This window comes from Companilactobacillus crustorum JCM 15951 (assembly GCF_001434585.1).
Lineage (GTDB): Bacteria > Bacillota > Bacilli > Lactobacillales > Lactobacillaceae > Companilactobacillus > Companilactobacillus crustorum.
Genome location: NZ_AZDB01000004.1, coordinates 1 through 57,671 on the forward strand (window position 1 = coordinate 1; position 57,671 = coordinate 57,671).

Genomic DNA, 57,671 nt, shown 5'->3' on the forward strand with positions numbered 1-57,671 from the left:
AAAATGTCTAACTTTTTTATTGCACTTCAATCATTTTAAATGATTACTATATTGGTCTTTTTATATTTATTTTAAAGATGAGTTTGCTGAATCATACTTTCTGATAAAACCACTGAATTAGAGACAGTTACTAAAGCGGTAATTATTACTATGGCATGAAATGATGGAAATGATAAACAGAGAATTAAGTTTATTAATGTGGAAAAGCTAAAGTATAATTTAACATAATTTTTCTTTTGAATATTATTTTTATTGTAAAAATCAGCTAAAAAGATACCGAGATAAAAGAGCATTAGTCCTATAAATAGAATTGTGCTGGCAGATGTTTTAGAAAATTCATTTTCATGAATAAAATCTAATGAAACTGTAATCAAACTAATTCCAAAAAGAATTGGATAATGTAAATAGATTAATCTATTTCCTGTTTCGTTGGATTTAGTTTCATCAATAAAATGATCAAATTGAGTAATATAAGTCATAAAAAGAGAACAGATAATTAAAAAAATTAAAATTGAGTAAGGAGTAAACTCTGAAATTTTGAAGTAGTCCGCAATATCGACAATAGTTTCACCAAAACTGATGATAATTAGAGCAGTTAATCTTTCTAAAAGATGTGGAAAATTAATAGCTCGGTTAGTCATTTTTTTAGTATAAATCCCTGGTAATATCCAACTAGAAATAACGCCAATCAAAGCTATTATTAAACCAATTTTAAACGGAAGCAAGGCTCCTACCAAAAGCAATCCGGTTCTTAACGAAAGAATATAAATAAATAGTTTGGTTAAATTCTTATCAATCATTTTATTAGTTCGCCAATGAACTAAGGCATATTGTAAAACTAAAGTTCCTGATAGGAGAGCGGCAGCTAAAGTAAAGGGATGAAACCAATTTGTGACTGAACCATCAAGATTATTAGACATAAAGAGAACAATCCCCATATCTACCATAAAGAAAATAATATTTTCAATGGAATTTTGACTATAACGATTAGTAAAAACGGTTTCGATCATCCAAGTGTTGATGAAGACGATCATAATAATAGAAAAAATAATTAACTGCTGTAAAAATGATGAGTTTTCAGGAATATGACTTAGTAAACCAGTCAATTTAGAAATGGCATAGACAAAGACTAAATCGTAAAATAACTCAGTTAATTCGACCTTTTTTGGTTTGAAAATTTTAGGCATTATTCGATTCCTCCTAAATTAATAATTATATTCTTTTATCAATAAATTTTCTTTAAATTTTTGCTCGTAAATTGAGATTTATTTTTATGAAAACAACTTTTTTTATAAATGATATTGACAGTAATAAATAACAGGAGTAAATTAATCAGCAATCAAACAATTAAAACTTATTTAATTTAATTAGACGTTGAAGAGAAGAGTAGATTAATTATTAGTTTGCAGAGTGACCGTCGGCTAGTGAAAAGACGGAACGAACATTGACCGAAGATGAGCTTGGAGTCTTACCTAGGTGAAAGCCAAAGGTACGCAAGGATGCGATATCATCCCGGACATGTTAGTGTCGTTGAGGTATTTTGTGCAAGCAAAGTATAAATTAGGGTGGTACCACGGTAATCGTCCCTACATTGCAGATAAAGTCTGTACATGTAGGGACGATTTTTTAGTTGCTCTTAGCGTTTACGCTTAGAGCAACTTATCCGAACGACTAATTGTCGTTCAGATATCCCTTTTTTACGATATCTTTATTCTCCTTGAGTCCTTTTAAGAGTTTTGGAATAACCAGCAGAAGGGTAAAAGCTTAGAACAACTTATTCTAATCAGCAATGATAGTTTTACTTTTCTTTTATTAAATGTTTTAAGAAATTACCACGTAGCATAAAAAATAATCTAATTAAAAAGTAAGTTTTAAAAATGAGGAGGCTTTTGATGTTTGATTTTTGGAATGCACCAACCTAAAAATATTTAGATTCATTGTTAATTTGAGGAGGAATCAAAATTGAGAAGAGGCAAGCAAGTATTTTTAACTGTTATTTTAGCTTTGTCGATTATCCTTTTAGTAGGATGTGGCAATAAAGCCAAAGCATCGCAGAACGATACAATTATTGTTGGTTCGCAAGGATCAGATTTAGATATCTGGGAACATATAGCTAAGAGTTCGCAAGCTAAAAAATTAGGATTGAAAATTAAAACTAAGGAAATTACCGACGGTGCCCAATTAAATAATGCTACTAGTCAAGGTCAAGTGGATGTGAATGCTTTTCAATCGTGGTCATATTATCAGGCTTACAACAAACAAAATCCAAATGGAAAATTGATAGCTTTAGGGACAACTTATTTGGAGCCTTTAGGAATTTATTCTAAGAAATATAAGAGTCTCAAGGATATTCCTAATGGTACGACAGTTGCGATTGCTAATAACCCAGCTAACACGTCCCGCGATCTTTTGTTACTACAAAAGGCTGGATTGATTACTTTGAAAAAAGGATTCAACGCTTTGGGCAATACTAAAGATATCACCGCTAATCCTAAAAATTTAAAATTCAAAGAAATCGATGATACCACTGGACCACGAGTTTTGAATGATGTGCCTGTTGTATTAATTTCTAATACTGTTGCTTTGGAAAGCGGCTTACATGTTTTGACCGATTCTATCTACCACGAAAAAGTCGATCAAGGTACAAAAGATAATATTAATATTTTAGCCACAGCTGCAAAGAATAAAAATAATACTAATTATCAAAAATTAGTTAAGCTCTACCACAATAAAGAAATTCAAAAATACATCAAGAAAAAGTATTTCGGAACCAAAATTGAAGTTAATAAACCATTAACGTATTTAAAAAATAAATAAATTTGAGGAGATATTTAATTATGGCAAAAGTTGAAAGTTTTACATTGGATCATACAAAGGTAAAAGCACCATATGTTCGTTTGATTACAGAGGAACATGGAACAAAAGGCGATACGATTTCTAACTATGATTTAAGATTAGTTCAACCAAACGAAAATGCTATTCCAACGGCAGGTTTACATACAATTGAACATTTGCTTGCCGGTTTGTTGAGAGACCGTTTAGACGGCGTGATCGACTGTTCACCATTTGGCTGTCGAACTGGATTTCATTTAATCGTTTGGGGCGAGCATTCAACGACTGAGGTAGCTGAAGCTTTGAAGGGCGCATTGGATGATATTGCTAATAAGATCGAATGGAAAGACGTTCAAGGAACTGACAAATATAGCTGTGGCAATTATCGTGATCATTCATTGTTTTCAGCTAAGGAATGGTCTAAAAAAATCCTTGAAGAGGGTATTTCCAATGATCCTTATGAGCGTCATGTAATTTAAAGCAAAGAAGGGACAATATGAGTTTATTCACAGCTTTAGAAGATAAGGTAGTTTTAGTTACAGGTGGTTTTCAAATGAAGACAGCGTGCATAATTTAGCGACTCAATTAAAAAATCAAAACTTGATCCCCAATATTTTAATTAATGTGGCGGGAATTTCAACAATGGATTATTTGATCGAGAGTAAGACGGCTGATTTTGATAAAACTGTTTCGGTCAATACACGAGGTACATATCTAGTCAGCAAATATATTGTTTCATTGATGGTTGCTGCTAAACGTCCAGGCAAAGTGATTTTAATTGCTTCCCAAGCAGGAAAAAATGGCTATCGTGCAATGTCAGCCTATGTTGCTTCTAAACATGCTGTTTTGGGATTAACAAAAACTTTAGCAATTGAAGTAGCCAAGTATCAAATTAATGTTAATACTGTTTGTCCAGGCATTATTGAAACCTCTATGAAACATCGAGAAAGAAAAGATGGTGCTAAGATTAGAGGATTATCGCCTGATGACATTGAAAAGGAAGATAATAGTCAAGTTCCTTTAGGTCGAACTGGAACGCCACGAGATGTCGCTAATGTAGTTTTATTTTTAGCTAGTCCTCTGTCGGATTATATGACGGGACAAGGTATCAATGTTACTGGTGGCATGACAATGAATTAAGAAGACAGCAGTTCAATCAAAAAAAGTATTATTTACTGTCTTTTATATCAAACGACAAAAAAACACCTAATGAAAAAATTATTAGGTGTTTTTAGTTACTAAATTTTAATACTTTTAATTAAGCCAATTCGTCAACAATGGCCTTATTGAACTCATCCAAATCATCCGGTGTACGGCTAGTGATAAGATGGCGGTCAATAACAACCGGTTCATCTTTGACAATTCCACCAGCATAGTATAAATCAGTTTGAACAGTTTGATATGAAGTTAAAGTTCTACCCTTAACAAGTCCTGTTTGAATTAGAAGTTGTGGACCGTGGCAAATTGAGAAAACAGCTTTATCGGAAAGTAAGAATTTCTTAGCTAAATCGACGAAACGCTCGTCAGAACGAAGATTGTCAGGTGAAAAACCACCAGGTATCAATAAAGCGTCGTAATCATCGGCATTAATATCATCAATCCCTTTGTCGGTAGTAAATTCTGTACCATGTTTGCCAATAAGTTTATCTTTAGCTTTGGCACCAACAAGTGTAACCTCATTACCAGCATCCGTTAGAGCTTTAGCTGGAGAAGTATATTCAATATCTTCAACATCGTTAGACATTACTGCAATAATTTTACTCATTAATTTTTACTCCCTCTCTTTATGAATATATAAATAGTCTACTAGTTAGCAGTAGGGGTTAGTCAAATAATTTCCATTATAAATTTATTGATATTATGTGCTTCATATGAGACAACTGAATTAAAATGTAAATACTGGAGGCAATTATGACGGAATTTAATACCAAGTTAGTTCATGGTCAACCGCAAAATGATAACAATACTGGGGCTGTGAATGTACCTATTTATAATTCATCGACTTATATTTATCCGTCGGTAGAATCAAAAGTTAAATATGATTATGCTCGTTCAGGCAATCCAACAAGAAATTATTTAGAAGAACAAGTATCTGAATTGGAAGATGGTTATCGTGGCTTTGCTTTCTCATCAGGTTCAGCAGCAATTCATGCGGTTTTAGCTATATTTAAACCAGGAGATCACTTGATTATTGGCAAAGAGATCTATGGTGGAACATTTAGAATTATTAATGAGTTTTTTAAACGTTGGCAAATTCAATTTACTGCTGTTGATACTCAAGATCCTGCTGAAATTGAAGCAGCAATTAGATCCAATACTAAAGCCATTTATTTTGAAAGCTTTACTAATCCTTTATTACACGTAACTAGTGTTCGAAAAACAGCCGAAGTGGCTCAGAAACATCATTTATTGACAATTGTCGATAATACGTTCCTGTCGCCATATTTGCAGCGTCCTTTGGACTTAGGCGCTGATATCGTAATTCATTCGGCTACTAAGTATTTAAGCGGTCATTCGGATGTGATAGCTGGTATGGTCGTGGCCAAAAATCAAAGTTTAGCCGATAGGATTTATTTCAATCAAAATGCGATTGGTTCCACGCTTTCGCCAGAAGATTCTAACCTGGTTCGTCGTGGTATTCAAACTTTGGCAGTCAGAATGGACCGACATCTTAGCAATGCTCAAAAGATAGTTGAATTTTTACAAAGTCGTTCAGAAATAGCTAAAATCTATTATCCTGGAATTGCAGGTACTAAGGATCATGAGATTGCAGCTCAAGAAACTGATGGGTTTGGAGGAATTGTTTCTTTTGAGCTTCAAAAAGGCCTGGATACTACTAAATTTGTTGAGGGAACTAAGGTGATTCAATTAGCGGTTAGTTTAGGTGCAGTAGAAAGTTTAATTGAATTGCCATATAAGATGACCCATGCGGAATTATCGCCTCAGGAGCAACAAAAAGCGGGAATCACACACCAATTAGTCAGATTATCAGTTGGAATTGAAGATGATAAAGATTTGATCAAAGATTTGGCTGATAGTTTGGATTCATTGCATATAAAATAATAGTTAGTACTATATTTCTTAAAAAAATCCAGTATAGCAGCCATCTTGGAGGTTGTCATACTGGATTTTTGGTTTGAGAGTTAAGCAATATCGTAATTGATTTTTTCAATTTTTCTTCTTACCGTTGAGAAAAATTTTTGATGTGCTATCAAACTTAAAGTGAATTTTATCTAATGAAGGATAGAATTTTTTGACATTAAAGCGAGCTTGATAAATTCTCACGTGAGGATTTACTGCAGTGAACCGTAAATTTTCTCCCATAAATAAAGATGAACTTTTCACAACTAGATTGTTCTTAATCGGGTTTGTCGAAGGAGCAATTGTTAAATTTCGAAAATTCAAACTAGAATTTTGTCTTAATTTAAGTTCATGAGATACTGTTGAATCTCTTAAGAATGCCTGAGAATTTTTTTGAAACAACAGTTGAATAGAAGTCGTGTCAGCAAATAAGCGACTATTGTCGAGCGATATTCCTACAGCTTTGGTTTTAACGCCAGTTAATATTTTTGAATTTTTGAAAGAATAGGCAGCATTTTTCCCATAAACAGTATCCCAACTGTCTAAAGCTAAGTGATCAATTAAAATGTTGTTGCCATAAACTTTAGCATCATCATAAGCTGAAAGGGTATTTTCATCATTAGCAGGATAATTGATAGTTAAATTTTTAAAAATAACGGTAGTTTTAGCACCAATCATGAAACTGCAATTGAGTGTTATATTTTGACGATTATCAGTTTTACCGATAATAGAAATATTTTTGCGAATAGTACAGATAAAAGGGCTCTCGCGTGAAAAATAAGTTCCAGGCAATAATTCAATTACATCGCCATCTTGGGCGCTAATTACTGCTTGGGCTAATTGATCATCTTTATTGTCGTGAGTGCCAATGATAATTTTGACCATTTAATAAGCCCCCCTTATAATATAAATTAAATAAAAGTGTAAAATAAAAAGGACCAACAATTAAATTGCTAGTCCTTTTTAAATAATTAAGTGATAATTATACACGAGTAACTTTTCCTGATTTCAATGCTCTAGCTGAAACCCATACACGTTTAGGCTTACCATCAACCATAATACGAACTTTTTGCAAGTTTGGCTTCCAAGAACGCTTTGATTGGTTAAGAGCGTGTGAACGTTTGTTACCGAACACTGTTTTACGGCCTGTAATAATATCTTTTGCCATGGGACCGACCTCCTTTGGCTACATGTTTTTTTCTTTAAAATATCACCTGACTAATTTACCATAACTAAGAATTGAAATCAATAGAGTAATTATGGATTAATATAGTTTTATTGGGTTTAATTCTTTAATTAGAATTGTTGCTATGATAGAATTTTATTGTTTATGATACATTTAGGTCCAAGAATAGGAGGATCCAGAAATGGCTGTTACAATTAAAACAAAACATGGCGAGATTGATGTTTCAACAAATACGGTTGCTACAATTGTTGGTGGCGCTGCCTCTGATATCTACGGTATCGTAGGTATGGCAAGTAAGAATCAACTGCGCGATGGTATGAATACAATCTTGAATCGTGAAGATTTTTCTAGAGGTATAGTAATTCATCAAGAAGATGGAAAACTTGCCGTTGATGTCTACATTATTGTTGGATATGGAATTAAAATTTCTGAAGTTGCAAAAAATTTAAAAGAAAAAGTAAAATATAACCTAGAAACAATGCTTGGAACACCAGCTGGCACTGTTAATATTTATGTTCAAGGAATAAAAGTTCTGGATGATATTGAATAGGTAAAGCTAGTTGGAGGGGAAACTTTTGAGCAAAGAACTAATTACACAAAAAGAATTTTCAGATATGGTGCGTGTTGCATCGCACAGACTTGAAAAAAATGCTAAGTTTGTAAACTCACTAAACGTCTTTCCGGTTCCTGATGGTGATACCGGAACGAATATGAGCTTAACTATTCAAAGCGGTTTTAAGGCTGTTAATGAGTCAGAGAGCGATCATGTGGGTACTTTGGGTAAGGCACTCGCTAAGGGACTTTTAATGGGTGCACGTGGAAATTCGGGTGTTATCACATCACAAATTTTCCGTGGTTTTTCAAAGAGTATTGAAGATAAAGATACATTGACAGCTATGGATTTAGCCAAGGCTTTCGATGATGGTGTTAAGACAGCTTACAAGGCCGTTATGAAGCCAGTTGAAGGAACTATTTTAACTGTTGCTAGATATGGTGCTGAAGCTGGTATGAAGAAAGTCGAAAGTACTAATGACATTTTAGAGGTTATGCAGGCTGTCGTTGAAGGTGCTAAAGTTGGACTTGAGAAGACACCTTCATTATTACCAGTTTTGAAGGAAGTTGGCGTAGTTGATTCTGGTGGACAAGGGCTTGTTTTCATTTACGAAGGTTTCTTAGAAGGTTTGGGTGGTCAGACTGGAAATGAAGAATACATTCCTGATGAACGTGATATGACCGAAATGGTTAATGCTAATCATCATCAATCCGTTCAAGGCCAATTCAACACTGACGAAATTAAAAATGGCTTCTGTACTGAAATGATGGTTGAAATGGGTAAAGATGCTACGACTGATGAAAAATTCGACAATACTAAGATGCGCGAGTACTTCAGTAAAATTGGAGATTCATTAATCGTAGTTTCTGATGACGAAGTAGTAAAAGTTCACGTACATACTAACTACCCTTATAAAGTTTGGGCAGAAGGTAGAAAGTTTGGCTCACTTTCTAAGATTAAAATCGATAATATGCGTCTTCAACACGAAACAATTGTAGATGAAGATGAGCCTACGATTGCTAAAGTAGATGAAAAGCAAGAACCAATTGATTATGCAGTGATTGCTGTTTCTTCAGGTGCTGGTTTAACTACTTTATTTAAGAGTTTAGGTGTTACTCACGTTATCAGTGGTGGTCAAACTATGAACCCTTCCACGAACGATATCGTTGATGCTATTAATAAGTCGAATGCTAAGCGTGCTTTGATTTTGCCTAATAATGGCAATATCATAATGGCTGCTAAACAAGCAGTTGATTTAGTTGATATTCCAGTAGCTATTGTAGCTTCAAAGACTATCTCTCAAGGGATGACAGCTATGTTGTCATTTAACCCTGAGGCTGATCTAGAGGATAACAAAGCTAATATGGAAGATTCCTTAGATACTGTTAAGAGTGGTCAAATTACTCAGGCTATTCGTGACACTGAGATCGATGGTTTGAAGATTACTAAGGGTCATTACATGGGTATTGTCGATGGCAAGATTTTAGTTGATAATGAAGACATTATTGATGGTACTGAAAAAATGCTTGATAAGATGATTGACGAAGATAGTGAAGTTATTACAATTTTGATTGGTGCCCAAGGCAATAAAGAGGATGCCCAAAAGATTGCAGATTATCTCGATGATAAATATTCAGACTTAGAAACTGAAATTCACCAAGGAGACCAACCGGTTTATCCATATTTGATTTCAGTTGAATAAAAGGAGGCATTGACGAAACGATTTGTTTTGTCATGGCCTTTTTTTGATTTTTAAAACTTTTTAGAAAGGAGAAAATTATGGATCTTAGAAAAGAATCATTGTCGCAATTGCCCGGAGTAGGTCCAAAAAAATTAGAAGCTTTGCAATCATTAGGAATAAATAATGTCTATGATCTGTTGTTTTATTTTCCCTTTCGCTATGAGGATATGCAGGCCAAGTCGCTAGATGAAGCTGTCGATCAGGAGAAAATTCTTTTGAAGGGCATAGTTGCTAGCGAGCCAGTGGTTTCCAGATTTGGTTATAAAAAAACGCGCTTGAATGTTAGAATTATGATCGACAATGAGTCGGTTATGATAACTTTTTTCAATCAACCATGGTTGAAAGATAAATTTGAAACGGGTACTGATGTAGCTGTTTATGGCAAATGGAATGAAAACCGTCGTTCAATGATGGGAATAAAGGTCATTGATGTTCACGATAATTCGGTCGATTCTGTATATTCAGTTAATAAAAATATTCACCAGAAAACTCTGATCAATTTAATTAAAGCTGCCTTTGAAAAGTATCATGATCAAATTGATACGATTGTGCCAGCGTATTTAAGAACTAAATATAAATTGCTGGATGATGAACAAGTAGTTGCGGGGATTCATTTTCCTAAAGACGAAGAACAAAGCGATGAAGCTAGACGCAGTGCTAAATTTCGAGAATTTTTCTTATTTCAATGTGGTTTACAGAGTATTAAGCACCAAGATGAATCAGAAAATGTAGGGATTGCTGAGGAATATGATCAAGAATTTGTTGATAAATTCGTTCAAAGTTTGCCGTTTACTTTAACCGCAGCCCAAACACGAGTGATTAAGGAAATTTTATCTGATATGAAGTCAACCCACCATATGAATCGTTTATTGCAAGGTGATGTAGGTTCCGGTAAAACTATCGTGTCGGTAATTGCAATGTTGGCAGCTGTAACTGCTGGATATCAAGCGGCTATTATGGCACCAACGGAAATTTTAGCCCAACAACATTTTGATAAAATTAGTAGGTTGTTAGCGCCGTTGCACATTCGAACAGCTTTGCTAACCGGTTCTTTGACGAAAAAAGAACATGATTTCATTGCTGACGATATAAAAAATGGTAAAACGAATATTGTTGTGGGAACTCATGCTTTGATTCAGGACAGTGTAAATTTTAAAGATTTAGGCTTTATTGTAATTGATGAGCAGCATCGTTTTGGAGTTAATCAACGAAAGGCTCTACGCCAAAAGGGTACAAATCCAGACGTCTTAGCAATGACTGCTACGCCAATACCAAGAACTTTGGCAATTACCACATACGGCGATATGGATGTTTCAAGAATCGACGAATTGCCAGCGGGGCGTAAAAAAATTGAAACCTATTGGATCAGAAGCCAAAAAGTTGAGCAAATGTACCAGTTTGTTGCTAAGGAATTGGCTGCAGGTTCACAAGTTTATGTGGTAACACCATTAATATCAGAATCAGAAACGATGGATCTGAAAAATGCTGAATTGATTTATGATAAATTTACAGAATTATTTGGCAAAAAATATCAAATTGGTTTGTTGCATGGACAAATGCCTAACGATCAAAAAGAAGATGTTATGAAACAATTCAGCGATAAAAAAATTGATGTGTTAGTCTCAACGACTGTTATTGAAGTTGGAGTTGATGTACCAAATGCTTCAGTTATGGTAATATATGATGCTAATCGTTTTGGCCTATCGCAGTTGCATCAATTACGTGGTCGTGTTGGCCGTGGCGATAAACAATCTTATTGTATTTTGATTTCAGATCCAAAAAATGAGTCGGCAGTTGAACGAATGAAGATTTTGACATCAACTAATGATGGTTTTGTTTTGGCTGAAGAAGATCTGAAAATGCGTGGTGCTGGTGATTTATTAGGTAATCGTCAGTCTGGTTTGCCAGAGTTCAAAGTAGGTAATCCAATCAATGACATTAATGTTTTAGAAGTGGCTCAAGAAGAAGCTTCAAGGCTGTTTAATGATGAAAAACTATTAAATAGTCCGGAAACTAAAGCTTTAAAGTCATTTATTAATGATGAGTATGACCAATTAAATAATTTTGATTAGTGGGGAAATAACATGAAAATAGCTGTTGATGCTATGGGTGGCGACAATGCTCCTCAAGTAGTTGTTGAAGGAATAGAGCGCGCTCGTGATGAATGGAAAGATTTAGAATTTACGCTTTACGGAAAAGAAACAGAAATCAAAAAATATTTAAAGAATGATCAAAGAATTACGATTGTTCAGACTGATGAGCAAATCTTAGGAACCGATGAACCAGTCAAAGCAATTCGTTCCAAAAAAGATGCCTCAATGGTTTTAGCTGCTAAATCAGTAAAAGATGGTGAAAATGATGCTTTATTCTCACTTGGAAATACAGGAGCTTTATTGGCAGCAGGAATTTTTATTGTAGGTCGTATCAAACAAGTATCACGTCCAGCTTTGATGCCTACTTTACCGGCAGAAAATTCCTCATTGGGTGTAAATATGTTAGATGTTGGAGCTAATGCTGAAGCTAAACCAGCCTATCTACAACAATGGGCGGTTATGGGCTCCATTTATGCACATGACGTTAAAAAAATTGATCAGCCAAGAGTGGCTTTGTTAAATAATGGGACAGAATATGATAAAGGAGATACTCTTCACAAAGAGGCTTATCAATTGTTAAAGAGTACTGAAGGAATTAATTTTATTGGCAATATTGAATCAGGTGATATTTTAGCTGGAAAAGCTGATGTAATTGTTACGGATGGTTTTACTGGAAATGCCGCTTTGAAAGCAACTGAGGGTACAGCAACAATTCTTTTGCATCAATTAAAAGATGCCTTGCTAAATAATGGTATCTTTACTAAAATGGGTGCAGCTATCGTTGCTCCATCGCTAAAGGGTATGCGGAAGATGTTTGATACGTCGCAAGCCGGCGGAGCTGTATTGCTTGGATTGAAGTCACCAGTAATCAAAGCTCACGGGGCTGCGGATAGTCGGACTGTTTATTATACGGTTAAACAAATTTACGATATGTTAGCAAATGATACAATTAATAAAGCTAATAAATATTTTGAAAAAATGAGTGCAGAAAAATAAGGGAGAAACTCCATGACAGAACAAGAAGTTTTTGACAAAATCGTGGCATTGATTGCCGATAAATTTGAAGTAGATGCTTCAACTATTACTAAAGAAACATCATTTGCTAAAGACCTTGATGCAGATTCAATTGACCTTGTTGAATTTGTATTGGAATTAGAAGATGAATTTGGCTCAGAAATTCCTGATGATGATGCTGAAAAAATTACTACCGTTGGCGAAGCGGTTAGTTACATTTCATCGCATCAAAAATAATTTTTTGATGGTTGAAGAAAATATAAACAATTAAAGATAAGGCCAGAGGGTCTTATTTTTTTCTATTGATAATTATTTAGGATGAAAGTTTAGTATAATTAATATTATTGGAAAGGGGACACGTTATGTTAGATCCAAAGTTCTTAGAATTTTTAGATGAAAAGTATGGAATTAAGTTTAACGATAAAAGATTGGTCGAGCGAGCAATGACTCACTCATCATTTGATAATGAACACAAAGGTTTGGGTATCGGTGATTACGAACGTTTGGAATTTTTGGGGGATGCGGTTTTAGAAATTAATATTTCAAGATATCTCTTTGAAAAATATCCAGATTTACCAGAAGGTAAACTGACACGTTTGAGATCAGATATTGTTAGAACTGACAGTTTTGCCCGTTTTGCTAAAGAGATTAATATTGATAAATATCTTTTGATTGGTAAAGGCGAAGAAAAACAAGGCGCTCGTCAAAGACATACTTTACTAGAAGATATCTTTGAGGCTTTTAATGGTGCTTTATATTTGGATCAAGGTAATGAAGTCGTTGATGACTTTTTAAAGAAGGTCGTTTATCCTCATATTGATTCCGGTGAATTTTCTGAAGACACTGATTTTAAGACGCACCTACAAGAAAAGTTACAACAGTCGGGAGAAGTAGAAATTGACTATAAGGTCATTGATGAAGAAGGTCCCGATCATGATAAGAAATTCAAAGTCGAATTAATTGCTAATGGTAAGATTTTGTCCAAGGGCTTAGGTTATAGCAAAAAGCATGCTGAACAAATGGCAGCCAAGAGAGCATTAGAAGAATTATAGGAGTTTTAGTTTATGCCGTTAAAATCATTAACGATCAATGGGTTTAAATCATTTGCTGATAAGACGAAAATTGATTTCACAAGTGGAATCACTGGTATCGTCGGACCCAACGGGAGTGGAAAATCAAATATTACTGAAGCCATTCGTTGGGTAATGGGGGAACAGTCAGCAAAGAGTTTACGTGGAGACAAAATGGTCGATGTGATTTTTGCTGGAAGTGCAACTCGTTCCCAAATGAATCGAGCTGAAGTAGTTTTAGAGTTCGATAATCACAATAAGGAATTAAAATCAGATCAAGATAATATTGTAATCTGTCGCCGATTATTCAGAAATGGCGATACAGAATTTATGATCAATAATAAGCAATGTCGTTTACGTGATATTACTGAGTTATTTATGGATTCTGGAATGGGTAAGCAATCGTTCTCAATTATTTCTCAGGGCCGTGTTGAAGAAATCTTTAATAGCAAGCCAGTAGAGAGACGAAGCATTATTGAAGAATCTGCTGGAGTTGCCTTATTTAAGCAAAAGAAGCAACAAGCTGAAAATAAATTAGCTGAAACAACTGATAATTTGCATCGAGTTTCTGACATTGTGTCAGAGTTATCTAAGCAAGTTGAACCACTCAAGAAGCAAGCTAGTATTGCCCGTGATTATAAGGAACAAAAGGGTAAATATGATAGCATCTACCAAAAGATTTTAACAATTGAAATTAAGAATCTCTCTAGTCAAAAGCATCAAGTTGAAAAAGACTTGCGTGAGGTTAAATTAAGTCTGCAGAATATTTCGCAACAGGTAAAAACTGCTAATAAACAAGTTGAAGATAATAATGCTTCCGTTCAAGATCTGACAAACCAGATTGATGAAAAACAGGTCAAATTGGTTGAGACAACTAAGAATTTAGAAATTTATAATCGTAAAATTGCGGTGGCTGATGAACGAAATGGCTTTAATACAACTACTAAGTCGACTTTAAACAATCAACTTAGCAGTTTGCAGCAACAGAAGCTAGCTAATGAGAAAAAATTGGCGGATTCCAATCAAAAATTGGCGGAGTGCGATAAGCAGATCAAAGAGTTTGAACAAAAACTCAAAGACATCCAACAGTTGAAGAAAAAAACTCCAGCAGACATTCAAGATAATATTGTTGAGTTAAGAAATAATTATGTCAATTTGTTACAAGATCAAGTTTCAAATAATAACGAACAGAAATTTTCACAACGGCAATTAGATCGTGTAGAAGCTACGTTAGATGAACAAAATGGTCAATTGAAAGAAATTACAACTAATTTGGCTGATTCCAAAAAGGATAATCAGTCGATTGATCAACAAATTAAAAAACTAATAGATGATAATAAGTCGTTATTAGAACGCAATCAAAAATTAACACAAGCAATTCAAGAGATTACTGAAACGGGCAAGAATGAAAATAGTAATTACTTAAAGATTTTAGAGAATTTACAAGAAATCAAAGCCCGTAAGAGAGTTTTAGAGAATATGGAACAGGAGCATGCTGGATTTTTTGAAGGTGCAAAGAATGTTCTGAATAATGCTACTCAAATTAAAGGTATCGTTGGAGCTGTAGCTGAATTGATTACAGTTCCTAAGGAATATCAGTTGGCGATTGAAACGGTTGTCAGCAATCAATTACAATCGATTGTGACTGAAGATGAAACGGTGGCAAAGCAAGCAATTGCCTTTTTGAGACAGAGCCGGGGCGGTCGAGCAACTTTCTTGCCAATGAGTATCATTCAACCTAGAAATATTTATGCTAATGATTTGAACAAAGCGGAAATGGTTGCAGGTTTTGTTGGGGTCGCTAGCGATTTAGTTTCATATGATTCTCGAGTTGAGAATATTGTTAAAAATATTTTGGGTAATCTGTTAATTGCTAAAGATATTAATGACGCAACAAAAATTTCAGCTGCAGTTAATCGAAAATACCGTGTCGTTACTTTGGATGGAAATGTAGTCAACGCTGGTGGTTCCTTAACTGGTGGTCAACAACGTCGAGTTAATTCAAGTATTTTGACGCGAAAAGATGAACTAGTATCTCTAACTAAGGAACTTTCTAAACAAGAGTTGTTGATGGATCAGAAGCAGAAAATGGTCCAAGATTTGCGTGAACAGTTGGTACAGTATAATGCTGAAAAGAAAACTGTTGATGAGAAGTTGGCTAAATTTAATCAACAAAAGAGTCATTTTGAGAACGAGATTTCTACTTATCAAAATGAGACTAAGCATTTCAGTGAACGTTTAGATGTAATTAAATACAATCTTTCTAAGAGCCAGTCTGAACAAACTGAATTAGAAAGTAATTTGAAAGAACAAACTCAAAAAGCTACTGAAATTAAAGCTGAGATTGAAAAGATTCAAGCTGAAATTGATCAAAAACAAAAATTGTTGACGGATTTTGATGCCGAGTTAAGTTCAATTAATACTCAAGAACAGACTTTACAAACCAAATTAGCTGTTGTTAAAAGTAATCATGCTAATGAAGCTGATCAAAATAATTATTTACAGGAAACAGCTTCGCAGGTAGATGAACAAATTGTTGATATTAAGACCCAGTTGGCTGATCTAGATTCACAGAAGAATCAATTGGAATTGAGTAATACTGAAATCAAGCAACGTATTGCTGAGAATCAAGCTGAAATTAAACAGTTGCAAGGGGCGGTTACTGATTTAAAAGCCAAACGTGCTGAGCAACAGCTTTTGGCTAGTCAGTTGAATGAAAAAGCTCAACGTAATTTTGATCTACAAAAAAATGCTTCAGATCAACAAGAGTCATTAGCAATTCAAAATACTAAATTCTCTAATCAAATTGATAGTCGTTTGGACACCTTGTCACAGGAATATCAGATGACTTATGAAGCTTCGTTGCAAGAATTGAAGAAGACTGATTATGATGCAGAAGAACTTCAAAAAGAAGCACGTTTGTTGAAGATGGGAATTGAAGAATTAGGCGAGGTAAATCTCTCATCAATCGTTGAATATGATAAGGTTAAAGACCGTTATGAATTTTTAACGCAGCAACAAAATGATTTATTGCAGGCACGGGCTCAATTGCTCGATACAATGTCTGAAATGGATAAAGAGGTTACGACAAGATTTAAGAAGACCTTTGATGAGGTGGCTGCAGCTTTTGAGGAGATTTTCCCAGAGATGTTTGCTGGTGGTCGAGCTAAATTAGTTCTAACTGAACCAGATAATTTGTTAGAATCAGGAATTGAGATTATTGCTCAACCACCAGGGAAGAAATTCCAACGTTTAAGTTTGCTTTCTGGTGGTGAAAAAGCTTTAACAGCCATTACTTTGTTGTTTGCTATTATCAAAGTTAAGCCAGTTCCATTCTGTATTTTGGATGAGGTTGAAGCTTCTTTAGATGATGCGAATGTTTATCGCTTTGCTAATTATTTAAATCAATATGATGATAATACTGAATTTATCGTTATTACCCATCGTAAAGGTACAATGATGAATGTGAACCGTTTGTATGGAGTTACTATGGAAGAGTCTGGTGTCTCCAGGATGCTTTCAGTAAATGTCAAAGATTAGGAGTTAATAATGGGATTATTTGATCGAATTAAAAAAGCTTTTACTGGTAAAGATGATTCTGAGGAAAAAGATTTAGAAAAGAAACAAAATGAACCTGAAAAAGAAGCCAATCAATCAGAAGAACCTGAAACTAAGGTAGATGAAACGGCCACTGATTCAGCTTCGGAAGAATCAACGGAAGTCTCTAATCCTGAAACTGTCTCTAAAGAAGAGCCAGTAGAACCTGAGCCTGAAGTCGAAGCCCAGCCAGAGCCTGTGAAAGAAGCTCCAGAAGAGAAAACAGCACAGCCAAGTGCTGAACCAGAGGTTGAAGCTGATGAAACGGAGCAACCAGTTGAAAAGCCTGTTGAGGAAGCAAAACCTACTGTTGAACCAGAAAAGTCTGAACCCGTTGCTGAAATTAAAGATACTGATGAGGTTTTGGAGTCGGATGAAACTCAAGAAGAGTCAGTACCTGAGGAATCAGCAACCGAGACTGAAGAAAAAGATGACGTTAAGGAATACGATGAAGGTTTAAAGAAAAGTCGAAATTCCTTTAGTGCCAGATTTAATCGCTTTTTAGCTAACTTTAGAAGTGTTGATGAAGACTTTTTCGATGATTTGGAAGAACTTCTCATTGAATCTGATGTTGGTTATGAGACTGCTGTTCGTATTTCTGATGAATTACGTGAGGAAGTTAAGTTAGAAAATGCTAAGAAGCGTTCCGATGTATCGAATGTTATTGTAAAGAAATTAGTTGATATGTATGGCGAAGAAGGCAAAGAGGAAGACAATTCCTTGAAGTTCAGTACTGATAAAACACCAACTATCTTCTTATTTGTTGGGGTAAATGGTGCTGGTAAAACCACAACTATTGGTAAATTGGCACATAGATATCAACAACAAGGTAAGAAAGTTCTTTTGGCTGCTGGAGATACCTTTAGAGCGGGAGCAATTGAGCAATTGCAAGAGTGGGGGAAACGTGATGGCGTTCCTGTTCAAGCAAGTAAGGCTCACACTGATCCTGCATCAGTAGTTTATGATGCTGTTCAACGAGCAATTGATGAGGATTTTGATATCTTATTGGTCGATACTGCGGGTCGTTTACAAAATAAAGAGGGCTTGATGCGTGAGCTGGAAAAAATCAAACGAGTTATTACTCGTGAATTGCCAGAAGCACCTCAAGAAGTATTGTTGGTATTAGATGGTTCAACAGGGCAAAATGCTTTGAGCCAGGCTAAGCAATTCAACGAAACTACTGAAGTTTCCGGAATTGTTTTGACAAAATTAGATGGTAGTTCTCAAGGTGGAATTGTCTTAGCAATTCGAAATGAATTGCATATTCCAGTTAAGTTAGTTGGTTTAGGTGAGCAGATGGATGATTTACGTGACTTTGATCCTGAGAAATTCATTTATGGATTATTCAAGGAATTGATTGTTGGAGCCTCCAATAAATAGTTATGGATATAGATGAAACCACACGTGTGAATCTTTTATATAACTTTTATCACTCACTTTTGACCAAGAAACAAAGTCGTTATCTGGATCTCTATTATGTTGAAGATTTTTCACTTAGTGAAATTGCTGAACAGTTACAGGTTTCTCGACAGGCAGTCTTAGATAATTTGCATCGTTCGGTTAATTTGTTAGAATCGTTTGAGAAAGAATTGAGTTTAGTTGAAAAAACACAAGAGATCGACGATATTGCTGAAAAGTTGGATCAACTAGTTCAAACTAAGTATGCAGATGATACTGAATTATTAAAATTAGTAAAAAGAATTACCAAAATAAATGAAATGTAGGAGAAAAGTATGGCTTTTGAAGGATTAAGCGAACGTTTACAAAAAGTTTTCTCTTCGTTAAGAGGCAAAGGTAAACTTTCCGATGAAGATGTCCGTAAAGTAATGCGTGAAGTACGTATGGCTTTATTGGAAGCAGATGTTAATTTCGACGTCGTAAAAACTTTCGTTAAGACAGTTAGGGAACGTGCTTTAGGTTCCGAAGTAATGGAGAGTTTGACGCCTTCACAACAAGTTATCAAAATTGTTGATGAAGAGCTAACGAATTTAATGGGACAAGAAGCAGTTCCATTGAATAAATCAAAACATATTCCAACGATTATTATGATGGTTGGTCTTCAAGGTGCTGGTAAGACTACCACAGCTGGTAAGTTAGCTAACCGCTTAAAGACACAGGAAAAGGCGCGTCCATTATTCATCGCTGCGGATGTTTATCGTCCTGCTGCCGTTGAACAATTGAAGACTATCGGTCAACAGCTTGATGTACCAGTATATGACGAAGGAACTGAACCTGATCCAGTCGATATTGTTAAGAACGGTTTAAAAGTAGCCGAAGAAAACAAAAATGATTATGTCATTATTGATACTGCTGGTCGTTTGGAAATTGATGAGCAGTTGATGGATGAATTGAAACGAATTAAGGAATTAGCTCATCCTGATGAAATTCTGTTCGTAGCCGATTCAATGACTGGTCAAGTAGCTGCCAAAGTAGCCGCAGGATTTGATGAACAACTTGATATCACTGGGGTTGTTTTGACGAAGTTAGATGGTGACACTCGTGGTGGTGCGGCATTGTCAATTCGTTCCGTAACTGGTAAGCCAATTAAGTTTATTGGTCAAGGTGAAAAACTTGATCAATTAGATGTTTTCCACCCTGATCGTATGGCTAACCGTATCTTAGGTATGGGTGACATGTTAACTCTGATCGAAAAAGCCCAGACTGATTACGATGAAAAGCAAGCCAAAGAAGTTGCTGAAAAGATTCGTGCCAATAGTTTTGATTTTAATGATTTTATCGATCAAATGGATCAGATCCAAAAAATGGGTCCTTTGGATGAAATTATGAAGATGATTCCAGGTATGGCCAATAATCCTCAATTAGCTAATATTAATATTGGTGAAAAAGATATTGCTCATTTGAAGGCAATTGTTTATTCTATGACACCTGCCGAAAGAGAAGATCCTGATTTGTTGAATCCTTCACGTCGTCGTAGAATTGCTAGTGGTTCTGGTCAAAGCGTGCAAAACGTTAATAGAATGATCAAGCAATTTAAGCAATCACGCGATATGATGAATAAGATGAGTAAGGGTAACATGGCTGGTATGGATCAATTAATGGGCAACGGCATGCAAGGACGTCTGGGTAAGATGGCTATGCATTCTATGGTTCGTAAGGCTAAGAAGAATAAGAAAAAACGTTTAAAGAAGATCAAACGCTTTAAATCATAAAAAAAATAAGTGCTGTAAAGAAAAAAACTTTACAGCACTTATTTTTTTGTGTATACTAACAAAGTTAAGTATTTAGGAGGAAACAAACATATGTCAGTTAAGATTAGAATGAAACGTATGGGTTCAAAGTTACGCCCATTTTATAGATTGGTTGTTGCAGATTCACGTTCACCACGTGATGGCCGCTTCATCGAACAAGTTGGTTACTACAACCCAATTTCACAACCAGAAGAAATTAAACTAGAAGATGACAAGATCGTTGAATGGTTAAACAAAGGTGCACAACCTTCAGATACCGTTCGTCACTTATTGAAACAACACGGAATTATGCAAAAGTTCCACGAAAGCAAGTTTACAAAATAGTAATTTTTGATGGGACCGGACTTAGTCATGGTCCTATTTTTATACACGGAGGAAAAATGACCGAAAAATTATATCGAGTTGGTACAATCGTCAATACACATGGTATTAAAGGCGAATTAAGAGTCATTCCAATTACAGATTTTCCTGAGGATCGTTTTAAATCAGGTGCTAAACTTTATCTAAAGAATAAAGATCAGACACTTGAATTTACAGTAGAATCTTCACGTCCCCATAAAAGTTTTATACTTTTGAAATTAAAGGGCTATGATAATATCAATGATGTTGAAAAATATGTTAAATCAGAGCTATTTGCTGATGGCGAGGAAGTTTCTGACCTCAACGAAGGGGAATTTCTTTATAAGCAAATTATTGGTTTGACTGTAGTCGACAAAGAATTAGGCGAAGTTGGTAAAGTTACTGAAATTATGGAACTGGGCTCAAATGATGTCTGGGTAGTTAAGAGTCCTAAATACAAAGAAATCTTGTTGCCCTACATTGATGATGTTATTAAAAAAGTTGACCTTGATAACCAAGTTGTCGAAGTTGAAATACCGGATGGATTGATAGACTAATGGATATTACAATTTTAAGTATTTTTCCAAGAATGTTTCAGGCTCTAAATGAATCTTTGATTGGAAAAGCCCAAGAAAAAGAATTAGTTAACATTGACGTGGTTGATTTTCGTGCTTTTACGACTAATAAACAAAATCATGTCGATGATGCACCATATGGTGGTGGAGCAGGTATGTTGTTACAAGCCCAACCAATTTATGATGCTATGGACTATGTTGAAAAAAAGAAGCCTGGTAAGAAAAGAGTTGTTCTCTTAGATCCAGCTGGAAAGACTTTTAATACAGCGATGGCTCGTGATTTTGCTCAAGAAGATCAGTTGGTCTTTATCTGTGGGCATTACGAGGGTTTTGATGAACGTGTCAAAGACTTAGTGACTGATGAAGTTTCTATTGGCGATTATATTTTGACAGGTGGCGAATTGCCAACAATGAGTATGATTGATGCTACTTTACGGTTCGTTCCCGGTGTATTAGGCAATTCATTTTCTGCTGAGGAGGAATCTTTCTCCAATGGGTTATTGGAATACCCTCAGTATTCACGTCCGGCTGATTTCTGTGGTAAAAAGGTTCCGGAAGTATTAACTAGTGGCGATCATGAAAAGATTCGTCTCTGGCGTCTTACACAGGCTTTAAAGAAAACATTAGAACGTCGTCCTGACTTGCTTGAAGGGGCAGACTTAACTGATGAAGAAAAAAAGCTTTTACATAAGATTCGTCAAAATAACTAGTTTACAATCGAGTTTAAATAAAGTATCATATTAAGAGTGTTTGAATACACATATTAACGATATTCCGCTGTGTGTCACAGACATATAAGAGTGTCGGCAGGGAGAAATTATTTATGAATGAATTAATTCAAGATATTACTAAAGAACAATTACGTTCTGACATTCCTGACTTCCGTAGTGGTGACACTGTTCGTGTCCATGCTAAGGTTGTTGAAGGTAGCCGCGAACGTATCCAATTATTCGAAGGTGTCGTAATTAAGAGACATGGCTCAGGAATCAGTGCTACATACACTGTTCGTAAGATGAGTAATGGTGTTGGTGTTGAAAGAACATTCCCACTAAACACACCTCGTGTAGAACAAATCGAAGTTATCAGACATGGTCGTGTACGTCGTAGCAAGCTTTACTACCTACGTGCTCGTACAGGTAAGGCTGCTCGTATTAAGGAACGTCGTCGCGACATCTAATTAATACTGAATAGTTAAATTGAACTTCATAAAATAAACCTTAATTCTCAGAAGAGGATTAAGGTTTATTTTTTATTTTTGGTAAATCTAGAATCAGAAAATAATTTTTCGGAAGCTAGGCGATGTCTTTGATTATCGTCATAATTAGCTACAAATAAACATGAATAAAGAGTGTTCAAAACATATTCAATGGCAACCTGAGAAGCAAAAGGTGAAATTTTGACGGTACTTGATTCAGAGTTGGCAACTGGAAGGATCAGGTCGCTTAATTTGGCAATCTCTGAATTTTTATTAGCTGTAATGGTAATAATTTTGCATCCGTTTAAGCGGAGGATTCGAGCTATTTGATAAGTGTTTTTGCTACGACCACTATATGAGATTAGAATAGCACAGTCGTTTTTTTGAAAATTAGTTGCCAGAAAATTATCCTCACCAAATAAAATTGGCAGTGTCGGCATAAGATTTATTTTCATCAATTTATTTTGAAAACTCAAGGCAGGTACATAAGTATCGCCGTAAGCAAAAAGTCCTAGTTTATTTGATTCAAAAATATAACGCACAGCCTTTTCTAATAAATCATTAGTGAGTAATTCGCTAGTTTGAGTCAAAGAATTTTTCATGACATCTAGTAACTTTTGAGCAATTTCCTTATTAGAGTCATCTTCGGTAAAGGGAAAGTCTGGATCAACAGTAGAGATATCATTATATGAGCGTTGTAACTCTGCAGAGAGGGCTATTTTAAAATCTTTGTAACCTTTTAATCCAATTTTGCGACAGAGTCGAACAATTGTAGAGGTAGAAGTGAAGGTTTCAGTGGCTAATTTTTGGATCGATTGATTTAGGACGCTTTCCTTATGCTGAAGGATGTATTGGGCGATTTCTTTTTCCGAACCATTAAAATTATCAGCTGAAATTAATTGTTTTATTATTGTCATTATAGATATCCTTCGTTAAATTTGAAAAAATATTCCAACATTTGAGGATAAAGTTGGATTGTCTATGGAACAATTTTTCGAAATATGTAAATTCACTATTATTACTATCATAACGTGTTTAAATAAACTTGCATACGAAAAAAGAGTAGGGGTGATAATAATGAAATTAGCAATTATTGGATCGGGTAAAATTGTACACGACTTTTTGACAATTACGAAAGACCTAAAAGACACAGAATTGACAGCTATTATTGGTACAAAACACAGTCAAGATGTTTTAAATCAATTACAGGATCAGTATCATATTAACGAAGTCTTTACTGACTTTGATACTGCATTGGCTACTGGAGATTTTGATACAGTTTATGTGGCAGTACCAAATTTTCTTCATTATACTTTTGCCAAAAAAGCTCTTGAGCAAGGTAAAAATGTTATTTCCGAAAAACCTTTTACGGTTAAATATGAAGAATTTTTAGATTTAAAAGCTTTAGCTGAAAAAAATCAATTAGTTTTATTAGAGGCCATCACTAATCAGTACTTACAGAATTATTTAGATTTAAAAAAGAAATTGCCTGATATCGGTGATTTAAAGATAATTGAAAGCAATTATTCACAATATTCATCACGCTATGACGCCTTTAGAGCGGGTGAAATTTTACCAGTTTTTGATCCTAAAAAAGGTGGCGGGGCTTTGATGGATATTAATATTTATAATATTCATTTGATCGTTGGTCTATTAGGTAAGCCTGAGCAGGTAGAATACTTGCCGAATATTGAACGCGGAATCGACACTTCTGGTATGCTGATTTTAAATTATGGAACCACTAAAGTAGTGGCAATTGGTGCAAAAGATTCAACAGCACCTATTAGAACAGTTATTCAAGGTAATAAGGGGTCAATTGTGGTAAATGGTCCTACTAATGAGATGGATTCATTCAATGTTTATGACAATGATAAATTGCTTGAAAAAATTAACCATAATATCTATCCACACCGCATGTATCAAGAGTTTGTAGAGTTTGAACGGATTATTAGAGAAAATGACTTAGAAGCAGCAGAGAAGCATTTAAATCATAGTCAAACTGTTATGTGGGTGGTCAAGGAGGCTCTAAAGTCAGCTGATTGAAGTTGGATTAGTTTATTAAATGTATATAAAAACAACTAATGACTGTAATAAAAGAAGTCATTAGTTGTTTTTACTTTGAATTTTTAAAAAATTTGGTTGTAATATTCCACGTAGAATTCTTTTTTATCAGCTAAAGCAATAATTTTAGTTACACTAGTATTTCTCGGTTCAGGTAAACTCATAACATCTTGTGGTTTTAAAATACTCAAAGCTGTAGCTTTGACTGTAAAACCATGAGTAACGCAGATGATTTTTTCATTTGGATATTTTTGAGAATTTTCATTTAGAAAATTATTTACGCGCTTGATAACGTCGTTGAAACTCTCACCATTAGTAGCATATTGGGTATAAAGCGGTAAAACATCATTCCAATAATCATTGTAAGCATCTGGATGAAGTTTTTTTAGATCAGCATTTTTTTGACCGTCCCAGGAACCGTAAGAAATTTCTCGCAGACGTTTGTCATAAGTAATAGGCAATTGCGGTTTTTGGTTTAAGATTGTTGCTGTTTGTTGAGCTCGTTTTAAAGGACTACAAATTATACGATCAGCAAAACTAATATCAAAATTATCGGCTAAATGTTGGGCTTGCTTTTGACCGTTAGTATTTAAATGGGTAATTTCGGTATTGATATTCCCTTGTTTCATTTTTAAAACATTAGCTTTGGTTTGTCCGTGGCGGATAAAATAAAATTCAGTCATGCTGACTCCTTAAAAAGACTTTTTATATTTGAATTATTTTGATAAAGATGATTAAATATTGACGAATAATATTTAAATTAAAAAGCCACCCGACAATTGGGTGACTTGTTCTGGTTAAAAAATTTGTGAACGATATAATCCAACAACTTTGCCAAGAATTTCGACGTTGTCCAAAATGATTGGGTCCATTGTATCGTTTTCAGGTTGTAGGCGGTAATGTCCATTTTCTTGATAAAACCTTTTACAAGTGGCTTCAATGTCTTCCGTCATAGCAATGATGATCTCACCATTATTAGCAAAATTTTGTTCATGCACAATAACATGGTCACCATCATAGATGCCGGCATTGATCATACTTTCACCATGAATTTCTAGCATAAATAATTCTCCAGATTCACGATTTAGATCAGGTGGGATTGGGAAATAGCCATCGGGATTTCTTTCAGCTGTTATTGGTTGACCAGCAGCAACTGCACCTAGAATTGGAATTTGCTTAGATTTAATACCAATGGAATTCAAACCAGCACCAGTAATTTCAATGGCACGTGGTTTGGTAGGATCACGTTGGATAAATCCTTTTTTTTCAAGACGAGACAGGTGACCGTGAACCGTTGATGTGGAAGATAAATCTACAGCTTCGCAGATTTCCCTAACAGTAGGCGGGTATCCATGTTCGTCTAAATAATCATAAATACATTGTAAAATTTGTGACTTTTTAGAGCCTTCAGCTTTTGACATTAGAACACCTCATTGTTAATATCTTAAATAGATTGTATCAAAATATGAATGCAAGTTCAAACAAGTGTTCGATTGAATTGGGGGAGAGTTGTTAAATTATGAACGAACAAGAAAAATTGCTCAAAAAAATTAACGAATTAGCTCATAAAGCCAAAGATGGCACAATTACTAAGGAAGAGGAAGATCAACAAGCAGAGCTGCGTAAAGAATTCTTGAAGAACTTCCGTGAGAGTTTTAGATCACAAATAGAGATGACTAAAGTTTTTGATAAGAACGGAAAAGAAGTAACTCCCGAAAAAGTACGAGAAATTCAACGTAAAAAGGGATTACGTGACGATTAGTCTTCCAATTACGTGATTTTTTTTGTAATATTAATAGATGTATGGAAAGGGTGAACATAAATGGGAACAACAATAGTCGTTGGTGTTTTAGCTTTATTAGTTGGTTTAGTCGGCGGTTTCTTTGCTGCTAGATGGTATATGAAGAAATACTTCCAAGATAATCCACCAATCAGTGCTGATATGATCAGACAAATGATGGCTCAAATGGGACAAAAACCATCACAAAAGAAACTCAATCAGTTGATGAATACTATGAAGAATTCACAAAAGAATAATAAGTAGTTTAGTCCAAATAGGCATTACATATATTTTTATATATGTAATGCCTATTTTTTTATGCAAAATTATAAAATGTACGTTAATAGCAAATTTTTTTAGACTTTTTAAGTATTAAATAAAAAATGTAATCGGTAAATACGAACAATAATAAAATAAAAACGAAAAATATGCGCATTTATCATTGAAAGAAATTTGAATACTTGATAAACTTTGAATACAAAAGAACGAAAGGGTGGAAATGTTAATGTGTGATGTAGCAGTTGTCATGGGATCAATTTCAGATTTAAAGGTTATGCAGAATACGCTAGACGTCTTAACTGAATTGGGCGTGAGTTATGAGACTAAAGTGGTTTCGGCGCATCGAACACCGCAAGAGATGCTAGATTTTGCTAAAAACGCACAAAAAAAATTTCAAGTAATAATTGCTGGTGCTGGAGGAGCAGCACATCTGCCAGGTATGATAGCTTCCTCAACTAGTTTGCCGGTTATTGGTGTGCCAGTTCCTTCACGTTATTTAAAAGGAATCGATTCTTTACTTTCCATTGTTCAAATGCCCGCAGGAGTTCCTGTAGCAACAGTATCGATTGGAGAAGCCGGTGCTAAAAATGCTGCTATTTTAGCAACAAAAATTTGTGCTTTGAAGAATGATTCTTATCGAAAATCATTAAATAATTATGTCAAAGCAATGCATGATACTTCAATTGAGAGTGGTGAAAAATTTGAATAAAGCGCTATTACCAGGTAAAACAATTGGCATTATTGGTGGTGGTCAATTGGGACAAATGATGTCATTTTCGGCTAAGGAAATGGGTTATAAAGTTATTATTTTAGATCCACAAGAAGATTGTCCAGCAGCTCAAGTGTCGGACGGGCAAATTGTAGCTGAATACAACGATCTAGATAAATTGATTGAATTAGCAAAAGCTTGCGATGTTTTGACATATGAGTTTGAAAATGTTGATGCCGACGCTATCAATGAGGTTAAAAAATACACTCGAGTACCTCAGGGGATAAAGGCCTTAAGTGTGACTCAGAATCGAATTTCTGAAAAAGATTTTATTACTGCCAGTGGTTTTCAAGCAGTACCGCATGTAGTAATTGAAAATATCTTTGAATATCATCGTGGAGTTGAAAAATTGGGAGCCCCAGTAATTTTGAAAACAATTCGAGGCGGCTATGATGGCAAGGGACAAATTTTGATCGAAGATCCCGAAAATGTTTGTTATGCCGATATCGAGCATTTGCTTATGCAAGGTCCCTGCATGTTAGAAAAGAAAATAGATTTGAAACAAGAAGTTTCAGTGGTTGTTTCTGCTAATAGCGATGGTCAGAAGTCGATTTTTCCAATTATTGAGAATATTCATCGACACAATATTCTGCATTTAAGTACGTGTCCTGCTGCTATTAGCGAAAAATCCGAACAACATATTTATCAAGTTGGAAAGACTTTAGCTGAAAAGCTCGAGTTGGTTGGAACAATGTGTATTGAATTTTTCATTTCGACGGATGACGAAGTGTACGTAAACGAAATCGCTCCGCGACCACATAATTCCGGTCATTTAACTATTGAGGCTTGTAATATTTCTCAATTTGATGCACATATTCGTGGAATTTGTAATCTGGCTATGCCTGAGATTGAATTACTAAAGCCAGCGGCAATGGTCAATCTCTTAGGTCAACATTTAGAAAATGCCAAGCAAGATTTAATTAATCATCCAGAGTGGCATTTTCATGATTATGGTAAGGATGCCGTTAAAGAAAATCGCAAGATGGGTCATATAACAATTCTAAGTACTGATTTAACTGTGACAAAACAAAGTATTGAAAATAATTCAATTTGGGATGTGTAAATATTGATAGAAAATAAATTGCTTTATACAGGTAAAGCTAAGAATGTTTATCAAGCAGAAAACAATGATGAAGTTTTGATTGTCTACAAAGATCAAGCTACAGCTTTAAATGGTAAGAAAAAAGAAATTTTACCAGGCAAGGGTACATTGGATTGTCAGATTTCCCAATTAGTTTTTAATTATCTGATTAAAAATGGTATTAAAACGCATTTAGTTAAAAATCTTTCTGATCACGAACAACTAGTAAAGAAAACTCAAGTATTTCCATTGGAAGTTGTTTTAAGAAATATTACCTCCGGTTCCTTAGTTAAAAAGTTTCAAGTAGAAGCGGGACAAAGACTGGTCGAACCAATCATTGAATTTTATTACAAGAGCGATGCATTAGATGACCCCTTCATTAATGAATCCCAAATACAGGCATTAAAAATTGCTAACGAAAAAGAACTTGCATATATCAAAAAGATGACACTAGAAGTAAATGAACTTTTGAAGCCCTTCTTTGATCAAGCTGGCTTTGATTTAGTTGATTTTAAACTGGAATATGGGCGCTTTAATGATGAGATTATTTTGGTAGATGAATTTTCACCTGATAATTGCCGCCTTTGGGATAAAAAAGATCATCATTCAATGGATAAAGATGTTTTCCGAAAGCACGAAGGGGATTTAGTTAAGACTTATCAAGCAGTTTTAAAACGACTACAAGACAAATAGGAGAGAATTATGAAATTAGTTAAAGTTTATGTAACTTTGAAGGATTCCGTACTAGATGCTCAAGGCGAGGCCATTAAATCAGCTATTAATACCATGGGATACAACCAATTAACTGGTGTTCATATGGGAAAATACTTTGAACTTAATTTTTCTGAGGATTACGAAAACTTAGAACATGATGTCGATGCCATTTGTGATGAATTACTAGCAAATCCTAATATTGAAACTTATCATTACGAGATCACGGAGGAGGCATAAATGAAGTTTGCAGTGGTTAACTTTCCGGGTTCTAACTGTGATATGGATCTTTATTACGCAATTAAAAATGGAATTAAGCAAGAAGTTGAACTAGTTGATTATCGTGCTTTGAGTCTTGAGGGATTCGATGGAGTTTTAATTCCTGGAGGCTTTTCATATGGTGATTATCTTCGAAGTGGAGCGATTGCAGCACATGTTCCTATCGTTAAGGAAATAATCCGCTTTGCTGATGAAGGTAAGTTGGTTTTGGGAATCTGCAATGGCTTTCAAATTTTAACTGAATTAGGTCTTTTGCCGGGAGCTTTGATTCCTAACGAAAAAAGTCGTTTTATCTGTGAAAATGTTGATTTAAAAGTTATTAATAATCAAACAATTTTTACTCGTGATTATCAAGCAAGTGAAATTATCAATATTCCAGTAGCTCATGGCGAAGGACGCTATTACTGCGACGAAGCAACTTTGATGGAATTAAAACAAAATGATCAAATAGTTTTTCAATATCAAGAAAATATTAATGGCAGTATCGATCAGATTGCCGGCATTACTAATAAGCAAAAGAATGTTCTGGGAATGATGCCTCACCCCGAACGGGCATTAGAAAAGATCCTAGGTTCTGATGATGGCTTGAAGTTGTTCCAATCAATAATTAATTATCAAAGGGTGAATAACTAATGACTGAACCAACGGCAAAACAAATAAAAGATCAAAAAATCTATCAACAATGGGGTCTAACTGATTCGGAATATCAACTTATCAGTGATCAAATTCTTAAACGTTTACCTAATTATACTGAAACAGGATTGTATTCTGTAATGTGGAGCGAGCATTGTTCTTATAAGAATTCAAAAAAGTCTTGCGAAAAATGCCTAATAAAAGTTCTCGTGTTATCGCAGGTCCAGGGGAAGATGCTGGAATTTTAGATATTGGCGATAATCAAGCGGTAGTTTTTAAAGCTGAAAGTCACAACCATCCTTCAGCAGTGGAACCTTATCAAGGTGCAGCCACTGGAGTAGGCGGAATTATTAGAGATATCTTTTCAATGGGAGCTCAACCTATTGCATTGTTAAATAGTTTAAAATTCGGACCTTTAAAAAATGGTCAAACTAAACATCTGGTTAATGAAGTGGTTGCGGGTATTGGCGGCTATGGAAATTGCATTGGTTTACCAACTGTTGGTGGCGAAATTAGTTTTGAAAGTTGTTATGAACATAATCCATTGGTAAATGCTATGTGCGTGGGAATTTTGAATAACACTGATTTTAAGCATGGAACAGCCAGCGGCGATAAGAATCTGATTGTTTATGTGGGTGCTAAAACCGGTCGGGATGGTATTCATGGAGCAACTTTTGCTTCAGATGAATTTACGGACACTAATAACAAGCAAAGGTCCGCTGTCCAAGTTGGGAATCCTTTTATAGAAAAGCTTTTGATGGATGCTTGTGTTGAAATTATTGAAAAGCATTCTGAATGGATTTTAGGAATTCAGGATATGGGTGCAGCTGGGTTAGTTTCATCTACTGCAGAAATGGCCTCAAAGGCCGGATCAGGTTTAGTTTTGAATCTTGATAAAGTTCCGCAACGTGAAACTGAAATGACGGCATATGAAATGATGCTTTCTGAATCTCAAGAGCGAATGGTACTTTGCGTAAAACCAGAATATGTAGAGAACGTTTTAGATTTCTTCCGGAATTTTGAATTAGATGCAGTGGTAATTGGTCAAGTAACTACCGACAATCGACAATATAAAATTTATCATCACGACGAATTGGTAACAGATATTCCAGTTGATAGTTTGACTGAAGATGTACCTGAGTATGATCGTCCAGAGAAACAACCACAACGGATGATTGATGATAAAAATTATCATTTTGTGCCTGAAATCACTTCATTAAAAGATACCTGGATGAAGATGATAACTCGACCTAATATTGCTAGTAAAAAACATTTTTATCAAACCTATGATTCACAAGTCAAAGCTAATACACTGGTTCGTCCTGGAGGCGATGCAGGGGTAGTTAGAATTCAAGGTACAAAAAAAGCCATTGCTATGACTAATGACAGTAATTCGAAGTATGTTTATTTAAATCCCTTTGTTGGTGGACAAATTACCGTTATGGAAGCAGCTCGTAATATTGTGGCTAGTGGTGGACTGCCAATTGGTGTAACGGATTGTTTAAATTATGGGAATCCAGAGAACCCAGAAGCTTTCTGGGAATTGGATAAAAGTGTTGAAGGAATAGCGACAGCTTGTGAAGTGCTTGATACGCCAGTTATTTCAGGAAATGTGTCGCTTTATAACGAATATAACGATGTAGCTATTTATCCGAGTCCCATGATAGGGATGGTTGGATTAATTGAAGATATTGAGACATTAACTACAAGTGCTTTTAAAGCTGCGGATGATTTAATTTATGTAATTGGTCAAACTGCAGATGATTTCAATGGTTCTGAATTACAGATGGAACAACTTGGACAATTAAAAGGTAATTTACGTGACTTAGATCTTAAGAAGGAAAAATTGCATCTAGACATTGTGCGTCAAGCTATTAATCAAAACTTGTTAGCAAGTTGTCATGATTTGTCAGAAGGTGGATTAGCAATCGCTTTGTCCAAATCAGCATTTGAAAATGACCTTGGTTTTACAGTTAAAACTGAATTATCGGCAGCTCAAATGTTTTCCGAAACACAATCACGCTTTTTGGTATCTGTTAAGCCTGAGAATCAAGGTAGTTTCGAAAAATTAGTTCAGGAAGAGTTTGAATTATTAGGACGAGTGACAAACAATCAACAATTCACTGTTACGACTAGAGATACAACGTTTTCATTGGATGAAAAATTAGTTAAAAATGATTGGAAAGAGGCGATTTCGTGCTTAATGATGTAAAAAGTTTAAACGAAGAATGTGGTGTGTTTGGAGTTTGGGGAGCCGAGAACGCTAATTATTTAACTTATTTAGGGCTTCACAGTCTTCAACACCGAGGTCAAGAAGGAGCTGGAATTGTTTCAAATGATGGTCAAAAATTAAGAATCTATCGTAATTTAGGATTATTAACTCAAGTTTTTTCAAAGAAAGAGAATCTCAACAGCTTAGTGGGAAATTCAGCTATTGGACATGTTCGTTATTCGACGGCTGGCGAAAATAAAATCGAAAACGTTCAACCATTACTATTTGATTTTACGGATAGCCAAATTGCTTTAGCTCATAACGGCAATTTAACTAATGCAGTAACGCTAAAAAAAGAATTAGAAGAAAAAGGACATATTTTTAAGTCTAGTTCTGATTCTGAAGTGTTAGTTCATTTAATTAAATGTTCCAACGCGCCAACTTTCCATGAAAAGATGATTGAAGCCCTCAATAAAATTCAAGGTGGTTTTGTATATATTTTATTAACTAAAAATGCAATGATTGTAGCTCTTGATTCGCATGGCTTTCGTCCTTTATCGATTGGTAAGTTAGAAAATGGCGGTTATGTAGTTGCCAGCGAGACCTGTGCTTTAGATGCTGTCGGAGCTAGCCTGATCAGAAATGTTCAACCAGGAGAATTGATTACAATTAGTAATAAAGGAATGGAAATTGACCATTGGACAACTGACACTAAATTAGCTATTTGTTCAATGGAATTTATCTATTTTGCACGTCCAGATTCAGATATTTTGGGAATTAATGTTCATTCGGCTAGAAAAAGAATGGGAGCTAATTTAGCCAAAGAGTCGCCAGCACCAGGAGATATCGTCGTAGGGGTACCTAATTCGTCATTGTCGGCAGCTAGTGGATATGCTGAAGCTAGTGGGTTGCCTTATGAAATGGGCTTAATTAAAAATCAATATATGGGTCGAGAATTTATTCAACCAACAAAAGAGTTGCGAGAGAAGAGCGTTCGACAAAAGTTAGCAGCAGTTAAAGGCGTAGTCCGTGAAAAACGTGTAATTTTGGTTGATGATTCAATTGTTCGAGGGACTACATGTGCTTATATTGTGCAATTGTTAAAAGATGCAGGAGCAACTGAAGTCCATTTAAGAATTGCCTCCCCTAGATTTATTGCTGCACATAAGAGCGTGGCAGAAATGAATCAGATGTTTGGTTCAGATTCGTTGAAATTCTTGAGTGAAGACGGTTTGATTGACGCTATCGGATTGAAAGCAGATGCTCCATATTCGGGCTTGGATATGTCATATTTTAATGGCGATTATCCAACTTATCTCTATGACTATGAGTCTAAAAAATAAGGAGGAGTAAAATGTCTAATCCCTATCAAGACGCAGGTGTTGATGTTGAATCAGGCTACAAGATCTCCAAATTTATTAAAAAAAATACGAATGATAACAGTAATATCGGTAATTTCGGAGGTATTTACGAAATTCCTACAGGTTTTAAGCAGCCCGTTTTAGTTTCGGGAAACGACGGTGTTGGGACTAAGTTATTATTAACAACTGAATTAAAAAAATGGGATACGATTGGGATCGACTGCGTAGCCATGTGTGTTAACGATATTTTGGCTCAGGGTGCTATTCCACAATATTTTTTGGATTATATTTCAACTGGTAAAACCGACGAAAAAATTGAAGAAATTTTAAAAGGCATCATTGAAGGATGCCAGCAGGCACAAATCACCTTGGATGGTGGCGAAACAGCTGAGATGCCAGGTGTTTATGAAGCTAAGGATTATGATATTGCTGGCTTTGCTGTGGGTATCAGTGAAAAAAAAGATCTTTTGAAAAAATCTAATTTGAAAACCGGTGATGTTTTAATTGGCCTAACAAGCAGTGGTTTGCATTCAAATGGTTTCTCACTGGTTAGAAAAATCTTTTTTGAAGATAATAATTTTACAGTAGAAAGTTATTTGAAAGAGATGCCAGAAAAAAGATTAGGCGAATTGTTGTTAACGCCAACTAAAATTTATGTGCAAGATATAGTTCCTTTATTAGAACAGCATTTAATTAAGGGGATGTCACACATTACTGGCGGTGGTTTTTATGAAAATATTCCACGAATGTTACCAGAGAAAGCGGCTGCTGAAATCAACGTTGATATTTGGCCCCAAATGAAAATTTTTGATATTTTACAAAAATATGGTCAGTTGGAATTGGCTGATATGTATCATATTTTTAATATGGGAATTGGAATGGTACTGGCAGTTTCACCAGAAGATGAAATAGCAGTATTAGAACAGTTGAATCGTCATGAAACTATTGCTTATACGATTGGTGAGGTTGTTTCTAATAAAGAGGAAAAGCTGATTTTGAAAGGAGAAAAATTGTGAAAGTAGCGATTTTTGCTTCAGGCAATGGTAGCAATTTTGAAGCTATTGCCGGATCAGATGAATTGAAAAAAGCCGGTCTAGAAATTAAATTATTGGTTTGTGATCAACCCAATGCACATGTAATTAAGCGAGCTGAAAAGTATCAAATTCCGATTTTTATTATTAAATTATCAGACTATTCTAATCGAGGATTATATGAACAAGCGATTATTGAAAAGCTCAGTTCTTTAAATTTGGAATATATCTTATTAGCTGGTTACATGCGTGTTGTCACACCAGTGCTTTTGTCGGCTTATCTCGGACGTATTATTAATATCCATCCCTCACTTTTACCTAAATATTCAGGTTTGGAAGCTATTGAACGAGCCTATGCAGCCAATGAATCTGTGACAGGAGTAACGATTCATTATATTGATGAAGGGGTCGATACAGGCCCAGTTATTAAACAGTGTCGTGTAGTTCGATTAACAAATGATACTGAAGCTACCTTAGAAGCCCGGGTTCATCAGACTGAACATCAGATGTATCGGCAAGTAATTCTTGATCTATTAAATAAAAATAATGGAGATAAATAATGAAGAGAGCATTGATTAGTGTTTCAGATAAAACAGGTGTAGTTGAATTTGCTAAAGGATTAATTGCCAATGATTTTGAAATCATTTCAACCGGTGGTACATATAAAAAACTACAAGAAAATGGCGTTAAAGTTACTGAAATTGACGAGGTAACTAAATTTCCTGAAATTTTAGATGGGCGAGTAAAGACACTTCATCCAATGGTGCATGCAGGTTTATTGGCTAAACGCGATAATCCTGAACACATGAAAACTTTAGAGAAATTAAATATTCAAACTATTGATTTAGTTTGTGTTAACTTGTATCCCTTTAAAGAAACTATTTCTAAAACTGACGTTACTCCGGCACAGGCTATTGAACAGATTGATATCGGTGGTCCTTCAATGATTCGTTCAGCTTCTAAGAATTTTAAGAGTGTTTATGTAGTGATTGATGCTGATGATTATGAAACTGTACTTGAAAGTATTAAATCAGACGAAGATGATGTAACTCTAAGACGTCGTTTAGCAGCTAAAGCTTTCCGTCATACAGCCGAATATGACAGTATCATTGCCCATTATTTAACCGATTTAAATGGAGATGAATTTCCAGACGTTGAAGTACTCGGATATGACTATCATCAAGAATTAAGATATGGTGAAAATTCTCATCAAAAAGCTGCTTTCTACAAGAGTGCTATGCCAAGCGAATACTCCATTGCTTCAGCCAAACAATTGCATGGTAAGGAACTTTCTTTCAACAACATCAAAGATGCCGATGCTGCCTTAAGAATTGTTTCTGACTTTAGTCAACCATGTGTGGCCGCTTTGAAACATATGAATCCATGTGGCGTAGGTGTTGATGATGAATCAATTTATAAAGCTTGGAGAAAAGCTTATACTGCCGATACAATGTCAATTTTCGGTGGAATCGTTGCCGTCAATCGTGAAGTTACCAAAGAAATCGCTGAGGAAATGCACAAGATATTTTTAGAGATTGTAATTGCTCCTAGTTTTACTGCCGAGGCCTTGGAGATTCTAGAAGCTAAGAAAAACATTAGACTTTTGACGCTGGACTTTTCAAAAGCTAAAGATGCTGACAAGTACGAATATGTTTCAGTAATGGGTGGTTTGTTAGTTCAAGAAAGAGATACAACGGTTGATCAATTAAGTGAATTTAAAGTTGTTACTGAAAAGAAACCAACTGCTGAAGAGATGAAAGCTTTATTATTTGGTCAACAAATTGTTAAACACGTTAAGAGTAATGCCATTGTTATTACTACAACAGATAAGACACTAGGTATCGGTGCTGGTCAAATGAATCGAATTGGTTCAGTGAAGATTGCTATTGAACAAGAAGAACAAGCTGACCAACATACACCATTAATCATGGCGTCTGATGCTTTCTTCCCAATGGATGATTGTGTTCAATATGCGGCTGAGCATGGCATCACAGCTATTGTTCAACCAGGAGGTTCTATTAAGGATCAAGATTCGATTGATATGGCAAATGAACATGGAATTGCAATGGTCTTCACTGGCAGAAGACACTTCAAACATTAGAGAGGTAGTTTATGAGAATACTTGTCGTTGGTTCTGGAGCAAGAGAAGATGCAATCTGTAAAGCCTTGATGCAAAATTCTGAAAACACAGTTTTTTGCGCCCCAGGAAATGCAGGAATGAAATTATCAGGAATAAAAACTATTTCAATAGAAGAAAATGAATTCTTTCATCTGACGGAATTTGTGGAAACAAATGGAATTGATTACACCATAGTGGGTCCAGAAGCACCCTTAGTAGACGGAATTGTCGATTATTTTAAACAAAAGAAGTTAAAAATTTTTGGTCCTAATAAACAAGGGGCCCAGATTGAAGGGTCGAAGTCGTTTACAAAAAAGTTAATGGCTGATGCTAATATTCCAACGGCCCAATATCAAGAATTTACTGATTTGGAAAGGGCTGTGGAATATTTGACAGTTAAAGCTAATTTTCCACTAGTCATTAAAGCAGATGGTTTAGCGGCAGGCAAGGGAGTCTACATCGTTCAAGACCTAGATGAGGCTTTGGAAATAATCAGTGAATTGTTAGATGGGCATAAATTTAATACAACTAAGGTTGTGATCGAAGAATTTCTTGAAGGAGAGGAATTTTCCTTGATGGCGTTTGTTGATCACAAGAGATTTTATCCAATGCCACTGGCTCAAGATTATAAAAAAGCCTTTGATGACGATAAAGGACCGAACACAGGTGGTATGGGAGCCATATGTCCAGTTCGAAATATTTCATCGATAGTAGAACAAACAGCTATTGAAACAATCATTAAGCCCTTTGTGCATGAATTGTATCAGCAAAATATTAAATATACTGGGATTATTTATGCAGGTTTAATTTTGACCAGAGAAGGTATTAAAGTGATTGAGTTCAATGCTCGGTTTGGTGATCCTGAAACGGAAGTTGTTTTACCGCGCTTAAAAACTGATTTATCGATGATGATTTGGAAAATTCTAAATCATAAAAAAATTGATAAAATCATTTGGCAAAATGAGGGCTTAAACTTGGGAGTTTTTGCAGTTAGTCAGGGCTATCCAAATAATCCGATTAAAGGAAAGCTAGGATTAATAAATGACTTTAAGGCTTGTCCATTGACGATAAATTATGCTAGTGTTCGTAAAGAGGACCAGCAATTATATAGCAATGGTGGAAGACTTTATTTAATGCAGACTAGTGCTCAAACACTAACTGCTGCTCAAGAAATTATTTATCAACAGTTAACTAAAATGAATTCTGAAAATATTTTTTATCGTCGCGATATTGGTAAAAATTCAATTTAATAAGTTATAAAAAAAGTGTCATTCTGACTATTTGATCAGAATGGCACTTTTTAGTGTATTATAATTACTTATGTTTCTTCTTTGGTGGAATATATTCGAAACTAGGATCAATTTCTTTATCAATATTTTTCCAAGCATTTTCCATATCATCATTAACTTGCTGAGTTTGTTTTTCATCCAATTTGGCCTTAAAATCAAAGTCAATTTCCGGACCAATACCAATAGTGATCTTTTGATGCTTCATTAAGCCGCCAAAGGTTAGAGGTCCTTGATAAACAAAGGGAACTAATGGAGTTTTGGAAAGTTTAGCAATCAATGATGCTCCACCTTTTAGCTGTTCTGAATAACGTGTCCCTGAAGGGAACATTATCAAAACTTTTCCTTCTTTTTTCAATGCTTTGACCGGAGTTTTAATAACTGAAGGACCGGGGTGAGCCCGATCAACTGGGAAGGCATGAGCATGGATTAAAATAAATCTTAAAATTGGATTCTTGAAGAGCTCTTTTTTTGCCATAAAAGTAGCATCTCGTGGTGCTATGACTAAGGCGAAGAAAATTGGTTCCCACCAAGTACGGTGGGGAGCAACTAAAATATATGGCTTATCAGGTAAGTTTTCCTTACCTACAACGTCATATCGCCCATTTAGTAGAAATACTAAACCTCTTACTAAAACACGAATAACTTTATAAAACATAAAAATATCATTCTCCCAAAAATAAATTTCACTTATTTAAAATACCATAAAGCAGGTGCAACATGTCGATTATTTCTCAAGATATTATTTCTAATAGCAAGATAGTGATCAACCAAGACAAAGAATTATATTCATTTAATCTTGATACTATTTTACTCTATAATTTTGCAAAACCAGTAAAAAAAGGCAAAGTCGTTGATTTATGTGCAGGAAATGGAGCTATTGGTTTATCATTAGCTTCTAAAACCAACGCTGCGATTTATTTGATAGAGCTTCAAAAGCAACTGGCTGACTTGTCAAAAAAAAGTATTTCGGACAATAATTTAGACGGACAAGTATTTTCAATTAATGATGATTTAAAGAATATTCAAGAGTATATCGCCCATGATACCGTTGATACATTAGTTTGCAATCCGCCCTATTTTAAAGTGAATGAGCAAACAGCAATTAAAGATAATTCGGTTTTGGCAATAGCTCGACATGAGTTAAAGACGACATTAAAAGAAATTATTTCTACTATCAAGATAGTTCTAAAAGAAAATTCACATGCTTTTTTAGTTTATCGTCCTGAACGGTTGAGTGAGCTATTAAGTTTGATGGTTCAAGAAAAACTTCAACCTAAAAGATTACGATTCGTGAGGTCAAGTAGTCAAAAGGATGCCAACTTGGTTTTAATCGATGCAATTAAGACAGTTAAAACAGCATCACTAAAGGTGGAACCAGATTTAGTAATTTATGATGAAAATCATCAATTGAGCAAAGAGGCTAATTTAATAATCAATGGAAAATAATAAGTATTATGTTTATATGTTGTTGTGTCATGATCGAACTTTTTACACAGGTACAAGCAATGATGTAGCAAAAAGAGTAGCGACACATAATTCGGGGAAGGGTGCTAAGTATACTAAAACTAGACGTCCTGTGAAATTAATGTATACCGAGGAATTAGCTGATAAATCCGCAGCTTTGAAACGTGAAATTGCTATCAAGAAGTTAAGTCGACAACAAAAAGAAGCTTTGTTAGAAAATCAAGGAATAAATTGGCGGGACTACTTGATTTAACGACAATTTTACTTTATAATATTTGCTTGTATTGAATACACACACTTAACGATTTGATTGATGGTGCGCAGGTCGCGTTTCAATCGGACATGACTTAAGTGGAGGTAAAAACCAGGAGGAACTTTTTTATGTCAGTTATTTCTATGAAACAATTGCTTGAAGCCGGTGTACATTTTGGACACCAAACAAGACGTTGGAACCCTAAGATGAAGCCATTTATTTTTACACAAAGAAATGGTATTTACATCATTGATTTACAAAAAACAGTACGTATGATCGACGACGCTTACAACTATATGAAGGCTGTTGCCGGTGATAACGGTGTGTTCTTATTCGTTGGTACAAAGAAACAAGCCCAAGACGCTGTTGCTGAAGAAGCTACACGTGCAGGTCAATACTATGTTAACCATCGTTGGTTAGGTGGTACTTTGACTAACTGGAACACAATCCAAAAACGTATCAAGAGATTAAAGGACATCAAGGCAATGGCTGAAGATGGTACTTTTGATCGTCTACCTAAGAAAGAAGTTGCTTTACTACAAAAGCAACAAGCTAAGTTGGAAAGATTCCTTGGTGGTATCGAAGATATGCCAAGAATCCCTGATGTTATGTTCATTGTTGACCCTCATAAGGAAAACATTGCTGTTAACGAAGCTAAGAAACTTAACATTCCTATCGTAGCTATGGTTGATACAAATACTGATCCAGATCCTATCGATGTTATCATTCCTTCAAATGATGATGCTATTCGTGCCGTTAGATTGATTACATCTAAGATGGCTGATGCTATCGTTGAAGGTAAACAAGGTGAAGAAGCTGTTACAGATGCTGATTTTGCTGATAACAAAGACAACGATGCTGATAATGATGCTGCTGATGACAAGTCTATCGAAGATTTGGCAAATGCAAAAAACAATAACGAAGATAACAAATAATTAAAATAATATCCGTAAAATAGAGTCATCTGAGTAAGATGGCTTTATTTATACGACTGGAGGATTTACGAATGGCTAAGATTACTGCTGCTCAAGTTAAAGAATTACGTGATAAGACAAGTGTTGGTATGATGGATGCTAAAAAGGCATTGGTTGCTGCTGACGGTGATATGCAAAAAGCTGTCGACGAACTTCGCGAAAAAGGTATCGCTAAAGCTGCCAAGAAGAGTGGAAATATTGCTGCTGAAGGTTTAACACATATTGAAATTTCAGGCAACAAAGCTGCTATTATTGAAGTTAACTCAGAAACTGACTTTGTTTCATCAAACGACAAGTTTATCAATCTTGTAAATGAAATTGGTAAAGCTATTGTTGCTAATGAACCAAAAACAATGGATGATGCTTTGGCACTTAAGATTGGTGACCAAACAATTAACGATGCTATCACAGGCTTAACAGCTGTTATTGGTGAAAAGATTTCATTGAGACGTTACAAAGTTCTTGATAAGACTGATTCACAAGTATTTGGTTCATACCTACATAATGGTGGTTTAATTGGTGCTATCGTTACACTTGATGGTACTGATGAAGATGCTGCTAAGGATGTTGCTATGCACGTTGCTGCTATCAACCCTGAATACATGGATCGTGATCAAGTTCCTGCAGATGTTTTGGAACATGAAAAAGCTATTTTCACTGAAGAAACAAAGGCTGAAGGTAAACCTGAAAAGATTATTCCAAGAATCGTTGAAGGTCGTTTGAACAAGTACTTGTCAGAAATTAGTTTGGCTGATCAAGAATTTGTTAAGGATTCTGATATGACTGTTCAACAATTCGTTGAATCAAAAAATAGTAAATTAGTATCATTCGTTCGTTTTGAAGTTGGCGAAGGTATCGAAAAGAAACAAGAAGACTTTGCTGAAGAAGTAAAGAACCAAATGAATAACTAATTATTTATAAAATTTCGAGAAAGGTCGCTTAATTCATTTTTGAATTAAACGACCTTTTCTTTGTATAAAGGGTTGTAACCTTACGAAATTTATTTAAAAATAGTCATTAGATAAATTTACTGATTCTTACTATGCCGTCCTCCACAACAAAGAAAATTTGGCTGGAACGTAGTGGGCACGAATTTGAACCAATTGAAGTTCACAATTGTTTCAAATCTCGGCCTTCTACTAACCTCACTGCGTGAGCTAAGTAGAATTTCACTACTGAGCCAATTTTCTTTGTTGTTCTGGACTAGTGTCTTGTTGTTTGTTAGATGTATAAGTATTCTGAATAATGTAATGACATTAGGAATTTCAAAAACTAAAGTTTTAATTAATAATACTGAAAGTCAATCCCTAGTCGGGAGCGAAACCTCTGTGGACCCTCAGTGGTGAAATTATTCTTAGTGGGGAACCCACTTAGAATAAGGTCAATCTTGAAGACACTTGGCAAAGCCAAGGGGCTCCAAGTTGTGCCCACCACGTTCCAGTGGTTTCGTGGACGACGGCAGCATCAAAATGTGAGAAAGAATAAATTTACTAGGCCTAATATGTTAAAATATTTATTAGCAAAATTAAAGGAGAGTACTTATGCCTGATATCAAGTATAAAAGAGTGATTTTAAAAGTTTCTGGTGAAGCTTTAGCCGGAGAAAAGGGATTTGGAATTAATCCTCCCGTTATCAAAAAAATAGCTGAACAAATTAAAAGTGTTCATGACTTAGGTGTGCAAGTAGCCATTGTCTGTGGCGGTGGTAACATCTGGCGTGGTGAAACAGGTGCCGAGATGGGAATGGATCGTGCTCAAGCTGACTATATGGGTATGATGGCAACTGTTATGAATGGATTGGCTTTACAAGATGGATTGGAACATATTGGTGTACCAACTCGTGTTCAAACATCAATTGAAATGCGTCAAGTTGCTGAACCTTATATCAGAAGAAAGGCCGTTAGACACCTTGAAAAGGGTCGTGTAGTGATCTTTGCTGGTGGTACAGGTAATCCTTACTTCTCAACTGATACAACTTCTGTTCTACGTGCTGCTGAAATCGAAGCTGATGTAATTTTGATGGCTAAGAATAATGTTGACGGCGTTTATACAGCTGATCCTAAGAAGGATCCTAATGCTAAGAAGTATTCAGAATTGTCACAACTTGATATTATTAATAAGAATCTCGGCGTTATGGATACAACAGCTTCTTCATTGTCAATGGATAACAATATTCCATTGATCGTATTCAATTTGAACAAGCCTGAGAACATTAAAAAGGTTGTTCAAGGAGAAAATATCGGAACAATTATAAAGGGTGGTAACGATGACAAATAAAGCTATTACAAAAGCTAAAGAAAATATGTCAAAATCGATTGATGTTTTGAATCGTGAATTGGCTAATATTCGTGCTGGTAAAGCCAATGCTTCAATTTTGAGCAATGTTAAGGTTATGTACTATGGAACAGAAGTTCCATTGAATCAAGTAGCTTCAATCAATGTTCCTGAAGCTCGTGTATTGATGATCACACCTTATGATAAATCATCTCTTGATGACATCGAACATGCTATTAACTCATCTGATCTTGGCTTAAATCCTGCTAATGACGGTAACGTAGTGCGTTTGGTTATTCCACAACTAACAGGTGAACGTAGAAAAGAAATTGCTAAGCAAGTTGGTAAAGAAGCTGAAGGTGGACGTATTGCAGTTAGAAACGTTCGTCGTGAAGCAATGGACGACTTGAAGAAGCAATTAAAGGCAAGCGATGTTACTGAAGATGAATTCCATACGCTTGAAAAAGACGTTCAAAAAGTAACTGACGACGCTATTGCTAAGATTGATCAATTAGCTGCAGACAAAGAAAAAGAAATTACTGAAGGGTAATTCAATGGCAGAGGATATAAAGCGACAACTAGATCCTGAAATATCTGTTCCTAAGCACATTGCCATCATTATGGATGGTAATGGTCGTTGGGCTAAGAAAAAAGGTCAACCGCGCATTGCTGGGCACAAAGAAGGCATGAATAATGTCAAGACAATTGCCACAGCAGCTAGTCATTTAGGCGTTAAGGCTTTGAGCTTGTATGCTTTTTCAACAGAAAATTGGAGTCGGCCAAATAAAGAAGTTAGTTTTTTGATGCGATTGCCAGTGGACTTCTTTGGAACATTTATGCCAGATTTAATCAAAGAAAATATTAAAGTAATGGTTACTGGTTTTACGGACCATTTACCTGACAGAACGAGAAAAGTAGTTTTAAAGGCTGTTGAGGACACAAAGGATAATACTGGAATGATTCTCAATTTTGCTTTTAACTACGGTGGTCGAGCTGAGATTGTGAATGCAGCTAAAAATTTGGCAATCGAAGCTGTTAATGGTTCAATAGATCCAAACACTATCGACGATTCAATGTTTGCAGGTCAGTTATTAACTAATCAACTAGGAGATTTGGCCGATCCTGACTTGTTAATTAGAACAAGTGGCGAGGAACGAATCTCTAACTTTATGTTGTGGCAATTAGCTTATTCAGAAATGGTTTTTGATAAGACTTATTGGCCTGAATATTCAGTTGAAAATTTAATTGATGATATTAAAGAATTTGACAGAAGAGATCGTCGATTTGGATCTGTTTAGTTAGTTTGGGGGAAAATTATGAGACAACGTATAATCACGGCCGTTATTGCTTTAGCAATCTTTATTCCCATTTTGCTAGCAGGCGGAGTGTGGCTAGAAGTTGCTGCTGCAGCACTAGCCGTAGTTGGTATATTTGAAGTTTATATCATGCGCAAAAGAATCATTGTTTCAATTGATTTTTTGGTAACGATTTTAGGTACTTTGGCATTAGTTGTGCCAGATGGTTTTTACCGTGGATGGTTTCCAAAGAATTTCGCACGTCTTGATTTGTTCTATGTTTTTTCGATTATCTTACTGATTATTACAGTTTTGACAAAGAACAAATTTAATTTCGAAGATGTAGGTGTATCTGTAGTTTCAATGCTTTATATCGGTACTGGATTCCATTATTTGGCAGCCGTTAGAAACTCGGCGCCTGGATTGGGACTTTTGATGTATGCTTTAATCGTTGTTTGGTCTACTGATATCTTTGCCTATACTTTTGGTAGAAAGATTGGCAAGCATAAGTTATGGCCTGCTATTAGTCCTAACAAGACATGGGAAGGAACTATTGCTGGAATTATTATGGCTTTAATTCTTTCTGGTGTTTATATGTACTTCGTCCCACAAGAGTATTCGATGACAACTATGTTGATGATTGCTTTTGTTCTTTCGATTATGGGACAAATGGGTGATTTAATTGAGTCAGCCTATAAGAGATTTTATAAAGTGAAGGACTCTGGAAATATTTTACCTGGACATGGTGGTATTCTAGATCGTTTCGATAGCATGTTGATCGTGCTACCTTTGTTACACATTTTTGGTTTAGTATAAACAGCTCGTGGAGGTTAAAATGACCGCGATAATTACATTTATAATCGTTTTTGGTATTTTAGTAATCGTTCATGAATTTGGACACTATTATGCTGCAAAAAAATCAGGAATTTTGGTTCGTGAGTTTTCTGTTGGTATGGGTCCTAAAATTGTTGCGTATCGGAAAAATCATACGACGTATACTTTGAGGCTATTGCCTTTGGGTGGATATGTTCGTATGGCTGGTGCGCAGGAAGATGATTCCGAAATTCAACCAGGAACAATGGCATCTTTAGTTTTAAATGATAATGACAAAGTAATAAAAATAATAACTTCAAGTAAAGTTTATGATGCAAACGCGGTTCCAGTTCAAATCTCAAAAGCTGATCTTGTAGATGATTTAGTAATTGAAGGATATGAGAATGGTGATGAAACAGTCACTAAGAAGTATTCCGTAAATCATGATGCAACTATCATTGAGGAAGACGGAACAGAAGTCCAAATTGCTCCTCGTGATGTTCAATTGCAGTCTGTTTCCGTATGGAAACGTATGATCACCAATTTTGCTGGACCATTTAATAATTTTGTTTTGGCCATTTTAGCAACTATTTTGGCTGCTTTTATGATGGGTTCAGTTGGAACCGGAACCAATCAATTGGGCGGAATTGAAAACAATTCTGTGGCCCAAAAGGCTGGTTTAAAAGCAAATGATAAGATTTTAAGCGTTAATGGCAAGAAAACGACTTCGTGGACTAGTCTGACTGAGAGTATTCAAAATAATCCTGGGAAAAAATTAACGTTAAACGTACAGTCTGGTAATAAGACAAAACAAGTCAAGTTGACTCCAAAAGCGGTCAAATCTTCTGGTCAAAGTTATGGAATGATTGGAATAAAGGCTAAATTGGATTCAAGTGTCCTTGGTAAGATCAAATATGGATTTACATATAGCTGGAGTACATCATTAACCATTTTCCATGCTTTAGGAAAAATGGTTTCAGGAGGCTTTAATATTAATCAGCTGTCGGGACCAGTGGGAATCTATTCAATGACTTCTAAGGTAGCCTCAACAGGTTTGATCAATATAATTCTCTTTACATCAATGTTATCGATGAACTTAGGTATTGTTAATTTGATACCTATTCCTGCTTTAGATGGTGGGAAAATTCTTCTAAATATTGTTGAAGCAATTAGAAGAAAGCCAATTCCAGAACAGTATGAAAATGTTATTACATTAATTGGAGTCGGAATCTTAGTTCTATTGATGATTGCTGTTACATGGAATGACATCCAGCGCTTCTTTATAAAATAGGGGGATAAAAGAACTTGAAACAATCAAAATTATATATTCCAACATTAAAACAAACTCCTTCAGATGCTGAGGCTTTAAGTCATCAGTTGATGTTGAGAGCAGGTTACATTAGACAGGTTTCTGCGGGTGTTTATGCTTACTTGCCACTAGCTTGGTCAGTAATTCAAAGAATTGAAAATATCGTTCGTAAAGAAATGACAAAAATTGATGCTGCTGAAATGCGCATGCCTGCAATTTTGCCAGCTGATCTTTGGAAAGAAAGTGGTCGTTATGCAACTTATGGCGATAACCTCTTTAAATTTAAAGATCGTCATGAACGTGATTTCATTTTAGGTCCTACGCATGAGGAAACCTTTACTAGTGTTGTTAAGGAAGGTTTGAATAGTTACAAGAAATTGCCACTTGTTTTATATCAAATGCAAATGAAGTATCGTGATGAGGATCGTCCTCGTAATGGTTTATTGCGTGGCCGTGAATTCATCATGAAGGATGCTTATTCATTTACTGCTAACAAAGAACAGTTGGATGTTATTTTTAATCAAATGGAACAAGCTTATCGCAATATTTTTGATCTTTGCGGTTTGAACTACCGAGCAATTATCGGTGATGCCGGTGCCATGGGCGGTACTGATTCTAAGGAATTTTCTGCTATTGCTGATATTGGTGAGGATACCATTGCCTATTCTGATGATTCTGAATATTCAGCTAATCTAGAAATGGCTGCAAGTAAAATGGCTGAAAATCCTAAAGAAGATAAAAAAGAACTTGAAGAAGTAGATACACCTAATGTCCATACAATTGATACATTGGCAGAACTCTTAAAGGTTGATGCTGCTCGTATTATGAAGGCAGTTGCTTATATTGCTGATGAAAAACCGGTTATGGTTATGATTCGTGGCGATTATGATGTCAATGATGTTAAGTTAAAGAATTATTTAGGGGCTGATTTCTTACGAGAAGCTACAGCTGACGAAGTTAAGGATGTATTCCACAGCGTACCTGGTTTTATTGGACCTAAAGGTATGAGCGATGACGTTAAAGTTCTTTATGATAGTTCTTTAGTTGGTTTAACTAACTTTGTTGTTGGACCTAATAAAGAGGATCATCATTTTATTAACGCTAATTTTGAAGATATAACAGATGAAATGCCTGAATTTAGAGATTTCCGTATTATTAAAGAAGGTGAAACATCACCTGATGGACATGGAAAGATTAAATTTACACGTGGAATTGAAATAGGACATATCTTCAAATTGGGTACAAAATTTTCTAAAGCTTTAGGTGCCAATTTCTTAGATGAAAATGGTAAATCAAATCCATTGATCATGGGTAGCTATGGTATTGGTATCTCTAGATTATTGACTGCTATTGTTGAACAGCATAGCGATGAAAATGGTATTATTTGGCCAGTAAGTTTAGCTCCATACCAAGTACATGTTGTCCCAATCAAATATAATAATGATGTTCAAGGAAAACTTAGCGACGAAATCGTTGAATTGCTTCAAGACGAAGGTTATGAAGTTTTGCTTGATGATCGTAAAGAACGTCCTGGTGTTAAATTCGCTGATTCGGATTTAATTGGTATTCCAATTAGAATTACAGTTGGTAAAAAAGCAGCAGATGAGATTGTAGAACTAAAGATTAGAAGCACAGGCGAAACAATCGAAGTAAGTAAAGATGAATTAGTAAATTCAGTAAAAATATTGCTTAAGAATCAGTAATAGGTTTCTTTGAAAATTGTTTTGAAAGAGCAGAGTTTTGGCAATAATTATATCTTTTGATAAAATGTATAATTAGTTAACTTAAAACAAATTTAAAAGAAGAAATCAATAATGAGGCTTAGGCCTTTTTTTATTTTTGAAGGGTAGAATATGTCAGATACAAAACAACTTTTTGAAATACTAGTTAAGCAAATTAAATTAGATAAATTATTGAATTCTAATGATTCATTTGTTGATGGTAAGTTGAATAAGTTGGAAGTTCATAAGAACAGTAAACGCTGGACTTTTTATTTTGAGTTCAAAGATGTTTTACCATTTAATGAATTTCTAACCTTTGTGAAAGCATTACAAGCTAGTTTTGAGGGAATTGCACAAGTCAATTTTGAAATCAAAACGACTAATGCTGAATTAAGAGAAAAAGATATTAAAGAATATTGGAATTATGTTTTAAATGATTGCACGATTGATTCGCCAATGGTTTTAGATAAGATTAGTCAAACACCACCTCGAATGGAAAACGGACAAACTTTTTTAGATGTTTCTAATGGATTTATGGCTGATTTTGTCGATGGAAAAATTATTAATGGCTTGCAATCGGAATACAGCAGTTTAGGCTTTCCTGATTTTAAGATTCGTACGAATATTGATGAAAATAAGTCTCAGGAAAAAGAAGCAGCTATGAAGGCTGCTAATGCTGAAAAAGACAAACAATTCCAAGCTAAAGCCAAAGAAGTTAGTGAGAAAAAAGCAGCTAAGCCTGTAGGTAATGTATCTAAAGTTGGACGCAAAATTCCTAATGATCAAGAGATTACTCAAATGGCTGATATTGTAGAAGAAGAGCGTAACAAGGTTGTTGAAGGCTATGTCTTTGATATTGATGTGCGGAAATTAAAATCTGGTCGCTCACTTTTGATTTTGAAAGTTACTGATTACACGTCATCATTTAGCATTAAGAAATTTTCTAATGGTGAAGATGACGAGAACTTCTTTAATTCTTTAGATAAGGGTGCTTGGATTAGAGTTCGTGGTAGTGTTCAAGAGGATAATTTCTCTAGAGAATTGGTTATTATGGCTCAAGATATCAATGTTATAAAACATGAATCACGTCAAGATACCGCTGAGGATGACAATAAACGAATTGAATTGCATGCTCATACAAATATGAGTCAAATGGATGCTATTCCGAGTGCAACTGATCTAATCAAAAGAGCAAGCGATTGGGGTCAAAGCGGAATTGCTATTACTGATCACCATGCTTTACAGGCTTTTCCGGAAGCTTATAATGCTGGTAAGAAGTTTGGCGTTAAAATTGCTTATGGCGTTGAAATTGATTTAGTAGATGAAGGTAATCCAATTGCCTATAATTTGCGTGATCAAAAGCTTAAAGGTGCTGAATATGTAATTTTTGATACAGAAACTACTGGTTTGTCAGCTGTTTATGATTCGATTATTGAAATTGGTGCTACCAAGATGAAAGATGGCGAAGTTATTGAACGCTATGATAAATTCATTAATCCGGGTCATCCACTTTCTGAAGTAACGACTAATTTGACAAGTATTACAGATGAGATGGTAAAAGATGCACCTGATGAATCAGTTGTTATCAGTGATTTTATGAATTTCATTAGTGATGATATCCTAGTTGGTCATAATGTTACCTTTGATATGGGCTTTATGAATGCTGCTTTAACGAGAATGGGACGAGAGAGATTGTCAATGCCTGTGATTGATACTTTGGAAATGTCTCGGACATTGCATTCAGAGTATCGGAATCATAAGTTAGACTCTTTAGCCAAACGGTACAATATCGTCTTAGAGCATCACCATAGAGCTGATTCCGATGCGGAAACAACTGGTTATTTGATGTACAAGCTGTTCGACGAATTGGAAGATAAGTTTGGAACTGATAACGTTGAGCAGTTGAATGACAATATTGGTGGCGAAGAAGCGTACAAACAAGCTCGTCCAAGTCATGCTATTTTAATAGCTAAAACTCAAGCCGGTTTGAAGAATATGTTTAAGATTGTTTCATATTCAATGACACAGTATTATTATCGAACTGCACGTGTTCCAAGACGTTTATTGAACAAATATCGTGAAGGAATCATTGTTGGATCCGCGTGTGAGAACGGTGAAGTTTTCACTAGTATGATGCAAAAGGGCTATGATGATACGCGTGAGTTAGCCCAATATTATGATTACTTAGAAGTTATGCCACGATCGCTTTATCAACATTTAATTGATATCAAAATTATTAAAGATGAAGATGCTTTAAAAGAAATTTTGAAGAATATTGTCAAATTAGGTAAAGAACTCAAAAAGCCAGTTGTCGCAACTGGGGATGTTCATTATCTCGATCCACACGATAAAGTTTATCGAGATATTGTAATTAAAGCCGTCAAGAGTAATGCTTTAGCTAGAAGACCTGAGTTGCCTGATGTGCAATTTAGAACAACTAATGAGATGTTTGATGAATTTAATTATTTAGATCAAGCAACTGAACAAGAAATTATTGTTGATAATCCTAAAAAAATTATGGATTCTATCGATGAGATGTCTCCGGTCAAAGATCGACTTTATACTCCAAAAATGGAGGGCGCCGAAGATGAAATTCAAAATTTAACGATGAATAAAGCACATGAGCTTTATGGTGATCCTTTACCAGAGTTGGTTCAAAAACGAATGGATCGAGAACTAAAAAGTATTATTGGTAATGGATTCTCGGTTATTTACTTGATTGCCCAACGTTTGGTTTATAAATCTAATAAAGATGGATATTTGGTTGGTTCCCGTGGTTCAGTTGGTTCCAGTTTCGTTGCTACTATGACTGGAATTACTGAAGTTAATCCTTTGCCTCCACATTACCGTTGTCCTAAGTGTAAGTATTCAGAATTCTTTACTAAAGGTGAAGTTGGTTCTGGCTATGATTTACCTGACAAAGAATGTCCTAAATGTGGAACTGAGTTGAAAAAAGATGGTCAAGATATTCCCTTTGAAACTTTCTTAGGATTTAAGGGTGATAAAGTACCTGATATTGATTTGAATTTCTCTGGTGATTATCAACCAGTAGCTCATAATTACACTAAAGTCCTTTTTGGTGAGGATCATGTATTTAGAGCTGGTACGATTGGAACTATCGCTGATAGAACGGCTTTTGGTTACGTTAAGAATTATGAAGAATTAACTGGAAAAAATTTGCGTAACGTTGAAGTAGAGCGTTTAGCAATGGGATCGACTGGTGTTAAAAGAACAACTGGTCAACATCCGGCTGGTATTATTGTTGTACCTGATTATATGGATATTTTTGACTTTACGCCAATTCAATACCCAGCTGATGATCAAAGTGCTTTGTGGAAGACAACTCACTTTGATTTTCATTCAATTCATGATAATATCCTAAAACTGGATATTTTGGGACATGATGATCCGACGATGATTCGTATGCTTCAAGATTTGTCAGGGATCGATCCTAAAACTTTACCTGTTAAAGATCCTGGTGTTATGGAGTTATTCAGGGGAACTGATTCGTTGGATGTAACTCCTGAACAGATCTTTTCTAAAACTGGGACCTTGGGTGTGCCAGAATTCGGTACCCGTTTTGTTCGTGGAATGCTTGAAAAAACTCATCCAACTACTTTTGCCGAATTACTACAGATTTCAGGACTTTCTCATGGTACCGATGTATGGTTGGGAAATGCTGAAGAGTTGATTGACAAGGGTATTGTTACTTTGAAGGAAGTTATTGGTTGTCGTGATAATATTATGATGGATTTGATTCACTATGGTATGGATTCACAGATGGCCTTCCAAATTATGGAACATGTTCGTAAAGGACGTGGTATCCCTGATGACTGGAAACAAGCGATGAAAGATGCTGACGTGCCTGATTGGTATATTGATTCTTGTTTAAAGATCAAGTATATGTTTCCTCGAGCTCATGCGACAGCTTACATCATTATGGCGTTAAGAATTGCTTACTTTAAAGTTCACTATCCACTTTATTATTACAGTGCTTACTTTACTGTACGTGCAGATGACTTTGATCTTGTTGCAATGACAACAGGTAAAGATGCTGTTAAGGCAGCAATGAAGGCTATTAATGATAAGGGAATGGATGCGTCAACTAAAGAAAAGAACTTATTAACTGTTTTGGAATTAGCTAATGAATGTTTGGAACGTGGTTTTAAGATCAAAATGGTTGATATTGAAAAGTCAGACGCTTTTGAATTTAAAATTATTGATGATAAAACATTATTAGCTCCTTTTAATGCTATTCCTGGTTTGGGCGATAACGTTGCTAAACAAATTATTGCTGCTCGTGAGGAACAACCTTTCTTATCTAAGCAGGATCTAAGTACGCGAGGAAAAGTTTCAAAAACAGTTATTGAATATATGACTGAAAATCATGCTTTAGATGGTATGCCAGACGAAAATCAGTTATCATTATTTTAGGCATAGCTTTATAAGTTGCTTTAATAGTTAATATATGTTAAATTAACTACTAGTTAATTATTGATTAATGAGTGAGCAGGAATGCTCACTCTTTTTATTGCCAATTACTTTGGAGGAATGTCCTTGGATACAAAAGTTGAAGAATTAAAAGCCATTTTACAACCAGTTTTAGATAAACATGATTTCTTTCTGGTTGATTTAGAATTCGTACATGAACGTGGAGACTGGTATTTACGTGTTTACGCTGATAAAAAGGGTGGAATCAGTATTGATGATTGTGCCCTTATTAGTGAGGAGTACGGTGAGAAGTTGGATGAATTGAATCCAATTGAACCAGCATATTATTTGGAAGTTTCATCTCCAGGTGCAGAACGTCCATTAAAGAATGATGAAAGTCTTTCTGATTACGTGGATGATTATGTTCATGCTTCTCTTTATCAAAAACAAGATGGTCAAAAAGCTTTTGAAGGAACATTAACTGAAGTAACGGATACTAAGATAACTTTGATCGTTAAAGTTAAGAATTTAAAAAAACAAGTAGAAATTAGTCGAGACAACATCGCTAAGATTCGACTTGCAATCGAATTCTAAGGAGAAAATCATGAGTAAAGAAATGGTTGAGGCCCTTGATGCACTTGAAAGCGAAAAGGGAATTAAAAAAGAATATGTGATTGAATCATTGGAAGCTGCTTTGGTAGCTGCTTATAAGAGAAATTACAACCAAGCCCAAAACGTTGATGTTGAATTCGATGCTAAGAAGGGTAATATACATGTTTATGCGGTTAAAGAAGTAGTTGAAGATGTTGCTGATGACCGTTTAGAAGTAAGTTTGGAAGATGCTCAAAAGAAGAGTAAAGGCTACGAGATTGGCGATCACATCAAAGAAGAAGTAACTCCAAAGGATTTTGGTCGAATTGCTGCTCAAACTGCCAAACAAGTTATTATGCAACGTGTTCGTGAAGCTGAGCGTGATATCATTTATAATGAATATAGTCAGTATGAACATGAAATTATTCAAGGTACAGTTGAACGTAGCGATAGTAGATATGTTTATATTACTTATGGACGTATTGAAACAGTTATGCCAAAATCTGATCAAATGCCTGGTGAAACTTATAATTCACGAGATAGAGTTCGAGTTTACGTTACTAAGGTTGAAAATGCCACAAAGGGTCCACAAGTATTTGTTTCTAGAACTGATCCAGGTTTAGTTAAACGTTTATTTGAACAAGAAGTTCCTGAAATATATGATGGAACTGTTGAAATTGTTTCAATTGCTCGTGAAGCTGGAGATAGAACTAAGATTGCGGTTAAGTCAGATAATCCTGATGTTGACCCAGTTGGAACTTGTGTCGGACCCAAGGGTGCACGTGTACAAGCAGTTGTTGATGAATTAAATGGTGAAAATATTGACGTTGTGCCTTATGTTGATGATCCAGTTGATTTCATTGCTAATGCTTTGAATCCAGCAGAAGTTATTGCAGTTCAATTCGATGAAAATGATAAGAAACAATGTATTGTTATTGTTCCTGACTATCACTTGTCATTGGCTATTGGTAAAAAGGGTCAAAATGCTCGTTTAGCTGCTAAGCTAACTGGCTATAAGATTGATATCAAGCCTGAGTCACAAGTCGAATTTGTCGATGATAACGATCAAGATGTTGATATAAATGACATTGAGAGTGGTAAGATCGATATTGCGAAGACTCGCGAGAATGCTGCTAATGCAGATGATGCTCAAAATCCAGCAGTCGATAATTCTGATGAAGCTAACGATGATTCTGAGGATGTAGATTCAACTGATACAGAAGAATAAAAGGGGTGATGGATTTGGCAACTCGTAAGATACCAATGCGTAAAGATATTTTGACAGATAAGATGTATCCCAAAAGGGAAATGGTAAGAATTGTCAAAGATAAAGAAGGCAATATTTCAATCGATCCTACCGGAAAGAAACCTGGACGCGGTGCTTATGTGGGTCTAGAACCAGCAGCCGTTAAAGATGCGAAAGCAAAGAAGTCTTTGGAAAAAGTATTTTCGCATTCAGTACCAGCAGACTTTTATGATGAATTGTTTAACTTTGTCGATCATCAAAAAGCACGAATGGATCTTTTCGGAGATTTAGGAAAGAAACACTAATGAAAAATTTTTTAAATTTTTTAGGTATTGCAGTTAGAGCTGGAAAGATTATTAGTGGAACTGAATTAACTATTAACGGTATTCGTAATGGTGAAGTTAAATTAGTAATTATGGCTTCTGACTGTAGTCCCCGGACAAAAAAAGATTTGCACAATAAAGCAAGTTATTATAATGTACCTGTGGTAGATACGGTAAGTAGTGGTGAATTAAAAACGGCTATTGGAAAAGACAGAAAAGTTATGGGAATAACAGATCTCGGATTTGCTAAAAGGTTAAAAGAAATTATGGACAATTAAGGAGAGTGATAGGATGGTCAAAAAAAGAATTTATACTATTGCAAAAGAAAATAGTGTTGAGAATCAAGTAGTACTCGATGCCGCCGCAAAATTAGGTATTGATGTTAAGAACCATATGTCATCAGTAGATGAAACAACAGAGAAAAAAATTGTGGGTAGCTTAAACGGTGGCAAGCCTGCTGCAAAACCAGCAACTAAGCCAGCTCCACAACATAAGTCTGTATCAGCTAACTCTGGTGAAAAGCACGAAGGTAGTAATCATAATTCAGGCGATCATAAAACTAAGATTAAGATTACTGCTGTAAGAAGAGATGCTAATAAGGGTAAGGGTCATTTTGACCATCGCAACAACAATCACACATCCAACAGTAATCGTCCAAACAGCAATAATAACTACCATCGTCCAAATACTAATGGCAATACAGCCAATACCAATGGTAATTCTGCTAATACTACAAATGCTAATAGAAATAATAGTAATAACAGACCAAGCAACAATAGAAACGATAACCGTAATTCACAATCTCGTGATAACAACAATCGTACTAATAACAACCGTACGAATAATCGTAATCCACAAAATCGTGATAACCGTAATCGTAACAACAATAATCGACGTGATCATTCTACAGTACAAGGTCAAGCACCACGTCCAAGACAAAGTGCTGGTAACAAGTATCTAGATCAATTTAAGACAAATATTCAAGATGCTAGCCATATTCCTAGTCATCCAACTAGAAATAATAACAGTCGTCCTAATAATCACAATAATAGTGATAGTACTCGTAGAAATAATAATCACCGTCCTAACGGTAATGGTAGCAACACTAGTGAAAACCAAAACCGCTTTAATAGAAACAATAACAACAACCATAATTCTAATAACCGCAATAGCAATACTAATAACAACCGTAACAATAACCAAAATAGACCTAATAATACAGCTGCTAAGGCTAAGGAAACTCCAAAGTCAACTGTAGCTAATACAAATATTCCAAAGCCAGAATACAAGAAGTCAAAACCAACGAATAATAATCGTGACTTTGGTCATAGAACTAATCTTGCTAATCCATTTGGTAGTCGTAAGAAGAAGAAGGAACGTAAACGTCAACAACGTCAACGTACCGAACCTAGAAAGCCAATGCCACAAAGAAAAGATCGTCCATTGCCAGAAACACTGGTTTATACAGTGGGTATGAATGCTCAAGATGTTGGTAAGTTGATTCATAGAGAACCAGCTGAAATTGTTAAGAAGTTGTTTATGCTTGGTATTATGATCAACCAAAACAAGTCATTGGATAAAGATACTATTGAATTGTTAGCCGAAGATTATGGTATTAAGGCGGAAGAAAAGGTTCAAGAAGATGTTGCCGATATTGACAAGTACTTTGATGCCGAAGTTAATACAACTGAAAATCTTGTTACACGTCCACCAGTTGTAACTATCATGGGACACGTTGATCATGGTAAGACAACCTTGCTTGACCACTTGAGACATACTCATGTTACTGCCGGTGAAGCTGGTGGTATTACACAACATATTGGTGCTTATCAAGTACGTCTAAAGGATCGTTTAATTACATTCTTGGATACTCCAGGACATGCTGCCTTTACAAATATGCGTGCTCGTGGTGCTGATATTACTGATATCGTTATACTAGTTGTTGCAGCTGATGATGGTGTTATGCCACAAACTATTGAAGCTATTAACCATGCTAAGGCCGCAAATGACCCTATCATTGTAGCTATCAATAAGATCGATAAGCCGGGTGCTAATCCACAACACGTAACAGAAGAATTGATGAAGTATGATCTTGTTCCTGAAAGTTATGGTGGGGACACTATCTTTGTTAATATTTCTGCTAAAGTCGGTACAAACATCGATGAATTGTTGGAAATGATTTTACTAGAAGCTGATGTTTTGGAATTGAAAGCAAATCCTAAGCAAAAAGCTATTGGTACTGTTATTGAAGCTAAGTTGGATAAGGGCCGTGGACCTGTTGCATCACTATTGGTACAACAAGGTACATTGCACGTTGGTGATCCAATTGTTGTTGGTAACACCTTCGGTCGTGTCAGAACAATGACAAATTATACTGGTAAAGAAATTGAAAATGCTCTACCTTCAGAACCAGTCGAAGTTACAGGTCTAAACGATGTTCCTGAATCTGCTGATAAATTCGTTGTCTTCAATGATGAAAAGACAGCCCGTGCAGCCGGTGAGGAGCGTGCTAGTCGTGCCCTTCAAAAGGAACGTCAAAATACTAACCCTGTAACGCTTGATAACTTATTCGAAACAATGAAAGAAGGAGAACTTAAACAAGTCGACGTTATTATTAAGGCCGATGTTCAAGGTTCTGCTGAAGCCATTGCCGGAAGTTTGAAGAAGATCGATGTTGAAGGCGTACGTGTAAATATTATTCATCAAGCCGTTGGTGCTATTACTGAAAGTGATGTTAACCTTGCTGCAGCAAGTAATGCTATCATTATTGGATTTAATGTACGTCCAACAGCTCAAGCTAAGATTCAAGCTAAAGATGAAAATGTTGATATTCGTCTACATAGAGTTATTTACAAGGCTATTGATGAAGTAGAATCAGCTATGAAGGG

54 protein-coding genes and 2 pseudogenes (1 of these 56 running past the window's edge) are annotated in these 57,671 nt (G+C 35.4%); 48 read left to right on the plus strand and 8 right to left on the minus strand.

The window, feature by feature from the left end; genetic code table 11:
• Nucleotides 1-71: 71 nt before the first annotated feature.
• Complete coding sequence (locus tag FD26_RS01830; RefSeq protein ID WP_057866736.1) at nucleotides 72-1,187, minus strand: low temperature requirement protein A; 1,116 nt, start codon at nucleotides 1,185-1,187, stop codon at nucleotides 72-74.
• 817 nt (nucleotides 1,188-2,004) lie between these two features.
• On the opposite strand from FD26_RS01830, the gene FD26_RS01835 reads away from it, so the two are divergent.
• The 3 genes and pseudogenes from FD26_RS01835 to FD26_RS01845 form a co-directional block, all read left to right on the plus strand.
• Nucleotides 2,005-2,817, plus strand: a complete 813-nt coding sequence (locus FD26_RS01835; RefSeq protein ID WP_232230857.1) for a MetQ/NlpA family ABC transporter substrate-binding protein — start codon at nucleotides 2,005-2,007, stop codon at nucleotides 2,815-2,817.
• Between the two features lie 20 nt (nucleotides 2,818-2,837).
• Nucleotides 2,838-3,311, plus strand: a complete 474-nt coding sequence (locus tag FD26_RS01840; RefSeq protein ID WP_057866738.1) for an S-ribosylhomocysteine lyase — start codon at nucleotides 2,838-2,840, stop codon at nucleotides 3,309-3,311.
• Between the two features lie 82 nt (nucleotides 3,312-3,393).
• Nucleotides 3,394-3,972: pseudogene (locus FD26_RS01845) on the plus strand (SDR family oxidoreductase); the annotation flags it as partial.
• 118 nt (nucleotides 3,973-4,090) lie between these two features.
• Here the strand turns inward: FD26_RS01845 and FD26_RS01850 are convergent.
• Nucleotides 4,091-4,597, minus strand: coding sequence for a type 1 glutamine amidotransferase domain-containing protein (locus tag FD26_RS01850; protein WP_057866739.1), 507 nt, complete (start codon nucleotides 4,595-4,597; stop codon nucleotides 4,091-4,093).
• Nucleotides 4,598-4,743: 146 nt separating this feature from the next.
• Between FD26_RS01850 and FD26_RS01855 the strand changes: the two genes are divergently transcribed.
• Nucleotides 4,744-5,895 (plus strand): trans-sulfuration enzyme family protein, encoded by a 1,152-nt coding sequence (locus FD26_RS01855; RefSeq protein WP_057866740.1) that lies wholly within the window; start codon nucleotides 4,744-4,746, stop codon nucleotides 5,893-5,895.
• A 105-nt stretch (nucleotides 5,896-6,000) separates the two neighbouring features.
• Here FD26_RS01855 and FD26_RS01860 read toward each other — a convergent pair whose 3' ends face one another.
• Both FD26_RS01860 and rpmB read right to left on the minus strand, forming a co-directional pair.
• Nucleotides 6,001-6,798 carry a hypothetical protein gene (locus tag FD26_RS01860; RefSeq protein ID WP_057866741.1) on the minus strand — a complete coding sequence of 266 codons (798 nt, stop codon included), beginning with the start codon at nucleotides 6,796-6,798 and terminating at the stop codon, nucleotides 6,001-6,003.
• 97 nt (nucleotides 6,799-6,895) lie between these two features.
• The gene (gene rpmB, locus FD26_RS01865) at nucleotides 6,896-7,081 is read right to left on the minus strand and encodes a 50S ribosomal protein L28 (protein WP_010019437.1); all 186 of its coding nucleotides are present in this window, start codon (nucleotides 7,079-7,081) and stop codon (nucleotides 6,896-6,898) included.
• 199 nt (nucleotides 7,082-7,280) lie between these two features.
• Here rpmB and FD26_RS01870 point away from each other — a divergent pair, with 199 nt between their 5' ends.
• From FD26_RS01870 to rplS, 14 genes are all read left to right on the plus strand, one after another.
• Nucleotides 7,281-7,649 (plus strand): Asp23/Gls24 family envelope stress response protein, encoded by a 369-nt coding sequence (locus FD26_RS01870; protein ID WP_057866742.1) that lies wholly within the window; start codon nucleotides 7,281-7,283, stop codon nucleotides 7,647-7,649.
• 64 nt (nucleotides 7,650-7,713) lie between these two features.
• Nucleotides 7,714-9,354 (plus strand): DAK2 domain-containing protein, encoded by a 1,641-nt coding sequence (locus tag FD26_RS01875; protein ID WP_057866831.1) that lies wholly within the window; start codon nucleotides 7,714-7,716, stop codon nucleotides 9,352-9,354.
• A 77-nt stretch (nucleotides 9,355-9,431) separates the two neighbouring features.
• Nucleotides 9,432-11,465, plus strand: a complete 2,034-nt coding sequence (gene recG / locus FD26_RS01880; RefSeq protein WP_057866743.1) for an ATP-dependent DNA helicase RecG — start codon at nucleotides 9,432-9,434, stop codon at nucleotides 11,463-11,465.
• Between the two features lie 12 nt (nucleotides 11,466-11,477).
• Nucleotides 11,478-12,482 (plus strand): phosphate acyltransferase PlsX, encoded by a 1,005-nt coding sequence (plsX, locus tag FD26_RS01885; protein WP_057866744.1) that lies wholly within the window; start codon nucleotides 11,478-11,480, stop codon nucleotides 12,480-12,482.
• A 12-nt stretch (nucleotides 12,483-12,494) separates the two neighbouring features.
• Nucleotides 12,495-12,737 (plus strand): acyl carrier protein, encoded by a 243-nt coding sequence (gene acpP, locus FD26_RS01890; protein WP_057866745.1) that lies wholly within the window; start codon nucleotides 12,495-12,497, stop codon nucleotides 12,735-12,737.
• Nucleotides 12,738-12,862: 125 nt separating this feature from the next.
• Nucleotides 12,863-13,552, plus strand: a complete 690-nt coding sequence (rnc, locus tag FD26_RS01895; RefSeq protein ID WP_057866746.1) for a ribonuclease III — start codon at nucleotides 12,863-12,865, stop codon at nucleotides 13,550-13,552.
• A 12-nt stretch (nucleotides 13,553-13,564) separates the two neighbouring features.
• Nucleotides 13,565-17,110: a chromosome segregation protein SMC gene (smc, locus tag FD26_RS01900; protein WP_057866747.1), complete on the plus strand. Its 3,546-nt coding sequence runs from the start codon at nucleotides 13,565-13,567 to the stop codon at nucleotides 17,108-17,110.
• A 9-nt stretch (nucleotides 17,111-17,119) separates the two neighbouring features.
• The gene (gene ftsY, locus FD26_RS01905; protein WP_057866748.1) at nucleotides 17,120-18,547 is read left to right on the plus strand and encodes a signal recognition particle-docking protein FtsY; all 1,428 of its coding nucleotides are present in this window, start codon (nucleotides 17,120-17,122) and stop codon (nucleotides 18,545-18,547) included.
• A gap of 2 nt (nucleotides 18,548-18,549) precedes the next feature.
• Complete coding sequence (ylxM, locus tag FD26_RS01910) at nucleotides 18,550-18,891, plus strand: YlxM family DNA-binding protein (protein WP_057866749.1); 342 nt, start codon at nucleotides 18,550-18,552, stop codon at nucleotides 18,889-18,891.
• A 9-nt stretch (nucleotides 18,892-18,900) separates the two neighbouring features.
• Nucleotides 18,901-20,337 carry a signal recognition particle protein gene (gene ffh, locus FD26_RS01915; protein WP_057866750.1) on the plus strand — a complete coding sequence of 479 codons (1,437 nt, stop codon included), beginning with the start codon at nucleotides 18,901-18,903 and terminating at the stop codon, nucleotides 20,335-20,337.
• 90 nt (nucleotides 20,338-20,427) lie between these two features.
• A complete protein-coding gene (gene rpsP / locus FD26_RS01920; protein ID WP_057866751.1) occupies nucleotides 20,428-20,700 on the plus strand; it encodes a 30S ribosomal protein S16 in 273 nt (90 codons plus the stop codon).
• A 56-nt stretch (nucleotides 20,701-20,756) separates the two neighbouring features.
• Entirely contained in the window at nucleotides 20,757-21,272 is a 516-nt protein-coding gene (rimM, locus tag FD26_RS01925; protein ID WP_057866752.1) for a ribosome maturation factor RimM, read from the plus strand.
• Nucleotides 21,272-22,000: a tRNA (guanosine(37)-N1)-methyltransferase TrmD gene (gene trmD / locus FD26_RS01930; RefSeq protein WP_057866753.1), complete on the plus strand. Its 729-nt coding sequence runs from the start codon at nucleotides 21,272-21,274 to the stop codon at nucleotides 21,998-22,000. Before rimM ends, trmD begins: the two co-directional genes overlap by 1 nt.
• Before the next feature lie 113 nt (nucleotides 22,001-22,113).
• Complete coding sequence (gene rplS, locus FD26_RS01935) at nucleotides 22,114-22,467, plus strand: 50S ribosomal protein L19 (RefSeq protein ID WP_057866754.1); 354 nt, start codon at nucleotides 22,114-22,116, stop codon at nucleotides 22,465-22,467.
• 65 nt (nucleotides 22,468-22,532) lie between these two features.
• On the opposite strand, the gene FD26_RS01940 is transcribed toward rplS, so the two are convergent.
• Nucleotides 22,533-23,402, minus strand: coding sequence for a MurR/RpiR family transcriptional regulator (locus FD26_RS01940; RefSeq protein WP_057866755.1), 870 nt, complete (start codon nucleotides 23,400-23,402; stop codon nucleotides 22,533-22,535).
• A gap of 160 nt (nucleotides 23,403-23,562) precedes the next feature.
• Here FD26_RS01940 and FD26_RS01945 point away from each other — a divergent pair, with 160 nt between their 5' ends.
• Complete coding sequence (locus tag FD26_RS01945; RefSeq protein ID WP_057866756.1) at nucleotides 23,563-24,528, plus strand: Gfo/Idh/MocA family protein; 966 nt, start codon at nucleotides 23,563-23,565, stop codon at nucleotides 24,526-24,528.
• A gap of 83 nt (nucleotides 24,529-24,611) precedes the next feature.
• Here FD26_RS01945 and FD26_RS01950 read toward each other — a convergent pair whose 3' ends face one another.
• Both FD26_RS01950 and lexA read right to left on the minus strand, forming a co-directional pair.
• Nucleotides 24,612-25,229 carry a histidine phosphatase family protein gene (locus tag FD26_RS01950; RefSeq protein WP_057866757.1) on the minus strand — a complete coding sequence of 206 codons (618 nt, stop codon included), beginning with the start codon at nucleotides 25,227-25,229 and terminating at the stop codon, nucleotides 24,612-24,614.
• 114 nt (nucleotides 25,230-25,343) lie between these two features.
• Nucleotides 25,344-25,967, minus strand: coding sequence for a transcriptional repressor LexA (lexA, locus tag FD26_RS01955; RefSeq protein WP_057866758.1), 624 nt, complete (start codon nucleotides 25,965-25,967; stop codon nucleotides 25,344-25,346).
• 98 nt (nucleotides 25,968-26,065) lie between these two features.
• Between lexA and FD26_RS01960 the strand changes: the two genes are divergently transcribed.
• The 13 genes and pseudogenes from FD26_RS01960 (at nucleotide 26,066) to purD (ending at nucleotide 38,051) form a co-directional block, all read left to right on the plus strand.
• Nucleotides 26,066-26,308, plus strand: coding sequence for a DUF896 domain-containing protein (locus FD26_RS01960; protein ID WP_057866759.1), 243 nt, complete (start codon nucleotides 26,066-26,068; stop codon nucleotides 26,306-26,308).
• A 60-nt stretch (nucleotides 26,309-26,368) separates the two neighbouring features.
• A complete protein-coding gene (locus FD26_RS01965; protein ID WP_057866760.1) occupies nucleotides 26,369-26,590 on the plus strand; it encodes a YneF family protein in 222 nt (73 codons plus the stop codon).
• Between the two features lie 241 nt (nucleotides 26,591-26,831).
• Complete coding sequence (purE, locus tag FD26_RS01970; protein WP_057866761.1) at nucleotides 26,832-27,314, plus strand: 5-(carboxyamino)imidazole ribonucleotide mutase; 483 nt, start codon at nucleotides 26,832-26,834, stop codon at nucleotides 27,312-27,314.
• A complete protein-coding gene (purK, locus tag FD26_RS01975; protein ID WP_307724353.1) occupies nucleotides 27,298-28,437 on the plus strand; it encodes a 5-(carboxyamino)imidazole ribonucleotide synthase in 1,140 nt (379 codons plus the stop codon). The genes purE and purK overlap by 17 nt, the downstream gene beginning before the upstream one ends.
• A gap of 6 nt (nucleotides 28,438-28,443) precedes the next feature.
• Nucleotides 28,444-29,148, plus strand: a complete 705-nt coding sequence (gene purC / locus FD26_RS01980; RefSeq protein WP_057866832.1) for a phosphoribosylaminoimidazolesuccinocarboxamide synthase — start codon at nucleotides 28,444-28,446, stop codon at nucleotides 29,146-29,148.
• Nucleotides 29,149-29,157: 9 nt separating this feature from the next.
• Nucleotides 29,158-29,406: a phosphoribosylformylglycinamidine synthase subunit PurS gene (gene purS / locus FD26_RS01985; protein WP_057866763.1), complete on the plus strand. Its 249-nt coding sequence runs from the start codon at nucleotides 29,158-29,160 to the stop codon at nucleotides 29,404-29,406.
• Nucleotides 29,407-30,078: a phosphoribosylformylglycinamidine synthase subunit PurQ gene (gene purQ, locus FD26_RS01990; RefSeq protein ID WP_057866764.1), complete on the plus strand. Its 672-nt coding sequence runs from the start codon at nucleotides 29,407-29,409 to the stop codon at nucleotides 30,076-30,078. It begins immediately after the preceding gene.
• A pseudogene (gene purL / locus FD26_RS01995) lies at nucleotides 30,078-32,290 on the plus strand (phosphoribosylformylglycinamidine synthase subunit PurL). The gene purQ and the pseudogene purL overlap by 1 nt, the downstream one beginning before the upstream one ends.
• The gene (purF, locus tag FD26_RS02000) at nucleotides 32,275-33,633 is read left to right on the plus strand and encodes an amidophosphoribosyltransferase (RefSeq protein WP_057866765.1); all 1,359 of its coding nucleotides are present in this window, start codon (nucleotides 32,275-32,277) and stop codon (nucleotides 33,631-33,633) included. Before purL ends, purF begins: the two are co-directional and overlap by 16 nt.
• A gap of 11 nt (nucleotides 33,634-33,644) precedes the next feature.
• Entirely contained in the window at nucleotides 33,645-34,667 is a 1,023-nt protein-coding gene (gene purM, locus FD26_RS02005; protein ID WP_057866766.1) for a phosphoribosylformylglycinamidine cyclo-ligase, read from the plus strand.
• Nucleotides 34,664-35,242 (plus strand): phosphoribosylglycinamide formyltransferase, encoded by a 579-nt coding sequence (gene purN / locus FD26_RS02010; protein WP_057866767.1) that lies wholly within the window; start codon nucleotides 34,664-34,666, stop codon nucleotides 35,240-35,242. Before purM ends, purN begins: the two co-directional genes overlap by 4 nt.
• A complete protein-coding gene (gene purH / locus FD26_RS02015; RefSeq protein WP_186809282.1) occupies nucleotides 35,242-36,783 on the plus strand; it encodes a bifunctional phosphoribosylaminoimidazolecarboxamide formyltransferase/IMP cyclohydrolase in 1,542 nt (513 codons plus the stop codon). Before purN ends, purH begins: the two co-directional genes overlap by 1 nt.
• An 11-nt stretch (nucleotides 36,784-36,794) precedes the next feature.
• Nucleotides 36,795-38,051 carry a phosphoribosylamine--glycine ligase gene (gene purD / locus FD26_RS02020; protein WP_057866769.1) on the plus strand — a complete coding sequence of 419 codons (1,257 nt, stop codon included), beginning with the start codon at nucleotides 36,795-36,797 and terminating at the stop codon, nucleotides 38,049-38,051.
• Between the two features lie 64 nt (nucleotides 38,052-38,115).
• On the opposite strand, the gene FD26_RS02025 is transcribed toward purD, so the two are convergent.
• The gene (locus FD26_RS02025) at nucleotides 38,116-38,745 is read right to left on the minus strand and encodes a lysophospholipid acyltransferase family protein (RefSeq protein ID WP_057866770.1); all 630 of its coding nucleotides are present in this window, start codon (nucleotides 38,743-38,745) and stop codon (nucleotides 38,116-38,118) included.
• A 62-nt stretch (nucleotides 38,746-38,807) separates the two neighbouring features.
• On the opposite strand from FD26_RS02025, the gene FD26_RS02030 reads away from it, so the two are divergent.
• The 16 genes from FD26_RS02030 to infB form a co-directional block, all read left to right on the plus strand.
• Nucleotides 38,808-39,536, plus strand: coding sequence for a tRNA1(Val) (adenine(37)-N6)-methyltransferase (locus tag FD26_RS02030; RefSeq protein WP_057866771.1), 729 nt, complete (start codon nucleotides 38,808-38,810; stop codon nucleotides 39,534-39,536).
• Nucleotides 39,526-39,807 (plus strand): GIY-YIG nuclease family protein, encoded by a 282-nt coding sequence (locus FD26_RS02035; RefSeq protein ID WP_057866772.1) that lies wholly within the window; start codon nucleotides 39,526-39,528, stop codon nucleotides 39,805-39,807. The genes FD26_RS02030 and FD26_RS02035 overlap by 11 nt, the downstream gene beginning before the upstream one ends.
• Before the next feature lie 128 nt (nucleotides 39,808-39,935).
• Nucleotides 39,936-40,742: a 30S ribosomal protein S2 gene (rpsB, locus tag FD26_RS02040; RefSeq protein WP_057866773.1), complete on the plus strand. Its 807-nt coding sequence runs from the start codon at nucleotides 39,936-39,938 to the stop codon at nucleotides 40,740-40,742.
• 71 nt (nucleotides 40,743-40,813) lie between these two features.
• The gene (gene tsf / locus FD26_RS02045) at nucleotides 40,814-41,692 is read left to right on the plus strand and encodes a translation elongation factor Ts (RefSeq protein ID WP_057866774.1); all 879 of its coding nucleotides are present in this window, start codon (nucleotides 40,814-40,816) and stop codon (nucleotides 41,690-41,692) included.
• A 630-nt stretch (nucleotides 41,693-42,322) separates the two neighbouring features.
• Nucleotides 42,323-43,057: a UMP kinase gene (gene pyrH, locus FD26_RS02050; RefSeq protein ID WP_057866775.1), complete on the plus strand. Its 735-nt coding sequence runs from the start codon at nucleotides 42,323-42,325 to the stop codon at nucleotides 43,055-43,057.
• Nucleotides 43,047-43,604 (plus strand): ribosome recycling factor, encoded by a 558-nt coding sequence (gene frr / locus FD26_RS02055; protein WP_057866776.1) that lies wholly within the window; start codon nucleotides 43,047-43,049, stop codon nucleotides 43,602-43,604. Before pyrH ends, frr begins: the two co-directional genes overlap by 11 nt.
• A gap of 4 nt (nucleotides 43,605-43,608) precedes the next feature.
• Nucleotides 43,609-44,352, plus strand: coding sequence for an isoprenyl transferase (locus FD26_RS02060; protein ID WP_057866777.1), 744 nt, complete (start codon nucleotides 43,609-43,611; stop codon nucleotides 44,350-44,352).
• Between the two features lie 18 nt (nucleotides 44,353-44,370).
• Entirely contained in the window at nucleotides 44,371-45,165 is a 795-nt protein-coding gene (locus FD26_RS02065; RefSeq protein ID WP_057866778.1) for a phosphatidate cytidylyltransferase, read from the plus strand.
• 19 nt (nucleotides 45,166-45,184) lie between these two features.
• Nucleotides 45,185-46,453 (plus strand): RIP metalloprotease RseP, encoded by a 1,269-nt coding sequence (gene rseP, locus FD26_RS02070; protein WP_057866779.1) that lies wholly within the window; start codon nucleotides 45,185-45,187, stop codon nucleotides 46,451-46,453.
• Nucleotides 46,454-46,467: 14 nt separating this feature from the next.
• Nucleotides 46,468-48,174, plus strand: coding sequence for a proline--tRNA ligase (locus FD26_RS02075; RefSeq protein ID WP_057866780.1), 1,707 nt, complete (start codon nucleotides 46,468-46,470; stop codon nucleotides 48,172-48,174).
• 150 nt (nucleotides 48,175-48,324) lie between these two features.
• Entirely contained in the window at nucleotides 48,325-52,626 is a 4,302-nt protein-coding gene (locus FD26_RS02080) for a PolC-type DNA polymerase III (protein WP_057866781.1), read from the plus strand.
• A 117-nt stretch (nucleotides 52,627-52,743) separates the two neighbouring features.
• Nucleotides 52,744-53,217: a ribosome maturation factor RimP gene (gene rimP, locus FD26_RS02085; RefSeq protein WP_057866782.1), complete on the plus strand. Its 474-nt coding sequence runs from the start codon at nucleotides 52,744-52,746 to the stop codon at nucleotides 53,215-53,217.
• Between the two features lie 10 nt (nucleotides 53,218-53,227).
• Entirely contained in the window at nucleotides 53,228-54,442 is a 1,215-nt protein-coding gene (gene nusA, locus FD26_RS02090) for a transcription termination factor NusA (RefSeq protein WP_057866783.1), read from the plus strand.
• Between the two features lie 14 nt (nucleotides 54,443-54,456).
• Nucleotides 54,457-54,765 carry an RNase P modulator RnpM gene (rnpM, locus tag FD26_RS02095; RefSeq protein ID WP_186809283.1) on the plus strand — a complete coding sequence of 103 codons (309 nt, stop codon included), beginning with the start codon at nucleotides 54,457-54,459 and terminating at the stop codon, nucleotides 54,763-54,765.
• The gene (locus FD26_RS02100) at nucleotides 54,765-55,061 is read left to right on the plus strand and encodes a L7Ae/L30e/S12e/Gadd45 family ribosomal protein (protein WP_057866784.1); all 297 of its coding nucleotides are present in this window, start codon (nucleotides 54,765-54,767) and stop codon (nucleotides 55,059-55,061) included. Before rnpM ends, FD26_RS02100 begins: the two co-directional genes overlap by 1 nt.
• 13 nt (nucleotides 55,062-55,074) lie before the next feature.
• A protein-coding gene (infB, locus tag FD26_RS02105) for a translation initiation factor IF-2 (RefSeq protein ID WP_057866785.1) crosses the window boundary here: on the plus strand, nucleotides 55,075-57,671 show its 5' portion. The gene runs 316 nt beyond the window's last position; 2,597 of the gene's 2,913 nt are visible here — the first part of the coding sequence; its start codon is at nucleotides 55,075-55,077; the stop codon falls past the right edge of the window.

Excerpts from the sequence above, each read along its gene's own strand:
- FD26_RS01830 (WP_057866736.1), bottom strand. The coding sequence starts at position 1,187 with ATGCCTAAAATTTTCAAACCAAAAAAGGTCGAATTAACTGAGTTATTT.
- FD26_RS01840 (WP_057866738.1), top strand. The coding sequence starts at position 2,838 with ATGGCAAAAGTTGAAAGTTTTACATTGGATCATACAAAGGTAAAAGCA.
- FD26_RS01850 (WP_057866739.1), bottom strand. The coding sequence starts at position 4,597 with ATGAGTAAAATTATTGCAGTAATGTCTAACGATGTTGAAGATATTGAA.
- FD26_RS01855 (WP_057866740.1), top strand. The coding sequence starts at position 4,744 with ATGACGGAATTTAATACCAAGTTAGTTCATGGTCAACCGCAAAATGAT.
- FD26_RS01860 (WP_057866741.1), bottom strand. The coding sequence starts at position 6,798 with ATGGTCAAAATTATCATTGGCACTCACGACAATAAAGATGATCAATTA.
- rpmB (WP_010019437.1), bottom strand. The coding sequence starts at position 7,081 with ATGGCAAAAGATATTATTACAGGCCGTAAAACAGTGTTCGGTAACAAA.
- FD26_RS01870 (WP_057866742.1), top strand. The coding sequence starts at position 7,281 with ATGGCTGTTACAATTAAAACAAAACATGGCGAGATTGATGTTTCAACA.
- FD26_RS01875 (WP_057866831.1), top strand. The coding sequence starts at position 7,714 with ATGGTGCGTGTTGCATCGCACAGACTTGAAAAAAATGCTAAGTTTGTA.
- recG (WP_057866743.1), top strand. The coding sequence starts at position 9,432 with ATGGATCTTAGAAAAGAATCATTGTCGCAATTGCCCGGAGTAGGTCCA.
- plsX (WP_057866744.1), top strand. The coding sequence starts at position 11,478 with ATGAAAATAGCTGTTGATGCTATGGGTGGCGACAATGCTCCTCAAGTA.
- acpP (WP_057866745.1), top strand. The coding sequence starts at position 12,495 with ATGACAGAACAAGAAGTTTTTGACAAAATCGTGGCATTGATTGCCGAT.
- rnc (WP_057866746.1), top strand. The coding sequence starts at position 12,863 with ATGTTAGATCCAAAGTTCTTAGAATTTTTAGATGAAAAGTATGGAATT.
- smc (WP_057866747.1), top strand. The coding sequence starts at position 13,565 with ATGCCGTTAAAATCATTAACGATCAATGGGTTTAAATCATTTGCTGAT.
- ftsY (WP_057866748.1), top strand. The coding sequence starts at position 17,120 with ATGGGATTATTTGATCGAATTAAAAAAGCTTTTACTGGTAAAGATGAT.
- ylxM (WP_057866749.1), top strand. The coding sequence starts at position 18,550 with ATGGATATAGATGAAACCACACGTGTGAATCTTTTATATAACTTTTAT.
- ffh (WP_057866750.1), top strand. The coding sequence starts at position 18,901 with ATGGCTTTTGAAGGATTAAGCGAACGTTTACAAAAAGTTTTCTCTTCG.
- rpsP (WP_057866751.1), top strand. The coding sequence starts at position 20,428 with ATGTCAGTTAAGATTAGAATGAAACGTATGGGTTCAAAGTTACGCCCA.
- rimM (WP_057866752.1), top strand. The coding sequence starts at position 20,757 with ATGACCGAAAAATTATATCGAGTTGGTACAATCGTCAATACACATGGT.
- trmD (WP_057866753.1), top strand. The coding sequence starts at position 21,272 with ATGGATATTACAATTTTAAGTATTTTTCCAAGAATGTTTCAGGCTCTA.
- rplS (WP_057866754.1), top strand. The coding sequence starts at position 22,114 with ATGAATGAATTAATTCAAGATATTACTAAAGAACAATTACGTTCTGAC.
- FD26_RS01940 (WP_057866755.1), bottom strand. The coding sequence starts at position 23,402 with ATGACAATAATAAAACAATTAATTTCAGCTGATAATTTTAATGGTTCG.
- FD26_RS01945 (WP_057866756.1), top strand. The coding sequence starts at position 23,563 with ATGAAATTAGCAATTATTGGATCGGGTAAAATTGTACACGACTTTTTG.
- FD26_RS01950 (WP_057866757.1), bottom strand. The coding sequence starts at position 25,229 with ATGACTGAATTTTATTTTATCCGCCACGGACAAACCAAAGCTAATGTT.
- lexA (WP_057866758.1), bottom strand. The coding sequence starts at position 25,967 with ATGTCAAAAGCTGAAGGCTCTAAAAAGTCACAAATTTTACAATGTATT.
- FD26_RS01960 (WP_057866759.1), top strand. The coding sequence starts at position 26,066 with ATGAACGAACAAGAAAAATTGCTCAAAAAAATTAACGAATTAGCTCAT.
- FD26_RS01965 (WP_057866760.1), top strand. The coding sequence starts at position 26,369 with ATGGGAACAACAATAGTCGTTGGTGTTTTAGCTTTATTAGTTGGTTTA.
- purE (WP_057866761.1), top strand. The coding sequence starts at position 26,832 with ATGTGTGATGTAGCAGTTGTCATGGGATCAATTTCAGATTTAAAGGTT.
- purS (WP_057866763.1), top strand. The coding sequence starts at position 29,158 with ATGAAATTAGTTAAAGTTTATGTAACTTTGAAGGATTCCGTACTAGAT.
- purQ (WP_057866764.1), top strand. The coding sequence starts at position 29,407 with ATGAAGTTTGCAGTGGTTAACTTTCCGGGTTCTAACTGTGATATGGAT.
- purM (WP_057866766.1), top strand. The coding sequence starts at position 33,645 with ATGTCTAATCCCTATCAAGACGCAGGTGTTGATGTTGAATCAGGCTAC.
- purH (WP_186809282.1), top strand. The coding sequence starts at position 35,242 with ATGAAGAGAGCATTGATTAGTGTTTCAGATAAAACAGGTGTAGTTGAA.
- purD (WP_057866769.1), top strand. The coding sequence starts at position 36,795 with ATGAGAATACTTGTCGTTGGTTCTGGAGCAAGAGAAGATGCAATCTGT.
- FD26_RS02025 (WP_057866770.1), bottom strand. The coding sequence starts at position 38,745 with ATGTTTTATAAAGTTATTCGTGTTTTAGTAAGAGGTTTAGTATTTCTA.
- FD26_RS02030 (WP_057866771.1), top strand. The coding sequence starts at position 38,808 with ATGTCGATTATTTCTCAAGATATTATTTCTAATAGCAAGATAGTGATC.
- FD26_RS02035 (WP_057866772.1), top strand. The coding sequence starts at position 39,526 with ATGGAAAATAATAAGTATTATGTTTATATGTTGTTGTGTCATGATCGA.
- rpsB (WP_057866773.1), top strand. The coding sequence starts at position 39,936 with ATGTCAGTTATTTCTATGAAACAATTGCTTGAAGCCGGTGTACATTTT.
- tsf (WP_057866774.1), top strand. The coding sequence starts at position 40,814 with ATGGCTAAGATTACTGCTGCTCAAGTTAAAGAATTACGTGATAAGACA.
- pyrH (WP_057866775.1), top strand. The coding sequence starts at position 42,323 with ATGCCTGATATCAAGTATAAAAGAGTGATTTTAAAAGTTTCTGGTGAA.
- frr (WP_057866776.1), top strand. The coding sequence starts at position 43,047 with ATGACAAATAAAGCTATTACAAAAGCTAAAGAAAATATGTCAAAATCG.
- FD26_RS02060 (WP_057866777.1), top strand. The coding sequence starts at position 43,609 with ATGGCAGAGGATATAAAGCGACAACTAGATCCTGAAATATCTGTTCCT.
- FD26_RS02065 (WP_057866778.1), top strand. The coding sequence starts at position 44,371 with ATGAGACAACGTATAATCACGGCCGTTATTGCTTTAGCAATCTTTATT.
- rseP (WP_057866779.1), top strand. The coding sequence starts at position 45,185 with ATGACCGCGATAATTACATTTATAATCGTTTTTGGTATTTTAGTAATC.
- FD26_RS02080 (WP_057866781.1), top strand. The coding sequence starts at position 48,325 with ATGTCAGATACAAAACAACTTTTTGAAATACTAGTTAAGCAAATTAAA.
- rimP (WP_057866782.1), top strand. The coding sequence starts at position 52,744 with ATGTCCTTGGATACAAAAGTTGAAGAATTAAAAGCCATTTTACAACCA.
- nusA (WP_057866783.1), top strand. The coding sequence starts at position 53,228 with ATGAGTAAAGAAATGGTTGAGGCCCTTGATGCACTTGAAAGCGAAAAG.
- FD26_RS02100 (WP_057866784.1), top strand. The coding sequence starts at position 54,765 with ATGAAAAATTTTTTAAATTTTTTAGGTATTGCAGTTAGAGCTGGAAAG.